The organism is Parasphingorhabdus halotolerans (assembly GCF_012516475.1).
GTDB classification, from domain to species: domain Bacteria; phylum Pseudomonadota; class Alphaproteobacteria; order Sphingomonadales; family Sphingomonadaceae; genus Parasphingorhabdus; species Parasphingorhabdus halotolerans.
Genome location: NZ_CP051217.1, coordinates 1659999 through 1717127, shown reverse-complemented (window position 1 = coordinate 1717127; position 57129 = coordinate 1659999). Strand labels below are relative to the sequence as shown.

At 52.5% G+C, this 57129-nt stretch carries 57 protein-coding genes and 2 pseudogenes (2 of these 59 running past the window's edge); 32 read left to right on the top strand and 27 right to left on the bottom strand.

Annotation, left to right across the window (positions count from 1 at the left end):
• Window positions 1–495, bottom strand: the 5' portion of a protein-coding gene (locus HF685_RS08335; protein ID WP_211051073.1) for a DUF2461 domain-containing protein. 192 nt of this gene lie to the left of the window's left edge; 495 of the gene's 687 nt are visible here — the first part of the coding sequence; the start codon lies at window positions 493–495; its stop codon lies off the left edge, out of view.
• A 45-nt stretch (window positions 496–540) separates the two neighbouring features.
• Window positions 541–930 (bottom strand): ExbD/TolR family protein, encoded by a 390-nt coding sequence (locus HF685_RS08330; protein ID WP_211051071.1) that lies wholly within the window; start codon window positions 928–930, stop codon window positions 541–543.
• 184 nt (window positions 931–1114) lie between these two features.
• Here HF685_RS08330 and HF685_RS08325 point away from each other — a divergent pair, with 184 nt between their 5' ends.
• The 5 genes from HF685_RS08325 (at window position 1115) to HF685_RS08305 (ending at window position 6624) form a co-directional block, all read left to right on the top strand.
• Window positions 1115–2296, top strand: coding sequence for a DUF3667 domain-containing protein (locus tag HF685_RS08325; RefSeq protein ID WP_168819233.1), 1182 nt, complete (start codon window positions 1115–1117; stop codon window positions 2294–2296).
• A 6-nt stretch (window positions 2297–2302) separates the two neighbouring features.
• Window positions 2303–3949 carry an alkaline phosphatase D family protein gene (locus tag HF685_RS08320; RefSeq protein ID WP_168819231.1) on the top strand — a complete coding sequence of 549 codons (1647 nt, stop codon included), beginning with the start codon at window positions 2303–2305 and terminating at the stop codon, window positions 3947–3949.
• Between the two features lie 100 nt (window positions 3950–4049).
• Window positions 4050–5228, top strand: a complete 1179-nt coding sequence (locus tag HF685_RS08315; protein WP_168819229.1) for an LL-diaminopimelate aminotransferase — start codon at window positions 4050–4052, stop codon at window positions 5226–5228.
• A 370-nt stretch (window positions 5229–5598) separates the two neighbouring features.
• Window positions 5599–6201: a TetR/AcrR family transcriptional regulator gene (locus HF685_RS08310; protein WP_168819227.1), complete on the top strand. Its 603-nt coding sequence runs from the start codon at window positions 5599–5601 to the stop codon at window positions 6199–6201.
• Between the two features lie 156 nt (window positions 6202–6357).
• Window positions 6358–6624, top strand: coding sequence for a hypothetical protein (locus tag HF685_RS08305; RefSeq protein WP_211051068.1), 267 nt, complete (start codon window positions 6358–6360; stop codon window positions 6622–6624).
• Here HF685_RS08305 and HF685_RS08300 read toward each other — a convergent pair.
• From HF685_RS08300 to HF685_RS08290, 3 genes are all read right to left on the bottom strand, one after another.
• Window positions 6621–6860, bottom strand: a complete 240-nt coding sequence (locus HF685_RS08300; RefSeq protein ID WP_168819223.1) for a hypothetical protein — start codon at window positions 6858–6860, stop codon at window positions 6621–6623. The two genes, HF685_RS08305 and HF685_RS08300, sit on opposite strands and share 4 nt — an antisense overlap.
• Window positions 6861–7328: 468 nt before the next feature.
• Window positions 7329–8420, bottom strand: a complete 1092-nt coding sequence (locus HF685_RS08295) for a LysR family transcriptional regulator (protein ID WP_246218551.1) — start codon at window positions 8418–8420, stop codon at window positions 7329–7331.
• A protein-coding gene (locus tag HF685_RS08290; protein WP_168819218.1) for an IS5 family transposase occupies window positions 8306–9126 on the bottom strand; the annotation gives its coding sequence in 2 pieces (ribosomal slippage) (window positions 8306–8766 and window positions 8766–9126; 822 coding nt in all). The genes HF685_RS08295 and HF685_RS08290 overlap by 115 nt, the downstream gene beginning before the upstream one ends.
• Window positions 9127–9577: 451 nt before the next feature.
• Between HF685_RS08290 and HF685_RS08285 the strand changes: the two genes are divergently transcribed.
• Window positions 9578–10066: a helix-turn-helix domain-containing protein gene (locus tag HF685_RS08285; RefSeq protein WP_168819216.1), complete on the top strand. Its 489-nt coding sequence runs from the start codon at window positions 9578–9580 to the stop codon at window positions 10064–10066.
• 17 nt (window positions 10067–10083) lie between these two features.
• On the opposite strand, the gene HF685_RS08280 is transcribed toward HF685_RS08285, so the two are convergent.
• Together HF685_RS08280 and HF685_RS08275 are read right to left on the bottom strand one after the other, a co-directional pair.
• The gene (locus tag HF685_RS08280) at window positions 10084–10245 is read right to left on the bottom strand and encodes a hypothetical protein (RefSeq protein WP_168819214.1); all 162 of its coding nucleotides are present in this window, start codon (window positions 10243–10245) and stop codon (window positions 10084–10086) included.
• A 549-nt stretch (window positions 10246–10794) separates the two neighbouring features.
• A complete protein-coding gene (locus HF685_RS08275; RefSeq protein WP_168819212.1) occupies window positions 10795–10944 on the bottom strand; it encodes a hypothetical protein in 150 nt (49 codons plus the stop codon).
• A 71-nt stretch (window positions 10945–11015) separates the two neighbouring features.
• Between HF685_RS08275 and HF685_RS08270 the strand changes: the two genes are divergently transcribed.
• Both HF685_RS08270 and HF685_RS08265 read left to right on the top strand, forming a co-directional pair.
• Window positions 11016–11636, top strand: coding sequence for a 2-hydroxychromene-2-carboxylate isomerase (locus tag HF685_RS08270; protein WP_168819210.1), 621 nt, complete (start codon window positions 11016–11018; stop codon window positions 11634–11636).
• 116 nt (window positions 11637–11752) lie between these two features.
• Window positions 11753–12574: a crotonase/enoyl-CoA hydratase family protein gene (locus HF685_RS08265; protein WP_168819208.1), complete on the top strand. Its 822-nt coding sequence runs from the start codon at window positions 11753–11755 to the stop codon at window positions 12572–12574.
• On the opposite strand, the gene HF685_RS08260 is transcribed toward HF685_RS08265, so the two are convergent.
• Window positions 12571–13005, bottom strand: a complete 435-nt coding sequence (locus HF685_RS08260; protein ID WP_168819206.1) for an acyl-CoA thioesterase — start codon at window positions 13003–13005, stop codon at window positions 12571–12573. The genes HF685_RS08265 and HF685_RS08260 overlap by 4 nt on opposite strands.
• Before the next feature lie 7 nt (window positions 13006–13012).
• The gene (locus tag HF685_RS08255) at window positions 13013–14437 is read right to left on the bottom strand and encodes a spinster family MFS transporter (protein WP_168819204.1); all 1425 of its coding nucleotides are present in this window, start codon (window positions 14435–14437) and stop codon (window positions 13013–13015) included.
• Window positions 14438–14787: 350 nt separating this feature from the next.
• Between HF685_RS08255 and HF685_RS08250 the strand changes: the two genes are divergently transcribed.
• From HF685_RS08250 to HF685_RS08215, 8 genes are all read left to right on the top strand, one after another.
• Window positions 14788–15324: a helix-turn-helix transcriptional regulator gene (locus tag HF685_RS08250; protein WP_168819202.1), complete on the top strand. Its 537-nt coding sequence runs from the start codon at window positions 14788–14790 to the stop codon at window positions 15322–15324.
• Between the two features lie 85 nt (window positions 15325–15409).
• On the top strand, window positions 15410–15769 hold the full coding sequence (locus HF685_RS08245) for a hypothetical protein (protein WP_168819200.1): 360 nt from the start codon (window positions 15410–15412) through the stop codon (window positions 15767–15769).
• Between the two features lie 67 nt (window positions 15770–15836).
• Window positions 15837–16280, top strand: coding sequence for a hypothetical protein (locus HF685_RS08240; protein WP_168819198.1), 444 nt, complete (start codon window positions 15837–15839; stop codon window positions 16278–16280).
• 92 nt (window positions 16281–16372) lie between these two features.
• Window positions 16373–17797: a glycosyl transferase family protein gene (locus HF685_RS08235; protein WP_168819196.1), complete on the top strand. Its 1425-nt coding sequence runs from the start codon at window positions 16373–16375 to the stop codon at window positions 17795–17797.
• Between the two features lie 347 nt (window positions 17798–18144).
• Window positions 18145–18969, top strand: a complete 825-nt coding sequence (locus HF685_RS08230; RefSeq protein ID WP_168819194.1) for a hypothetical protein — start codon at window positions 18145–18147, stop codon at window positions 18967–18969.
• A gap of 49 nt (window positions 18970–19018) precedes the next feature.
• The gene (locus HF685_RS08225) at window positions 19019–19933 is read left to right on the top strand and encodes a sulfite exporter TauE/SafE family protein (RefSeq protein WP_168819192.1); all 915 of its coding nucleotides are present in this window, start codon (window positions 19019–19021) and stop codon (window positions 19931–19933) included.
• A complete protein-coding gene (locus tag HF685_RS08220; protein WP_168819190.1) occupies window positions 19930–20703 on the top strand; it encodes a TIGR02186 family protein in 774 nt (257 codons plus the stop codon). The genes HF685_RS08225 and HF685_RS08220 overlap by 4 nt, the downstream gene beginning before the upstream one ends.
• A gap of 125 nt (window positions 20704–20828) precedes the next feature.
• Entirely contained in the window at window positions 20829–22526 is a 1698-nt protein-coding gene (locus HF685_RS08215) for an ATP-binding protein (RefSeq protein ID WP_168819188.1), read from the top strand.
• Window positions 22527–22620: 94 nt separating this feature from the next.
• Here the strand turns inward: HF685_RS08215 and HF685_RS16350 are convergent.
• The 8 genes and pseudogenes from HF685_RS16350 to HF685_RS08180 form a co-directional block, all read right to left on the bottom strand.
• A pseudogene (locus HF685_RS16350) lies at window positions 22621–25651 on the bottom strand (valine--tRNA ligase).
• 135 nt (window positions 25652–25786) lie between these two features.
• Window positions 25787–26458, bottom strand: a complete 672-nt coding sequence (locus HF685_RS08200; protein WP_168819186.1) for an enoyl-CoA hydratase/isomerase family protein — start codon at window positions 26456–26458, stop codon at window positions 25787–25789.
• On the bottom strand, window positions 26458–27573 hold the full coding sequence (locus HF685_RS16640) for a prolyl oligopeptidase family serine peptidase (RefSeq protein ID WP_343040037.1): 1116 nt from the start codon (window positions 27571–27573) through the stop codon (window positions 26458–26460). Before HF685_RS16640 ends, HF685_RS08200 begins: the two co-directional genes overlap by 1 nt.
• A gap of 206 nt (window positions 27574–27779) precedes the next feature.
• Window positions 27780–28481: a TolB family protein gene (locus HF685_RS16635; RefSeq protein ID WP_343040035.1), complete on the bottom strand. Its 702-nt coding sequence runs from the start codon at window positions 28479–28481 to the stop codon at window positions 27780–27782.
• Between the two features lie 138 nt (window positions 28482–28619).
• Window positions 28620–29114: a DUF2497 domain-containing protein gene (locus HF685_RS08190; RefSeq protein ID WP_168819184.1), complete on the bottom strand. Its 495-nt coding sequence runs from the start codon at window positions 29112–29114 to the stop codon at window positions 28620–28622.
• An 81-nt stretch (window positions 29115–29195) separates the two neighbouring features.
• Window positions 29196–29732 carry a TolC family protein gene (locus HF685_RS16630; protein ID WP_343040098.1) on the bottom strand — a complete coding sequence of 179 codons (537 nt, stop codon included), beginning with the start codon at window positions 29730–29732 and terminating at the stop codon, window positions 29196–29198.
• A 752-nt stretch (window positions 29733–30484) separates the two neighbouring features.
• Window positions 30485–30658: pseudogene (locus HF685_RS16780) on the bottom strand (TolC family outer membrane protein); the annotation flags it as partial.
• A gap of 21 nt (window positions 30659–30679) precedes the next feature.
• Window positions 30680–31309 (bottom strand): protein-L-isoaspartate O-methyltransferase family protein, encoded by a 630-nt coding sequence (locus HF685_RS08180; protein WP_168819182.1) that lies wholly within the window; start codon window positions 31307–31309, stop codon window positions 30680–30682.
• A 352-nt stretch (window positions 31310–31661) separates the two neighbouring features.
• Between HF685_RS08180 and HF685_RS08175 the strand changes: the two genes are divergently transcribed.
• From HF685_RS08175 to HF685_RS08150, 6 genes are all read left to right on the top strand, one after another.
• Window positions 31662–32840, top strand: a complete 1179-nt coding sequence (locus HF685_RS08175; protein ID WP_168819180.1) for an amidohydrolase family protein — start codon at window positions 31662–31664, stop codon at window positions 32838–32840.
• Window positions 32841–32879: 39 nt separating this feature from the next.
• Entirely contained in the window at window positions 32880–34235 is a 1356-nt protein-coding gene (locus tag HF685_RS08170; protein ID WP_168819178.1) for an APC family permease, read from the top strand.
• A gap of 89 nt (window positions 34236–34324) precedes the next feature.
• Complete coding sequence (locus HF685_RS08165) at window positions 34325–36205, top strand: M1 family metallopeptidase (protein WP_168819176.1); 1881 nt, start codon at window positions 34325–34327, stop codon at window positions 36203–36205.
• Between the two features lie 96 nt (window positions 36206–36301).
• Complete coding sequence (locus tag HF685_RS08160; protein ID WP_168819174.1) at window positions 36302–39514, top strand: amidohydrolase family protein; 3213 nt, start codon at window positions 36302–36304, stop codon at window positions 39512–39514.
• A 10-nt stretch (window positions 39515–39524) separates the two neighbouring features.
• Window positions 39525–40634 (top strand): acyl-CoA dehydrogenase family protein, encoded by a 1110-nt coding sequence (locus tag HF685_RS08155; protein WP_168819172.1) that lies wholly within the window; start codon window positions 39525–39527, stop codon window positions 40632–40634.
• The gene (locus HF685_RS08150) at window positions 40631–41845 is read left to right on the top strand and encodes an acyl-CoA dehydrogenase family protein (protein ID WP_211051066.1); all 1215 of its coding nucleotides are present in this window, start codon (window positions 40631–40633) and stop codon (window positions 41843–41845) included. The genes HF685_RS08155 and HF685_RS08150 overlap by 4 nt, the downstream gene beginning before the upstream one ends.
• 15 nt (window positions 41846–41860) lie before the next feature.
• Here HF685_RS08150 and HF685_RS08145 read toward each other — a convergent pair whose 3' ends face one another.
• Window positions 41861–43294, bottom strand: a complete 1434-nt coding sequence (locus HF685_RS08145; protein WP_168819170.1) for an amidohydrolase — start codon at window positions 43292–43294, stop codon at window positions 41861–41863.
• A gap of 226 nt (window positions 43295–43520) precedes the next feature.
• Here HF685_RS08145 and HF685_RS08140 point away from each other — a divergent pair, with 226 nt between their 5' ends.
• Window positions 43521–43787 carry a hypothetical protein gene (locus tag HF685_RS08140; RefSeq protein ID WP_211051064.1) on the top strand — a complete coding sequence of 89 codons (267 nt, stop codon included), beginning with the start codon at window positions 43521–43523 and terminating at the stop codon, window positions 43785–43787.
• 62 nt (window positions 43788–43849) lie between these two features.
• On the opposite strand, the gene mobA is transcribed toward HF685_RS08140, so the two are convergent.
• The 3 genes from mobA to recF form a co-directional block, all read right to left on the bottom strand.
• Window positions 43850–44428, bottom strand: coding sequence for a molybdenum cofactor guanylyltransferase (gene mobA, locus HF685_RS08135; RefSeq protein ID WP_168819166.1), 579 nt, complete (start codon window positions 44426–44428; stop codon window positions 43850–43852).
• Window positions 44429–44473: 45 nt separating this feature from the next.
• Window positions 44474–45157 carry a CHAP domain-containing protein gene (locus HF685_RS08130; protein ID WP_168819164.1) on the bottom strand — a complete coding sequence of 228 codons (684 nt, stop codon included), beginning with the start codon at window positions 45155–45157 and terminating at the stop codon, window positions 44474–44476.
• A gap of 88 nt (window positions 45158–45245) precedes the next feature.
• A complete protein-coding gene (gene recF, locus HF685_RS08125) occupies window positions 45246–46319 on the bottom strand; it encodes a DNA replication/repair protein RecF (RefSeq protein ID WP_168819162.1) in 1074 nt (357 codons plus the stop codon).
• 686 nt (window positions 46320–47005) lie between these two features.
• Between recF and HF685_RS08120 the strand changes: the two genes are divergently transcribed.
• From HF685_RS08120 to HF685_RS08105, 4 genes are all read left to right on the top strand, one after another.
• Window positions 47006–47260 carry a PspC domain-containing protein gene (locus tag HF685_RS08120; protein WP_168819160.1) on the top strand — a complete coding sequence of 85 codons (255 nt, stop codon included), beginning with the start codon at window positions 47006–47008 and terminating at the stop codon, window positions 47258–47260.
• Window positions 47261–47398: 138 nt separating this feature from the next.
• A complete protein-coding gene (locus tag HF685_RS08115) occupies window positions 47399–48367 on the top strand; it encodes a cation diffusion facilitator family transporter (RefSeq protein WP_168819159.1) in 969 nt (322 codons plus the stop codon).
• Between the two features lie 179 nt (window positions 48368–48546).
• Complete coding sequence (locus HF685_RS08110; RefSeq protein WP_168819157.1) at window positions 48547–48897, top strand: PilZ domain-containing protein; 351 nt, start codon at window positions 48547–48549, stop codon at window positions 48895–48897.
• Between the two features lie 65 nt (window positions 48898–48962).
• Entirely contained in the window at window positions 48963–49490 is a 528-nt protein-coding gene (locus tag HF685_RS08105) for a thermonuclease family protein (protein ID WP_168819155.1), read from the top strand.
• On the opposite strand, the gene HF685_RS08100 is transcribed toward HF685_RS08105, so the two are convergent.
• Window positions 49462–50040 (bottom strand): rhodanese-like domain-containing protein, encoded by a 579-nt coding sequence (locus HF685_RS08100; RefSeq protein WP_168819154.1) that lies wholly within the window; start codon window positions 50038–50040, stop codon window positions 49462–49464. The genes HF685_RS08105 and HF685_RS08100 overlap by 29 nt on opposite strands.
• Before the next feature lie 157 nt (window positions 50041–50197).
• Between HF685_RS08100 and HF685_RS08095 the strand changes: the two genes are divergently transcribed.
• Both HF685_RS08095 and HF685_RS08090 read left to right on the top strand, forming a co-directional pair.
• Window positions 50198–50830, top strand: a complete 633-nt coding sequence (locus HF685_RS08095) for a lysophospholipid acyltransferase family protein (RefSeq protein WP_246218549.1) — start codon at window positions 50198–50200, stop codon at window positions 50828–50830.
• Window positions 50823–51629, top strand: a complete 807-nt coding sequence (locus HF685_RS08090; RefSeq protein WP_246218548.1) for a DUF1295 domain-containing protein — start codon at window positions 50823–50825, stop codon at window positions 51627–51629. Before HF685_RS08095 ends, HF685_RS08090 begins: the two co-directional genes overlap by 8 nt.
• An 11-nt stretch (window positions 51630–51640) precedes the next feature.
• On the opposite strand, the gene HF685_RS08085 is transcribed toward HF685_RS08090, so the two are convergent.
• From HF685_RS08085 to HF685_RS08075, 3 genes are all read right to left on the bottom strand, one after another.
• A complete protein-coding gene (locus tag HF685_RS08085; protein ID WP_168819153.1) occupies window positions 51641–52303 on the bottom strand; it encodes a DsbA family oxidoreductase in 663 nt (220 codons plus the stop codon).
• A 35-nt stretch (window positions 52304–52338) separates the two neighbouring features.
• Complete coding sequence (gene clpS, locus HF685_RS08080; RefSeq protein WP_168821399.1) at window positions 52339–52698, bottom strand: ATP-dependent Clp protease adapter ClpS; 360 nt, start codon at window positions 52696–52698, stop codon at window positions 52339–52341.
• A gap of 251 nt (window positions 52699–52949) precedes the next feature.
• Window positions 52950–53465, bottom strand: coding sequence for a phasin family protein (locus tag HF685_RS08075; protein ID WP_168819152.1), 516 nt, complete (start codon window positions 53463–53465; stop codon window positions 52950–52952).
• Here HF685_RS08075 and HF685_RS08070 point away from each other — a divergent pair.
• Complete coding sequence (locus HF685_RS08070; RefSeq protein WP_211051062.1) at window positions 53455–53952, top strand: hypothetical protein; 498 nt, start codon at window positions 53455–53457, stop codon at window positions 53950–53952. The two genes, HF685_RS08075 and HF685_RS08070, sit on opposite strands and share 11 nt — an antisense overlap.
• A gap of 9 nt (window positions 53953–53961) precedes the next feature.
• On the opposite strand, the gene HF685_RS08065 is transcribed toward HF685_RS08070, so the two are convergent.
• Window positions 53962–54816: a sterol desaturase family protein gene (locus HF685_RS08065; protein ID WP_168819150.1), complete on the bottom strand. Its 855-nt coding sequence runs from the start codon at window positions 54814–54816 to the stop codon at window positions 53962–53964.
• A 115-nt stretch (window positions 54817–54931) separates the two neighbouring features.
• Window positions 54932–55963: a helix-turn-helix domain-containing protein gene (locus HF685_RS08060; RefSeq protein ID WP_168819149.1), complete on the bottom strand. Its 1032-nt coding sequence runs from the start codon at window positions 55961–55963 to the stop codon at window positions 54932–54934.
• Window positions 55964–56041: 78 nt separating this feature from the next.
• Between HF685_RS08060 and HF685_RS08055 the strand changes: the two genes are divergently transcribed.
• Together HF685_RS08055 and HF685_RS08050 are read left to right on the top strand one after the other, a co-directional pair.
• On the top strand, window positions 56042–57079 hold the full coding sequence (locus HF685_RS08055) for a type III polyketide synthase (RefSeq protein WP_168819148.1): 1038 nt from the start codon (window positions 56042–56044) through the stop codon (window positions 57077–57079).
• Window positions 57076–57129: the 5' end (the start) of an isoprenylcysteine carboxyl methyltransferase family protein gene (locus HF685_RS08050; protein WP_246218547.1), read on the top strand. Its footprint extends 477 nt past the window's final position; 54 of the gene's 531 nt are visible here — the first part of the coding sequence; the start codon lies at window positions 57076–57078; the stop codon falls past the right edge of the window. Before HF685_RS08055 ends, HF685_RS08050 begins: the two co-directional genes overlap by 4 nt.

Here is a 57129-nt window from a genome sequence, read left to right as displayed (position 1 = left end):
GGCCAGTTGATCGCCGCGCAGGTCGAGCCCATCCACCGCCTCTTCCCAGCGGGCTGGTTTATCGACAATACGCTGGCGAATGGCGCGTAAAGCATCTCCCTGCGGGCCCCATACGCCGCCTCCAAAAAACACTTCACCTGGACCAAGGTGGACATAGAAGCCGGGCGCATGGGCGTCCTTGCCAGCTTCATGACGAAACTGGCATCCGACATGCGTCTTGTAAGGGCTTTTGTCCTTGGAAAAGCGCGTGTCGCGGTAAATCCGGAAGCGTGAGCCGCCGTTAGGGCGTGGATCGACGACTATATGCGGGCTGATCCTGTGAACCCGCTCGACCATGTTGGCGATAAATTCGGTGACCGGGTCCACTACGTCGGCTTCATATCGCGCCTTTTGTGATTTGAACCACTCGCGGTTGTTGTTTTTGTCAAGATCGCGCAGAAAATCAAACAGGGCAGCGGTGATCATTTGGCTCTCCTCATCGATGGGAGCCTTCATGTCACCCGCTCCCTTTTCTGTCAAAGCAGCAAGAGTGATTGCCGGTTAATTTTGATCCCATCGTTCAAACGCGTGATTGCCGATAAAGCCGATCTCCCGAACACCCGAGCGCTTGACTGTCGCAATCAGATGATCAAATTCTTCGTAACGCGCGCGGGCATCTGTTTCGAAATGGAGCTGCGGCCTATTGGGATCGCGCGCCATGGCAACGAGCTGTGTTTTAAGTTCTATTCCGCCGAGCGGTTTACCATTCCAAATGGTTTGCCCGTTGGCATTGAGCCGTAACCGGTTGATGGTCGGCGGTTCGCCATTGGGGGAGCCTGCTTTCGGCAGGTCTATTTCCACTTTGTGGGTAGCGATGGGTATGGAGAGCATTAGCATAACCAGAAGAACGAGCAGCACATCAATAAGCGGTGTTATGTTGAGCTCTGACATCGGCCGGGTCGGTGCTTGTGTTGTAGCGATGTGCCGGAAACTATAGCGCCGCGTGTGCGATCTGCTGCCTTGCATATATTCTCTTCCTGGTTGTCAAATACTCCGCTGTATAATGATATATTATTACATAAAATTAGCGATAATGCAACTTGCCTTTACGTTTCAAATCGCCAACACTATTTAAATGTCGGATGATTTTGAAGCCATCGGAACTGCGATTGAAGGCGGACTTGTGGCCAAGGCAGTTGACGATGAAGGGAACGCTATCCGCGCCGAAGGCGACGTTGCAGGAAACTGCCTGAACTGTGAGACTCCGGTGCTCGGAAAATATTGCAGCAATTGCGGGCAGCCATTGCATGTCCACCGCTCCATAGGTGCTTTGTGGCATGACATATTGCACGGCGTGCTCCATTTTGAGGGCAAGTTCTGGCGGACTTTGCCGTTGCTGGCATGGAAGCCGGGCGATCTGACCCGGCGTTACATACATGGCGAGCGGGCGCGGTTTATATCGCCGATGGCGCTGTTTCTTTTTTCCGTGTTCATGATGTTCGCGGTGTTTTCATTCGTGGGCGATCCGTTTTCATCCGGAGGTGATGAAATCATCGACAAGGGCATTGATAGCGGAATTGTTGCGCAGGCAGAGGAAATCGACGGCAAGATCAAGGCCAAGACGGCGCAATTGCCGCAAGCCACTGGCGACAATCGGGTAAAGCTGGAAAATGACATTCTCGATCTCAAAAAGGGTCGCAATATTCTGGCGACGTTGACTGGCGAAGACGCCCCGTTTCCGGAAATCTCATTGTCCGATGGCGATACACAGATCGGCAACTACAGTGATGAGGAACTGGAACAAATTCAGGCGGGCATGAAAGATATTCAGGATGGCAATGTCCTGACCGATACCAGCCGGATCAGTACGGGTTCACCCGAGGCCGACAAATGGCTCCGCGACGCCGTAAAAAATGTAACTTCCAACCCGGATTTGTTGCTCTACAAGTTAAAAGCTAATGGCTATAAATTTGCCTGGTTGCTGATCCCGATTTCAGTACCGTTTGTTTGGTTGACGATGATTGGCCGTCGTGGCTTTCATTTCTATGATCATTCGGTTTTTGCGACATATTCCATAGCATTCATGTCATTGCTGTTTATATTTTGCGCGATTCTGGCAGCCGTTGGCGTGACCGAAGGGCTCTGGGCGAGTTTGTTGGTATTTTATCCACCGATACACATGTATAGGCAGCTGCGGCACGCTTATCAATTATCTCGGCCGGAAGCGATTATACGTGTCATATTTCTGTTTGTGTTTACGATTATAAGCATCATAATCTTCTTCCTGATATTACTGGCGCTCGGCGTCTTGGGGTAACAAAATATGACCATCAATATTGATCGCCGCCTGCTGATTCAGCTGGGCACATTTGGCCTTGGTGCCGTCGCGGCAAGCGTATCGACATCGGCGGCTTCCGCGATATCTGGTGGCAAGGGTTTCTCGCACGGCGTTGCCAGCGGTGAACCTTCCCAAAACTCCGTGCTGCTGTGGACCCGATATACGGGCGCAGAAGGCGCGAAGCTGGCGGTTGAAATATCCGCCGATGCAGACTTCACTGCTGCTGATCCGGTTGGCGAGGTTGCGGTATCAGCCGCGCGGGATTTTACGGCGAAATTTGTGGTCGACGATTTGCAGCCGAACCAATGGTATTTCTTTCGTTTTGTCGCGCCCGATGGCAGCAAGTCAGCCGTCGGCCGCACCCGCACTTTGCCCGAAGGCAAGACGGAAAAATTCAACATCGGCGTGGTCGGTTGTTCCAATATGCCGTTCGGCTATTTCAATGCCTATGCCCATGCCGCGCAGAATAATGGTCTCGATCTGGTCGTCCATACGGGTGATTATCTTTATGAATATGGACCGGGTATCTATCCGCCAAAGAAATCGGAAATCGCGGGTCGTGTCCCGGGCCCCGCGCACGAAATAATTCAACTGGCCGATTACCGCCTGCGCTATGCTGCCTATCGCAAGGACCCGGATCTCCAGCGCCTGCATCAGGTGCTGCCGATGATTGCGATGTGGGATGACCATGAATTTGCCAATGATGCTTATAAAGACGGCGCAGAAAACCACTCTCCCGAAACCGAAGGCGACTGGGAGGTCCGCAAACGGGTGGCCGAGCAGGTGTACCGGGAATGGATGCCGGTTTCTGATCGCGCAGCTGCCGATCCACTTTATGCCAAATATGAAATCGGTGATTTGGCGACTTTGTTCCTCACCGAAAGCCGGATTGGCGGGCGCGATAAACCGGCTGAACTGGAAGCGGCGCTGAAAGGCAAAGCGGATATCGCAGGGGCCCTCAAAGAGTTTCGTGACGGCGAGTGGCAGGATCCCTCGCGGCAAATGCTCGGCGCGGCGCAGGAAAAATGGCTGGGCGAAGCCATGAAAAAATCGGTGGCGAATGGCACGAAATGGCAAGTGATGGCGCAACAGTGCGTTATGGGCGAGCTTCATCTGCCGCAGGATGCTGCGAGCTGGGTGGCAGCCGATGCGCCCGCCATTGCAAAAGCACGTGTGGCCATCGGGGCGCTGGCAGCCCGCACCGGCCTGCCACTGAATTTTGACAGTTGGGATGGCTATCCGCAGGCCCGCGAGCGGCTTTTGAAAGGCGCGCAGGAAGCAGACGCTAATCTGGTCGTGCTGTCAGGCGATAGTCACAATGCATGGGCCTTCGATCTGCAAACCGCAGATGGTGCAGCTGGGGTGGAATTTGCCGGACAAAGCGTCACCTCACCGGGCTTTGAGGCTTATACTGCCGGTGTTGCCCCCGCTACAGTGGCCAAGGCGGTGATTGAAACCAACAATCAGCTGCAATGGGCCGATACCGAGCATCGCGGTTATATGACCGTCTCGCTAACGCCCGAAAAAGCCACCTCGACATGGCATTTTCTTGACACTATCCGGCAGAAATCAATCGCTCTGAGCGGCGAGAAAAGCCAGACGGTTCTAAGAGGCGCGAATAAGCTGGGCTAGCCTTTCCCGGCCTTCGTTGGAGCACAGTAACTCTCGACATTCGAACTAAAATTTCGCAAAGCGTTCGTCCCTTATAACTTAACGCTAGAAACGACCGATAATGTCCGAAGAATTTTACCGCATTAAACGCCTGCCGCCTTACGTATTCGCTGAAGTGAACGCGATGAAGGCGGAAGCGCGAGCGCGTGGTGAAGATATTATTGATCTCGGAATGGGCAATCCGGACGGAATGCCCGCGCAGCATGTGATCGACAAGCTGTCGGAGGTTGCGAACAATCCGACGGCGCATCGCTACAGCGCCTCGAAGGGTATCAAGGGTCTCCGCAAGGCGCAGGCGGCTTATTACAAGCGCCGTTTTAACGTCGATCTCGATATGGACAGCGAGGTGATTGTTACGCTCGGTTCCAAAGAGGGGCTCGCCAATCTCGCTCAAGCCATCACGGCGCCCGGCGATGTCGTACTTGCGCCCAACCCATCCTACCCGATTCATACCTTCGGGTTTATCATTGCCGGTGCCGCGATCCGTTCGATCCCGGCCGCGCCCGGACCGGATTTCTTCACCCGGCTCGAATATGCGATGAGCTATACCGTGCCCAAGCCTTCGGTGCTGGTCATGGGTTATCCGAGCAACCCGACCGCCTATGTTGCCGATCTCGATTTCTACCAAAAGGTCGTCGATTTCGCGAAAGAACATAAGCTGTGGGTGATCAGTGATCTGGCCTATGCCGAGATATATTTCGGCGAAACGCCGACACCTTCGATGCTGCAAATTGACGGTGCGAAGGATTGTGTCGTCGAATTTACCAGCATGTCGAAAACCTATTCCATGCCCGGCTGGCGGATGGGCTTTGCGGTGGGTAACCAGAAACTGATCGGCGCGCTGACCCGGGTGAAAAGCTATCTCGATTACGGCGCATTCACGCCCATTCAGGTCGCGGCAACAGCAGCGCTCAACGGCCCGCAGGATATTATCGCCGACAACCGCGCTCTCTATAAACACCGCCGCGATGTCATGGTCGAAAGCTTTGGCCGCGCCGGATGGGATATTCCGTCTCCAGAAGCCAGCATGTTCGCATGGGCACCGATCCCTGAACAATTTAAGAAACTGGGCTCAATGGAATTTTCCAAGCAACTCATTGCCAAGGCAGGGGTCGCAGTAGCGCCCGGCACTGGCTTTGGCGATGAAGGTGAAGGCTATGTGCGGCTGGCGCTGGTCGAGAATGAACAGCGCATCCGGCAGGCGGCGCGGAGCATCAAGAAGTTTTTGGGGAAGGGGTAGAAGAGCGGAAGTTCGTTTCCGTATTGGGGGTGAGGAAGGCAAAAAGGCTAGCTATCGTTTCGAGCGCAACAGGAGACACGACAAATTCAACAGCAGCCAGTCAACTTCCGCCCCAACAGCGGCCATTGAGACGTTAACTTGAATTGCCTGAGAACGGAAGTTCAACTCAAGTTTGATGCGGCGTGCAACGATTGAACAACTTATTATCTTACCTAAACTTGCCAATATTGATTTAGCGAGTGTCGCGTTCGAGCCACTTGCAAATTACAAATTATAGTGTTGACTAAAATGTAGTTATCACTAAGCGTCTACATCTATCGACCGGAACATGGGGGCATGATCTATCAAATTTACTGACAACAATTCAAACATGTTGAAAAAGCCATTGCAGGAACGCGCAGTAAAAACGCGCAATCTATTTCTCGATACGGCGGGCCAATTACTAGCAGAAGTTGGTTTTGATAAACTCACGACCAACCTCATCTGTGAGCGGGCTGGTCTTACGCCGCCTGCTCTCTACCATTATTTTTCAAACAAATACGAGGTCGTTGAAGAACTTGGTAATCGGCTGTCAGCTGAGCAAGATGTGATTATATACAAATGGATGCAAACCCAAGATGCATTCCCTTTTCCACCTGTTCAAATTGCTGCGTTGTTAAACGCTCTCCATGAACACAGCCTCAAGCAACCCAATGCAGAACGGATATACGCTACTTTGAGAGGTATGAAGCAAACACGTGATAACCCACTATTCACAATGCAGAACGTGAGTAAATCATGTGCCGAGTGGTTATCAAAAATCCTACCGGAAATAGACCCAGAATTGATAATAATTCGGGTTCGAATTGTAATTCAAGCCATGTTTGGTGTTCACACGATGCTGCTTGAAAATCCGGAAATGGATGCAGAAAAAACAAATGAAGAAACCGCAGAAATGCTGGGAGCATTTATCGGAAACTTAACAAACAAGTAGAAATAAGTTGAGAAATCAAGCGATGAAAAATCTGGAACAAATAAGGTCCGAACTTATCCGTTTGCGGGAAATAGAGCAAATCAAACGGGATGTGTTGGGGAGCCTTATACCGATCTCGGCAATGTGATATTTCAGATCCTCAGCGAGATTTATCTTATGAAGATTGAGAATGCTGATTTTTCGGGACATGATCTAGCACAAGCGATGTTTTTGCCTGAGTCATTGACCAAGAGATTCATCGCGGTTTTAGAAGCGGAAGGTTATGTAGAAATTTCCGCAAAGGCTCAAAGTGGGCTGGGTCGACATTTGGAACTTACGGCACTTGGAACGTTGAAAGTGGAACAAATTATTTCTGAAAGCGTAGATACATCCTCGCAAGAAATGAAATCTCAAGACGCAAGCGCATTTTTTGCTCAAAGTTAGGTAGAGGGAACGATACGCTCTGACAATATTAAGATCGCTTCGTCAACGCGCAACGCTGCAATCTCACAACCTTGCGTTTCATCGAGCTTGATTAGTAAAATTTTCAATTTTTCGATGATGTTTTGAACACCATCATCCTCGGCACCAATTGGCCCATTATTCTCGTTTGTGGAGACCACGATTTCGCTTCGACCTTTTTTTTGAATAGTAGCATTGGAAACTAACGCTGGCAACACCAGACGCCAATAGCTTCGGCTGAAGCATTAATGCCATCCAAAACGTTCCCTAGGGGGATCTTAATCCCGCACGCTGCTTTAATTATTGTGTTATTCGGAGCCGTCAATTTAGCCGATATTCTCCGGCTTTTTTTGCGACGCAGCCCATAATGGGCTCTACTGACTGGCCCGGATCGCCAACTGCAAACTGCACTAGAGATGGCTGAGTGTATATCTCCGCACGCAGGCCACATAGCATCCCCTCACTACCAAGGCAGCTAGCGGTGCGGCGCCCCTGTTTTTATCGATCATGGCTTGTGACAAATTAAATCCGGGCGGACTCACAATTTATGTGCAGCATGTAAGAATGTGGAAATGAAGTAAACGGAAACCGGCGTATATGGCGTAAATTCGAACAATTGATCGTTCGTTGCCACCGCGCAATCAGTCAATAATCTCACCTGCACGCATGATATTCTGGGATTCAAGTCAGGCTCTACTATCGTCACTTCGGTTGATGCTGCCTGCCACATGAAGCGAGCAACTCTTCAAAATTGTTCGAAATTGGACATGTCGGTCAATATCGTCGTTTCGGCGATGCCAGATCAATGTCCATTCAATTGGTGGAAACTCAATAGGTGGTTTGAAAACCTCAATTGTAATCAAAGCTTCTAGCATCTTGGCAAAACTTCTTGGCACGAGAGCTATGCAGTGTGTCTGGGTGATCGCGGAGGGCAATGCAGCATAGCTGGAAAAACGGATGATATCATTCTGCACAAAGTTATTAGCAACTAGAAATGCCTGTTCCATTGAGATATTCTTATCGGCGTCGATTTCAAAGCTGGCGTGAGGGTAGTTGAGATAATCTTCCTCTGAAAGATTTCTCAACAATGCGCCTTCGTCTTTATGTCCAACCCCAATCAAATCTTCCGAAAATAAGAGTTCAGAGTTGATCAACTTCAAAGCACTCACGTTGACACCGCTACTTAAAATAACGAACTTGGGCGCGATAACGTAATCAATTTCTCCACTAACTAGCTGTTGAGCAGAGTGCCCGCCTGCACTAAGGAATTGCGGCAATATATCGAGATCCTCCCCCATTAACAATTTGCTAAGCGGACCACCCAATGTCGCCATGATATGATCATTGGTGGCAATTTTTAACACAGTCTGCTGCCGCAATGGACTTTCCTCGATGGGTGCTATTATGTCGTGTAGAGTAGAAAGCGCATCCTCAAGTGGAGACAATATGCTTTCGGCTCTTGGTGTAAGTTTCATTGAGCCTTTTGACCGAATAACGAGTTCATCATCAAAATGAAGTCGGAGTTGCTTCAATGCTGCGCTTAACGCAGGCTGTGAAACGCCCAGCGCTGTTGCAGCTTTACCAACGCTACCGTGCCTGAGTATTTCTCGTAGAATAGGAAGCGAGTTAAGAGTCTGACCGATAATTATTCTATTTAATATCATTATCTTGCGATACGTCTCGTGAGGAGTTGGACGGAGGCCATGAAGATCCATGCCGTTGCCGAAGCGATAGATTGCTCGAAGTCCTTGGCAAGGCGGCGGTTGCGGTTCAACCATGCGAAAGTGCGTTCGACGACCCATCGGCGGGGGAGAACGATGAAGCCTTTTGCGCGATCTGACCGTTTGATAATCTCGATGGTCCAGTCGCCGATTTTTGTCAGTGCCTTTCTGAGCTTGTCGCCTGCATAGCCGCCATCGGCGAAGACATGACGCAGCCACGGGAAGGTGGAACGGATGTTGGCGAGCACAAGCGGCGCGCCATCGCGGTCTTGTATGTCGGCGCTGTGGATGACGGCATGAACCAGAAAGCCATTGGTATCGGTAATGATATGGCGCTTTCTGCCTTTGGTCTTCTTGCCCGCGTCATAGCCGCGTATCCCGCCGCTTTCTGTCGTTTTGACCGCTGGCTATCGATGACACCAGCGCTGGGCGAGGCTTCACTGCCTTGCGCTATTCGCGCATCCTGGATCAGGTAATGGTTGATCCGCGCCCATGTGCCATCGTCGCGCCAGAGGTAAAAATAGTGCTGCACCGTGGTTGCTGGGGGAAAGCCCGGTGGCATCATCCGCCAAGGCAGGCCGCCGCGCAGCATATACAGCATTGCCTCAACGATCCGCCGCATCGGCCATTTGCGCGGGCGGCCAACATGACAAGGGCGGGGCAGAAACGGTTCAAGCAAAGCCCATTCCCCATCGGTTAAATCACTTGGCAAACGCTGCTCTTTGCGGGCATGTTGCATGCGGGTGGTATCAGTCCACATCATCGGTCCTTTGCGAAGTTTTGTCACTTGCGTTGAATCAATGACCTGGGAATGCGTCAAGCTAAACCGCTGATACCACTCAACTTAGTTTTCGGTCAGACACTAAGATTGAATGCTCGAAGGCTTTTTTTACCATCCATTCCATGATCTCATTGTATTATTATTCATGACGGCACGCAGTTCGATATTCTCTACTTTATATAACCAAAATTGAAGGACGTATATAAGATAACAAAATTGGACGGAATAATCGATCTGTCTTAGGAAAAATAAATCTCGAAGTTAACTCGGGTCGCAATTTGACAGTTACCATCAATGCATCGGCATTTTTGGAAACTGCTAGTGATTAGCGGGGTGTTGGGGCTTCACGGCACCTCGCTAATTCAAAGGTTGAAAGCACTCATATTACCAATTTTCGCAAAAGAATAGACCCAACAAAATGTGAGGTTAAATCGTGCTAGACAAAGATTTCCTGCAAGATGAACCAGACGAATTGGGCCGCGCTCCGACTGAGGACGCAACCCAACATCTAGTTGAATATATTGCTGGCATGGAGCGAAATTCGAAAAAGCTGGCAAGCCATCGAATTCGGGAAAAATCTAAATTAGATCTGGCATTAATTGCCAAACGAGTTGAGCGATTCCATCAAATCAAGGCAAAAATTTTGGGGGATGAACTGTCAGTTTTGGGTGAGCCGGTGTGGAAAATCTTGATCCAGCTGGTCATCGCGACTGATGAAGATACGAATTTATCTGTTGCGGACATTTCCAGTCGGATATCACTCCCAGAAACCACTGCACTTCGTTATTTGAATATACTTGAGAGTAAAGGCTACATATTCAGGCCGCCGCACAAGGCAGGCCATTTCGATAGTCACTTGCGCCTGACGAAACAGGGGCATTCTATAATCAGCGATGCCCTGATTGCACTCAACGCATTTTAGAGCAATTTTCAAATGAACTAGGCATCTTGTGCCCATTTGCCTTCTGAATCGCTTTCGGACAAAGCGCTTATTGCTTCAGCAACTTTGATCGCTGCAATGGGCTGTTGCAACTCATCCAGCTGAGATAGTATTTTACAAAGAGTTTCCGAAATTTCTTGAATTTTATCGCTTTGGTTCATTTTCCTGCCTCGATGAGATTCTAGCCGTCAATTCGAAAGAAACTATGGATTGGTTACAATAGGCCGATCAACTTGCATGGTTAACGGCTAGAATCAGCGAGGCTTAATATCAAGACTCGATGTGATTCCGAGTAAGCAAATTATGGCTCACGTCGGATTAGACAATGATCAAGGCCGCGTTTACTGCTCGAAAGCAGACGGACTGGAATCCACCCAATTGTTGCCTTCAAACACCGCCAAAGCCAGCGTCCGCTTGCGAAATGAAACCGCCTTCCCCGGTCAGATTCCATAGTTCTTGCGATCAAGACATTTTAGTTTAAAAACCTCTGTCCTACATCCCGCAATCCATGCCATGGTCGCCGCATGAACCATCCAAACTCTCCGTTTTCACGCGCTTCCCGATGTCGGATCAAATGTTGGTAACGCTTCTTGCAACGCGCGCGGGTGCGCGCACGTACAGGGCTAAACTTCCTAAACTTTGTAATAAAATTTCCTGCAGGAGCCGGAAAAACTTTTGCTTTAGGGGGTGTGACCTTGCTTGACCCTGTGTCATAGTCTGCGCTGGCCACCGAGATCGCGCACAGTAAACGGCGCAATCCGGGTGGCAATTTTGGCAAGTTTGAAATGAAGGTAGAGTTCGACAACCGTATATTGCATCGTCATTGCGAGCGTAGCGCGGCAATCCAGAGCGTCGCTCACAACCGTTCTGGATTGCCGCGTCGCCGCGAAACAAGTTAGGGCCTCCTCGCAATGACGCCAAAGGATAACACATGACCAAAAAAATAGAATTTTTCTTCGATCTTTCATCGCCCTGGACCCGGCTGGCGTTTCACAATGTCCAGCCGATCATTGCGGAGAATGACGCGGAGATTGTCTGGCGGGCTTTCCTGGTTGGCGGGGTGTTTAACGCGGTGAACCAGACGGTTTACGCCGCCCGCGAAAATCCGGACAATATCAAATTTGTGCACAGCTTTCGCGTGCTCAAGGATTGGGCGAAGCTGGCCGGGGTGCCGATGAACTTTCCGAGCGAGCATCATCCGGTGAAGTCGGTCCATGCGATGCGGGTGTGTTGCGCGCTGGAGGATGATCAGGCCGCGCTACACAAATTCGCAACCGCTGCGTTCAATGCCTATTATTCCGACCAGCGCAATCTCGATGATCCCGCTGTGCTAATTGCCATTGCCAATGAAGAGGGTCTGGATGGGCAGGCGCTGGCGGCGCAAACGCAGGATCAGGCGATCAAGGACCGGTTGCGCGCCAATACCGAGGAAGCGATTGCGCGCGGTGCTTATGGGTCGCCGAGTATATTTGTGCCGTTTGAAGGTGGCGAGCGCATGTATTTTGGAAATGACCAGTTGCCGCTTGTTAACTGGGCGATTAAACAGGGGTGAGAAACCCGCCGTCATTGCGAGGAGCGCAGTGACGCGGCAATCCAGAGTTGTTACGAGCGACGCTCTGGATTGCTTCGCTATGCTCGCAATGACGAAAATTTAAAAGGAAGCAAAAAATGTCAGAACGCGTCACCATCAAGGTGGAAAACCACATTGCCGATGTCCGGTTCAACCGCCCGGAGAAAATGAACGCTCTTGATGGCGACCAAATCGATGCAATTGTCGAGGCTGGTGAAAAACTCTCAGCAATGGAAGGCATCCGTGCGATCGTCCTGTCCGGCGAAGGTAAAGCCTTTTGCGCGGGTCTGGATATGGCAAATTTTGCGGCCTCCGCTGCTGCAGCATCGGATGACGGTGATGGTGATAAATCCCCGTTGACCAAAACTCTCGTGGAACGCACCCACGGCAATGCCAATAAGTTTCAGCATATTGTGCTACTATGGCGAAAGCTAAAAGCACCCGTCATCGCGGCGGTTCACGGGCCTTGCATCGGCGGCGGCCTGCAATTTGCCAGCGCCGCAGACATTCGTGTCGTTGCGCCGGATGCGAAAATGTCGATCATGGAAATGCGCTGGGGGCTGATCCCGGACATGGGCAGCTACACCACATGGCGCAGCTTTGTTCGCGATGATATTTTGCGCGAGCTCACCTATACCAATCGGATATTTTCCGGCGAAGAAGGCAAGGAACTTGGCTTTGTGACGCACCTGTCGGATGACCCCCATGCCAAGGCGATGGAGATAGCAACCGAGATTGCCAGCAAGCACCCGCAAGCGGTGCAGCTCGCCAAGGCGCTGATCAACAAGCTGCCCGATATGAACGAAGATGCAATCCTGATGATGGAATCCGAAGGTCAGGACAAGGTCAGCCGGACACCCAATCAAGTCGAGGCGGTCTATGCTTTCATGCAGAAACGTGCCCCGAATTTTGTGGACTAACTTGTCGTCCGCATCGCTTCGAGTGCCGCAACCACTTCTTTACGCAACGGCTTGCCTTCGCCATCGGTGCGGCAGACGATGACGCCATCGCAGGTCGCGAGACATTTGCCGTTCTGGAACATCGCTTGGGAAATAACATAGCTTGATGTGCCGATATGACTGACGCCCGAGCAGACGGTCACATCATCAGGAAACAGCCCTTCGCGCAGATAATTGATCGTTACGGATGCGATCATGCTGCGTTCGTTTTTTGGTCGGTCCGCCCAAGGACGCAGGTTGCGGTTCAGGCGAACCCGGGCATTTTCAAACATCGAGGCGAAAGCGACATTGTTGAGATGCCGGTTCGGATCAATATCCTGAAACCGCGTAGGTGTGAGCAGCGATACCGGATAATTATCCGGGTCCAGTTGCCAGGGTTCGGGCCGCGCCATCTCGCTCTCAGTTCATTTTGGCGACAAGATCTTGCTGCAAGGTTTTGCAGGCGTAGATGTACATTGCGCCAGCTACCAAGAATATCGATACGATATAAATTATCGCCCATCTTAAGCCTTCTGCACTGGCGGTCATGCAAGCAGCGGCTTTGGCTTGTCCCAACGCTGTGATCAATTCCTCTGGCTTGCCCTTGCAAATTGCGCCGGTAAGTTCACCCCCGAATTGGGACGCTGCCAGGTTGCTTTGCATCAATATGTCGCTCACCAGGCCCATGAATAAAGGCCCCAAACCGTAGCCGATGAGATTTACCACAAACAGGAAAAGCGCCACCGCTGTCGCCCGAGACCTGGCGCTGGCGACACCTTGACAGATCGTATATTGGGCACCGAGATAACTGTAATGAAGAAATGCGCCGACGATTAACACGACAAGCGCAAACGGAACGCTTTCGGTTGTGAAGCCTATCCAGTATAGCGGCACACACGCGATCAACATCACGCCGGGCAGCCAGGCCACTGCGTTGGGATATTTTTCGCTCAGTTTTTCTGTCATATATCCCGTCGCAAATGCACCCAGTGAGGCCGCCAAACCAAGAGGGACAGCAATTTGTAGCGCAACATCGGAGATCGACATGCCATGTGCGCGCTGGAAGAATGCAACCTGAAAGTTGCTGATGCCATAACCTACAAAGGCAACCAGAGAGGCAGCGAACATATTGATCCAAAAACTCCGCTTGGCAGAAACTTCTTTGATCGTCTGCGCGAGATTTGCTTTTTCAACCTTGGTTGCTGTCGGCGGATCGGCATAGCCGCGGGGCGGCTCCTTGACGGTCCAAAGAAATACGAGCCCGAAAAAGACGCCAGGAATGCCCAGCGCCAAGAAAGCTTCCCGCCATGAAAACCACTCGGTTATTGGTCCGCCAAATGCATTGGCCAGCACGCCGCCCAATGTAATGCCCATCGTATAGATCGCAATGGCTCTTGCCCTGCTGCGCGGTGGATAATAGTCCGCGATAATCGAATTTGCCGCAGGCGTTAGCCCTGCTTCGCCAATCCCAACGCCGATCCGGAACACCAACAACGCCAGAAAACTGCCGGCGATGCCGCATAATGCTGTCATTAACGACCATAGAATAACACTTGCCGCAATAATTCGTACCCGATTCATATGTTCGGCTAGTCGTGCAATCGGGATTCCCATGAGTGTATACATGAGCGCAAAACCGAAGCCGGATAGCAGGCCGAATTGCCAATCCTGCAATTTGAATTCTTCAATGATCGGCTGGGCAACGACGCCGATCAGGATACGATCGATAAAATTCAATGTGTAAAGGACGGTAAGAGATATAAGCACATAGTTGCGGTAACCACTGGTCCCAAAAGGTTGGCCAGTATTGGTTAGCGGAGCTGTTTCAGCTTGCGATGCGCTCATATAAAATCCTCACCCGATTTCTAGCGTGATGGCGTGATCGGATAAGCAAGTCCAGCATCCATTGCAGAGAATTTCCATTTTTCGATTTTCCTCGCAACGCTGCCATTTCCAATTCAGCACGAATTTGCAATTCAGTTTCCCGATTTTACATCTTTCTGCTAGGGGTATCGACATCGATAGTCTGTGGGCCTTTGGGGAATATTGATTTGTGATTACAAATAATGGGGGAATATCAATCGCTGCAGGAGCGATTCTGCCAGTTATAGCAAGCTTGCGATATGGAGGTGGTTTGCCGCGAAATTGTCGCGCCATTCAACTGTATGCAAATTTGCTGCGCGATATTATTCAAAATGGTCAAAGATAGTTTTGATAAACTTAATGACGGCCAGCGGCATTGTCTGCGACTGGTTCTTGCCCACTTGAATTCGAAGGAAATTGGCCGGGAACTTGATATATCTCCACATACTGTAGACCAGCGACTGCGCGAATCGCTCCGTATTTTGGAATGCAACACCCGCTTCGAAGCGGCACGAAAATTTGCAGAATATGAAGGTGCAGAACCCTATCAACCGTTGATATATCAATCACCGGATGTTGAGAAAACCCGAGAATCATCCATTTTGGGCGGGTCAGCCAATCTGGCAAAGGAAATCGAGAATAATCTGATTGCTGGTGCTTCAAATGTCGAAAATGGCGCAGCCGCGCTCGTATTTGAAAAACCACAGACCAGAAACTACCGGCTTCCTTTTCCGCGCTACCGCGGCGAGAAAAATGAACTGGGTTCAGTCGAACGACTGGGATGGGTCATCGTTTTCGCAATCGGTTCTGCAATCTCATTTGGCGGGCTACTAGCGGGGCTGGAAGCATTGTCCCGGCTGGCAGGGTAATTCCCTCGACAGCTACGGTGCTTCCGATCCATTAAATATTGTCAAAAAAAACGTGGAATCATCGATTCCCGCGAAAGGACCAATCATGCTTAAACAACGCAGAGTCGCCGCACAGCAACTGACCGACAGACTCTTTGAAACGGAAAGTGCAATTGATGTCGCAATTCAGAAAATGGCGGATTTAGAAGGCTTTATGCCAGTTACCCGGAAGAATGCCAATCTTTCAGCCGTCGTCGGGCAAGATGCCGTGTTGCAAGCCGGCCAGACTTTAACGGCGCTTATACCGGCGCGAAGCGAGATTGTCGCAACGCATAATTGTCTGGCCGTTGCGCGAGACCAAATTGGCTCGCGGGAAATGGGGATGGGTAGTGATAACGGCAAGCCGCCGCTGCATGCAAGACACGGGAATGAACCTGTTGTGGCTTTGGTGACTGAAGCAGCATAGGAAACGCCCGCTGGCCAGGTGTGTACTGAGCGCTGTAAGACTATTCTTGAAGCTTTGGATATAGAACATGATTTCTTCCCAATATCTGCCATTTTTCTACTATGGATTCCTCATCATTGTTTGTGGATACGCCATCAAACGCGGGCACCGGGAGGAATATATTGGTGCGGCGATCATGTTTGCTGGGTCTGTCGCAACCGGAATAGTCGCCAGAGTTTTCGGGACCGCCTGGTCTCACAGGGAATATGGAATACTGGGTGTTGATTTGCTCGCTTTGCTTGCACTGATCTATGTGATGATCCGCTCCGATCGTTTTTGGCCAATATGGGCGACCGCATTTCACTTACTCGCCGTTACGATTCATGTGGCGATGATGGTGGCTCCTGAAATCACGCCATGGGCTTTTGCAACCGGGGCTGGGTTTTGGGCTTATCCAATGCTGTTGGCCTTGGCGATTGGTACCAATGAATATGTCCGGCCAGATGAGATAAACCATATTCCATCCGGTTAGGCCGCTCCGGCTGCCTGCTTCGCTTGCTCTCAACAACATAAACTAAACCAGATATTGGGGATGCCACTCCAGTATTTGCTGGAGTGCGCCTGATGATGATCGAATTTGCTCTGCTTTTTCTGGATGGTTTGCATAAAGAATTACTGTTCTTTGCCAGCATCTGTTTCCTCCTTGGTTCCATCGATGATACGATATTCGACGCACTGTGGATCGGCCATAAGCTGAAGCGAAAATTATTTGTCTATCCGAAGCATCAGCGCGCGACGGTAGAATCATTGACGTTCTCAAGTAAAAGCGAAGCTTTGGCGGTTTTCGTGCCGGCCTGGCAAGAAGCAGATGTTATCGGCGCGATGCTCCAGCGCTGTCTCCGTCAATGGACTTATACATATTACCGGATTTACGTGGGCTGTTACCCCAATGATCCAGCAACGATTGCGGCAGTCGCGGCGGCAGTTGGCGGTTCCGATAAAGTGAGATTGGTGGTTTGTGAAGAACATGGGCCAACATCAAAAGCTGATTGTCTGAACCGCTTGTGGAAGGCTCTGTGTAAGGACGAGATTGTCGAGTCTAAAACTTATGGTGCGATTATTTTGCATGATGCTGAGGATATCGTCCATCCTGAAGCTCTGAAATTGTTCGGCCATCTCACTGGACGCGCTTCATTGGTGCAGATACCTGTCATCCCAAGGCGCGCTCTTAAATCCCGCTGGATCGCGGGCCATTACGGAGACGAATTTGCTGAGTTACACGCCAAGCAAATGGTATTGCGTGAGGCGCTAGGCGTATCTTTGCCATCTGCCGGTGTCGGTTGCGCATTTGCCCGAAGCGCGCTGGCCAGAGTTTCCATCCGGACGCGCGGCAAGCCGTTTGATGCAGCCAGCATGACCGAAGATTACGAGCTTGGATTGAAGTTGACCGGCGCAGGTGGACGCGGGATTTTTGCACGACTGAAAGATCGTCAGGGTCAATTGGTAGCTACACAAGAATTCTTCCCCGACAATTTGGACGATGCAGTGCGCCAAAAGGCAAGATGGATGGCCGGAATTGCGCTGATGGGTTGGGATCGGCTGGGATGGAAGTCATGCTGGCGAGAAAACTGGATGCGTTTACGAGATCGCAAAGCCAGTTTCGCTGCAATCATACTGGCGCTCGCCTATGCAGCTATCGTTTTAACGGGATTGCTCTGGATTTGCAGCGCTGCCGGTTTTTACCAGATGCAGCCGATTTCGACGTCGCTGAAGATTATGCTTTCGGCAAACGTAATTTTTCTAGCTTGGCGATTGGCAATCAAAAGCTATTTCGTATTCTCATTATATGGCTTTCGAGAAGCACTATTATCTGTCCCCCGAACGCTGGTTGCCAACATCATCAACATAATGGCGGCAAGGCTAGCACTGGCACAATATATCGGGAGTCTCTCCGGAACGCCAATTCGTTGGGATAAAACCAGTCATTTTTATCCTGAACTTAGCGAAATCCAACAACTGAAAACGGCAACGCAGTCCAGTAGAGAATGACCGAGGGCAACTATCCAGAAAATGCCTATTCGGATAAGGGAAGCGATCAAAATGGCGCTCCGCTAAAAGCGCTACTTGTTATTTTGGTTTGTTGGATACTCGGTCGGATTATTTGGGAAAACATGATGCCTGCAATTGTTCCGCCCGTCGGCCAAGCTGCTATGATGGTGGATGAACTGGTTCCAATCCCGCTTGGGTCATTCACAAAAGTACAAAGCAAAAACCTGACTGCCTCTGAAAACCGTCACATACGGTCCTTTGGTAGGACGATTGTAGAATATCCACATCAGATATATGCAGGCCCGGCTCCCTCCAAACTGTCAACTTCATTAGCCACAATTACCACCATGAGTTCGGAACCCGTGAAAATCTTGGCCACTTCTTTCGTGTTGGTGGATGCCACGAAGGTGCAGGTTATTGATTATCGCGCTAGCAAGGGTGACCGGTTGGGGGCTGTAACAGCAAATCTTGAGCGCAAGTATTCGGAAACAAAAAGGTTATCGGGCTATTTTTGGCTATTTGCCCGCCCACATGACGATGGCACCGCAAACAGTGGCTTCCCAACCCTCGGCCAGTTTGCAGGCAGCCAATTTGGTGCACAATATGGAGGGAGTCAGCTGGGCGCAATATTGACCTACCGACTTACCGGCCAATCAGATCGCGGCGCAACTGTGTTTGGCAGAGTGACCTCGGCCATCCACTCTTCCGGGCAGGAAGAAGCCGCACTAGGTGTCCGGATCAAGCCAGCATCGACAATTCCGGTGGCGCTCTATGCAGAGCACCGGTTGGGTTTTGCCAATGGTGATAATCGCGGTACAGCCGCTTATCTGGCTGGTGGTTTCGGCCCTCAAGAGATTGCCGGCGGGGTGCAGCTCGAAACTTACGGACAGGCAGGCTATAAATTTGGGCCTGCGGCGTCCTATTTTTTCGATGGCTCTGCAACGCTACAGAAAAATATACTGGCAGGTTCCGGCACCAGAATCTCGGTAGGCGGAGGGTTATGGACAGGGGGACAAAAAGGGACGTCACGCCTTGATGTTGGACCCCGCGCCAGTTTCGATCTGCCAATTGGGGGCAGCCGTGCTCGTGTTTTTGTGGACTGGCGGCAGCGTATTGACGGTGATGCTGCGCCCGATTCCGGATTAGCCTTAACCCTGACGACAGGATTTTAACGTCAAGTCTCTTTATCCGGTGGGCAAAAGAGATTAGTCCATTGGAGTAATGGATATTTACCTCCCTATCGCGAATTTGTCGGTCAATGCCTTTGTCATTGTTTTGCTCGGCGGTCTGGTGGGTATCTTGTCCGGGATGTTTGGCGTTGGTGGCGGGTTTCTGACGACGCCTTTGCTTATATTTTACGGCATACCGCCGACCGTGGCCGCCGCGTCTGCTTCTACTCAGGTTACGGGTGCCAGCATTTCCGGGGTCGCCGCCCATATGCGACGGAAGGGTGTCGATTTCCGCATGGGTACTGTTTTGGTCGTTGGCGGTATTTTTGGGACTTTCATAGGCACTGGCCTGTTTCAGATTCTCCAGCGATGGGGCCAGATCGATACCGTTATTAATGTACTCTACGTGCTAATGCTGAGCAGCATCGGTGGGCTGATGGCCAAAGAATCCTGGGGCAGTGTCAAGGCCTTGCGTGCCGGTAAGCCAATGCCCGCACGCAAAAGGCGGCATCATCCTTTGGTCGCGAATTTGCCAATGCGTTGGCGCTTTTACCGTTCGGGACTTTATATTTCTCCGATTGCCCCTTTCATTCTGGGGCTGCTCACTGGCATCCTGACGATGTTGCTTGGTGTTGGTGGCGGGTTCATCATGGTTCCTGCAATGCTGTATCTGCTGGGCATGGGCGCGCAAGTGGTGGTTGGTACCTCACTATTTCAAATACTTTTTGTGACCATTGCCTCCACCATGATGCACAGCATGACGACGCGAGCGGTTGATATTGTACTCGCTGCGTTGCTCTTGATCGGCAGTGTAACCGGAGCGCAACTGGGCGCAAAATTCGCGCAGCGGATGCGACCAGAATATTTGCGACTTTCACTGGCCGTCATGGTCCTGTTGGTTGCTGTTAGAATGGCATTGGGTTTAGGGTTTGAACCCGATGAAATCTATACGGTTCAGCCGCTATGAATGGACTGGTTTCATATATTTCCAAGGTGGGCTTTTGCTTGGCTGCGTTTATTCTATTGCTGGGAAATACACCGGTTCTGGTTCCAGATGTATCGCAGGACAAGATTAGCATCAAAGGTGATTTTACCGGCGCGCAGTTGCTGCTGTTCGGGGCTATTACCTATCCGCCTGGTACCCGCAACCAGGAACGTGCAGATATCGTGGTGGTTCTCAAGGGCCCGACGCAGTCGATTGTGCTGCGGGAAAAACAGAATGTAGCTGGCATCTGGATCAATGCGGCCAGCAGCGAGTTTCGCTCCGCGCCAGGATTTTATGCGGTTGCATCGTCTCGGCCAATAGAGACCATCGTCGATAACAAGACGGCCGATATTTATGAACTCGGTCTCGATCATCTGCAATTGTCACCCGCAGGTGCAATTGACAGCAAGGAACTTGGCCGGTTTACTGACGGTCTGGTTGATCTGAATTCGCGCGGCCAGCTTTACAAAAGCCTGCCCAACCAGGTCGAGATAACCAATTCTGTATTATATAAAGCTCGGATCAATTTGCCCGCCAGCGTGCCTGTCGGCGACTATTCCGCCGAAACCTTCCTGATTATAGACGGTCGGGTCGAGGCCGCCGAAATAAAAGACATCACTATAGAGAAGATCGGCATGGGCCGCTTCTTCACTAACCTGTCGCAGGAATATGGCTTTATCTATGGTCTATTGGCTGTGTTTCTTTCCGTGTCTCTGGGTTGGGCAGCGGGATATGCATTCCGCAAACTGTGAATGCCAAAAGCCGTTCTGAAACCGGTCGCATTGTTAATCACGCTTTCCCTGCTTTGGTAAGCATTCCTTAACCATGATTGCCTAGTTTCCTGATTGATTAACCAAAACAGGATTAGACCAGCATCATGTCAGACATGGGTTCACATAATTTCCCCGCAGCAAGGCCGCTTCCCGTTGTCACGCCAACGCCCTCTACCGACGGATCACAAACGCCCAAACGCGCAGAAGGCCACAAGATTGGTGAAGTCGTCGAGATAGCAGGTTCCGGTTCCAAGGTGATATTGGATGTGAATATTCTTGGCAGTTTGCTCGAACATGCTGATCCTACAGTACAAATGGCCGGGCAAGTTGGTAGCCAGATTAAAATCCGCGTGGGACAAACATGGTTGCTGGCAAACATCAGAACGCAAAAACTGCATGACACCCATGCTGGCGTTATCGTCGCGGCTGTCGACTTCCTCGGCGAGGGTGATGAAGAGCGGCTCACCGGGCACATCTATAATTTCCGCCGTGGCGTTACACGTTACCCGACACCCGGTTCGGTTGTCTATGCTGTCACAACCGCTGATTTGAAGCAGGTTTACGCCTCCGATGGTCGGGCAAATATTGAAATTGGCACGGTCTATCCTACTGATGATATTCGTGGCGCTCTTTATGTCGATGCCATGCTCGGCAAGCATTTCGCGCTGCTGGGTTCTACCGGTACGGGTAAATCGACCTCGGCTGCACTAATCCTCCACAGGATTTGCGATCTCGCGCCGGAAGGCCATATTATCATGATTGACCCGCATGGTGAATATTCTGCTGCGTTTAAAGGCAACGGCAAAGTGTTTGATGTGAACAACCTCAACCTGCCCTATTGGTTGATGAACTTCCGCGAGCATTGCGAGGTTTTCGTCCAATCGACCGGCGATGAAAAGCAGATGGATTGTGATATTCTCGCCAAATGTCTTCTAGCGGCCAAAGGAAAGAGCCAGGCCGCTGCCGGCGTTGCCAAACTTACTGTAGACTCGCCAGTGCCCTATTTGCTGTCCGACCTCACCACCATCATTCAAAATGAAATGGGCAAGCTTGACAAGGCCACCAACACGGCTCCGTTCATGCGGTTAAAATCCAAAATCGACGAGATTAAGTCCGATCCACGCTATGCCTTCATGTTCTCGGGCATGCTGGTTGGCGATACGATGGCCGCGTTTCTGACCAAGATTTTCCGCCTGCCCGCTGAAGGCAAGCCGATTTCGATTATTGATGTTTCAGCCATGCCATCGGAGATTACTCCCACAGTGGTTGCCGTGCTTAGCAGACTGGTATTTGACTATGCGATCTGGGCCAAAAGCGAACCCAAGCGGCCCATGCTGCTGGTCTGTGAAGAGGCTCACCGCTATATCCCCAACGACAATATTGCCGGCGAAAGCAGTGTCCGCGATATTTTGAGCCGGATTGCCAAGGAAGGCCGTAAATACGGCGTGTCGCTGGGCCTGATTACGCAGCGGCCATCGGATTTGGCCGAAGGCGTCCTGTCACAATGTGGTACCATCCTCTCGATGCGTCTGAACAATGACCGCGACCAAGCCTTTGTGAAAGCGGCGATGCCTGAAGGTGCGCGCGGGTTTCTTGATTCCATCCCTGCGCTGCGTAACCGCGAGGTTATCTGCTGCGGTGAGGGTGTCGCCATTCCCATCCGTGTGTCGCTCGATACACTAGCCGAAGAACGCCGCCCGGCGTCCGAAGATCCGCTCTTCTCCGAACTGTGGCGCGAGCATGGCGGCGAGGAAGAGATTATCCAGCGGGTTATCAAACGCTGGAGAAGCCAGGGGCGGTAACGGCTCCAAAGTTTGTCAAAGTTTGGGCCAAGGAAGCCTTTGAAACCGGCAATGTAGGAAAATCCGTCAGGTTTTTCCTACATTGCATATTTCGCTATCCGAGGCGTGTAATAGCCGCCTGCAAACGCTCGGCTTCAGCCTCTTTGTCCGCCAGATCAGCGCGGGCTTTTTCGACCGCTTCCGGTTTGGCTTTTTCGACAAAATTCGGATTGCCAAGGCGTCCTGAAAGTGATTTCGCTTCCTTCAGTGAGGCTTCCAACGCTTTATTGAGACGCGTTTTTTCTGCTTCAAAATCAACAGCACCAGCAAGTGGCAGAATATAAGTCGCGCCGTCCACGACGATCTGTGCCGTTGCACCTTCAGGAGCCGGATCAAAAGAGAAGCTCTCCAGTCGACCGACGCGATCTAGCGCTGCCTTCTGGCGTTCTATCCGATCTGCCAAACCGTCGCCGCCATCGCGAACGTGGGCGGACATTTTGGTGCCGGGCGGTATGTTGAGCTCCACCTTGGCGGCGCGCGTTGCTGAGATCAGGCGAATGAGCCAATCGACTTCTGATTTCGCATCTTTATCAATCGCTGCCTTAGGCTCCGGCCATTTGGCGACGATCAGATCGTAATTGCGGCCTTCTTCGCCAGCCATGCTGTGCCAGAGCTCTTCGGTAATGAACGGCATGAACGGGTGCAGCATGACGATAATCTGGTCGAGTACCCAGCCTGCGACAATGCGGGTTTCATCTGCCCCGCTGGCATCATCACCCTGCAATACAGGCTTGATAAGCTCCAGATACCAGTCGCAGAACCGGTCCCAAGTGAAGTGATAAATCGTGTTCGCCGCCGCATCGAATCTCAGGTCCGCCAGCGCCTTGTCGAGCGCTTGCTGCGTTTCCACAACCTCCGAAATAATCCAGCGGTTTACGGGTAGGGTGGCGTCGGGCGCGGCCAGCGTTGCGCTCGCGCCAATGCCGTTGGCCTCGCAAAAACGCGACGCATTCCAGAGCTTGGTCGCGAAGTTGCGATAGCCTTCGACGCGCTTGTCATCCATCTTGATGTCACGCCCCTGGCTTTCCATCGCCGCCATGAAGAAGCGCAATGCATCGGCGCCATATTGGTCAATCAATCCCAGCGGATCGACGACATTGCCCTTCGACTTGGACATTTTCGAGCCATCTTCAGCGCGGACCAGCCCGTGCAGATAGAGCCGTTTCCACGGCACTTCGCCCATCATCTTGATCCCCTGCATCGCCATCCGCGCATCCCAGAAGAACAGGATATCAAAACCGGAGATCAGCAGGTCATTGGGGTAGTGGCGGGCAAGGTCGGAACCGGGTTTTGGCCTGCTTAAGCCCCTCCCCTTCAGGGGAGGGGTTGGGGTGGGGGTTGTAGTCTTGCCGCTTTGCTCATTTTTCTCAGGAGATGGCGTTTGGCCGACAGTCCCCACCCCGGCCCCTCCCTGAAGGGGAGGGGAGAGGTTCAAGATCTTGGGGCCAGCCGAGTGTGCCGAAAGGCCAGAGCGCGGAGGAGAACCATGTGTCGAGAACGTCTTGATCCCTGTAAAGTGAAACGCATTCTCGTTGCCGATTAGCTGCTTCTCTCGATAACTTATCAAAATCTGGGTCCGCTTTGTCGATTATTTTTGCGTCATCAGCGCCGTATCTTGCTTTTGCCATTTCGATTGCTTCTTCAGCTGAATTAGCAACAAATATTTCACCTTGCAGAGTATCACCGGACGGATATGCGAGCGTATCGCCATGCATTATTGCAGGCCCAAACCAAGCCGGAATCCGGTGTCCCCACCAAAGCTGGCGAGATACACACCACGGCTGGATATTCTCCATCCAGTTAAAGTACGTCTTCTCCCAAGTCTTCGGGACAATCTCAATCGCGCCTGACTTCACAGCCTCAATAGCAGGCTGGGCGAGCGTTTCCGCATCAACATACCATTGGTCGGTCAGCCACGGCTCAATCACTACGCCGCCGCGATCACCGAAAGGCGTTGCGATGGTGCGAGGTTCAGCATCGTGCTCAACTAATTCGCCATCCTTGTTTTTTGTTACATGTGGGATGAGCAGGCCCAGCTCTTTCAATTGCTTGATCACCAGTTCGCGCGCGCCATCCACGCCGTCCTTCTTAAAGCGATGCAGCCCGATATATTCTTCCGGCACCAGTCCATCCGCCGTCTGGCAAACATTCGCTTCGCCATCGAGCATATTGAGCATGTCGCCAGCGGCAAAACCGGCGCGCTTGCCAACTTCGAAATCGTTGAAGTCATGGCCCGGCGTAATTTTCACCGCGCCGGAACCCAGTTCAGGGTCTGCGTGCTCATCGGCAACGATTGCTACGCGCCGTCCAGTTATCGGTAGTTCAACAAACTTACCAATGACGCTCTTGTAACGCTCATCACTCGGATGCACCGCAACCGCCATATCGGCGAGCATTGTTTCGGGCCGCGTCGTCGCAACTTCGATATAATCACGGCCCCGAAAATCAGGATGGTCTAACGTGACACCATCGGCCAGCGGATATTTGAAGTGCCAGAAGCTGCCTTTGGTATCGACAGTCTCAACTTCCAGATCGGAAATGGCCGTTTTTAGCGCCGGATCCCAGTTGACCAGACGCTTGTCGCGGTAAATCAGACCGTCATTATACAGATCGACAAACACCTTGAGCACGGCTTCGTTCATGCCCGGATCCATCGTAAAGCGCTCGTTTGACCAGTCCATTGAACAGCCCAGACGGCGCAGCTGTCCGGTAATCGTACCGCCGCTTTCCTCTTTCCACTCCCAGACTTTTTCGACAAATTCTTCGCGGGTGAAGTCGGTGCGCTTTTGCTGGCGCTCGTTCATCTGACGCTCGACCACCATCTGCGTGGCGATACCGGCATGGTCCATGCCCACGACCCACAGCGCGTCCTTGCCCTTCATCCGTTCGTGGCGGATGATTATGTCCTGCAGCGTATTATCCAGTGCGTGGCCGATATGCAGCGATCCGGTCACATTGGGCGGCGGGTTGACGATGGTAAACGGCTCCGCTTCCTTGCGTTCAGGGCGGAACAGGCCCTTGGTTTCCCAATGCTCATACCAGCGCGCTTCAATGGCGGCGGGATCGAAATTTTTGTCTAATGTCATGGGGTGGTCTTTGGCATTGGATTGTTAGGGAGACAACACCCTATTCGTCATTGCGAGCGTAGCGAAGCAATCCAGAGCGTCGCCCCCTGCCGCTCTGGATTGCCGCGTCGCTTCGCTCCTCGCAATGACGGTGTTCTAATTATCCAATATCCCATCAATCTCGGCATTGGCCTTCGCCCGCAATTGCCGTTTACAAGCCCTGAACCCCGGTTGGGCCGCCAGTTCTTTCGCCTTCGCGACTGATTTGTCGATCAGATCATCCGGCATAACCGTGGCTTCGACCAGCCCGGCACCAATGGCTTCATTGGGCGTGAGCAACATGCTCGAAAGCGCCAACCGCCGCCGCCAGCTCGGTTCCAGCCAGTGATCCAGCACCGCTTGCGGCACCGGAGGAAAGGGCAATCCCGCCTTGGCTTCGGGCAGTCCGATCTTGTAATGTCCGGTGGCGGCATAGATCCAGTCCGCACAAAGCATCATGATCCCGCCAGCACCAATCGAATTGCCATTTACCGCGCAAACCAGCGGGCAGGGCAGGCGGTGGAGCGCCGCGATCAGATTATTGACGCCGTCCCGCGCGCGTTTCTGGCCTGCTTCATCCAGCGATGCAGCGACTTTCGTGTCCATCCCGCAGGTGAAATGTTCGCCCGCTCCGGTAAGAACAATGCCGCCTTTGGGAGGGTTTTTGGCCAGTTCTTGCAGCGCCGTTACACCTTCCTCAAGCAAGTCGGGATTGAGCGTATTGCGCTCGCCATTGGTCAGCGTGATGATGATCGTGCCATCGCGATCTTCGGTCGGGAAATAGGTCATTAGTCTTCGCCCTCTTGACCGCCCACAGCCGTCCATTTCTTCATCCAGTCAAACACCGCCTTGTGCCACTGCACGCTGTTCTTGCCTTTCAGCACCCAGTGGTTTTCATCCGGGAAAATTAGCAATTTTGACGGAACTTCATTCTCTTGCAGCACATTAAACGCCATCAGGCTTTGCGTGTAAGGAATACGGAAATCCTTTTCGCCGTGAATGACCAGCGTCGGTGTTTTCCATTTTTCGATGTGGTTGACCGGGTTCCATTTTTCCGGATTGGGGCGTTTCGTCCATGTTCCGCCATGATCCCACTGGTCGAACCATAGCTCTTCAGTAGAAAGCGCCATGCTGCGCAGATCAAACACGCCGGCATGGTTGATGATGCAGTCAAAACGGTCGGGCCAATTGCCCGCGATCCAGTTCATCATATAGCCGCCGTAGGAGGCACCGAGCGCACACGCCCGTTCGCCATCGATCTGCTTGTCGATCTTGAGCGCAGCTTCAAAGCCAAGTTTGAGGTCTTCCAGCGGTTTGCCGCCCCAATCCTGATTGATGCTGTCGGTGAAAGCCTGACCATATCCAGTTGATCCATGAAAATCGATGGTGACAACGGCAAAGCCCTGGCTCGCCATGACTTTCGGGTTCCAGCGGGTTGACCAGCTATCGCCAAAGCTGCCCTGCGGTCCGCCGTGGACGAGAAACGCCATCGGGAGCCTGCCGGTAACCCCGGCGGGTTTGATAATTTGTCCCCAGACCTGATCGCCATTGGCACCTTTGAAATCGAAGCGTTGAATGTCAACCTTGTCGATTTCTGCCAGTTCCTTGCCGTTCATATTGGTAAGCTGGGTGACGCTACCATCCGACGCACGACGATAGAGATCACTCGGTGCCTGCAGGCTGTTCATAGAGTAGATGATCGAGCCGTCTTTCAGCGGGATAACGCCACCCACATTGCCTTCACCCGTCAGCCGCTTCACTGCTCCGGTTTCCACATCCACCTCGAACGCCGGATGATCGAGCACCTCCTGCGCGGTTACGATCAGTTTCATGCTATCCGGTGTCCACGCGATGGAACCGACCGAGCGGTCCCAGTCACCGGTCAGGACCCGTGTCGTTTCCATATTTTTGCCAAAGAGTTTAGCGACCATCCGGTCCGCTTCATACCCGGGCCTCTCCATCGCGGCCCAGGCGAAAAGCTCGTCATTGGGCGCAAAAGCGGGCAAGTTGTCAGTACCATCGCCATTGCCGGGCAGCGGTTTTGGTTCACCGGAATCTGCCTCGACGCCGTAAATATCAAGGTCGGTGGATTTGGGTTCATTGCGGTCGGCTATACGGAGCGAAAAAGCCAGACCCTTGCCATCGGCGGTCCAGCTAATCTCCTCGCCTCCGCCAAATGGCTTCGAGGGCTGTCGCCGACCAGATTACCGTCCATAGCGATACCGACACCGCTGAGTTTGCCATCCTTTAATTCAAACGTAAAAATCCGGCTGTAGTTGCCCGGCGTTTCCCAACTGGACCAGTGACGAACAAAGCCATCATCGCCGCTATATTCGCGACCGGTACCCGGACCGGGTTCTGCGCGGTTGCCGTCTCCGCCATTTTCTTCGTCACATCCAAATGTCGGGCAATTCTTGGCAATATCGCCCCAGACTGCAATTTTCTCACCAGCTGGTGAGAGCTTGAAGCCCGCAATATTGGTTTTGAGATCGCTAGCTTGGACGGGTGTCCCGGATTTGCCATCTGAAGAAATATTCACATTCCAAAGCTGCTCCGATCCGCTGGCATCGGAAAGAAAGTAGAGTGTCTTGCTGTCCGGTGAAAAAGCCGGATCATGCTCGCTCGCATTCGCCTGATCGGCAATGCGAACTGGTGCTGCGCTGGTCTTGGTCAAGTCCAGCAAATATAGCGCCGTGGCGCGTTCATAGCTCTCCGGATCGGTTTCGGTAACTTGAAATGCGGTCCAGCGTTCATCAGGGGACACTGCCGGAGAACCGACGCGTTTCAAAGTCGCCAAATCTTCCGCCGTCATTGGGCGGGCAGAAGCTTGAGAAGTGGAAATAGCAGTGCCCGCCAGGAGGAGGGCAGCAAAAGTAGCGTTACAAATATTTTTCATGTTAGCGGTCTAGCACGACCGAAGATCAAATCAATCGGACAGTTTTCAAGCCCGCTATTTATCGCTTAGTCGCTGGATTTCTCGCGCAACAAGTTCTTCCACGAGGCTCGGCAGATTCTGATCCAGCCACTGTTTTACCATCGGTCGCATCAGTTCGCGGGTCAGGTCTTCCAGAGACGTGCCACCCGCTGCCTTGATGTTCGATAGTTTGTCAACCTTGTCGATGGCGACCAGTGCGGAGAGGGACTGCCGCATGCTATCGAGTTTTTGATCGTCGATAAGCCGCTCTTCAGAACGGCGGTCACCAAATACGCCGCGGGCTGATGATGGTGTATTTTCAGCCAGCTCGTCGGTAAGCTCGAGCACTTCATCGGTGTCGTCCTGCTGAGTATCAGCAGAAATATCGGGTACAGCTTGTAGCGCAGGCTTTGTGCTGCGCGGCCTGCGGGGTTCAGAGCGATCAATCGCGACTGACTTGTCTTCGGCAATGATCCGCTTAATCGAGGACAATATTTCCTCCATCGAAGAATCCCTATTCTGTTCGGCCATAGTCAAACCCCCAAAACTCTGCCCTATCGACTGTTCCGGCCCTGTTTCCGGTGCAGTCTGTTGCTCTGGCACGTCCCCCGGCTATTTCCGCTGCGGAACGGCCGGTAATGGCTCTATGTCCGCTGTTTGGGCGGGTGTGTCAACGGTGCGCGTGGCTTCCGGCTCTGGATTGGGGTCAGTTTGGAAGTCATATATGACATTTTTGACACGGTTATAGTTAACGAGTGGATCATAAAGCGGGCCACCTTCGAGCCCTAGATCTTCCGCTTCAGCGCGGCCCATAGCGGCAAGCAGGCTGAATCCGGCGACATAGCTGTTGCGCCTTGCTACCACAAGTTGCACCTGCGCGTTGAGCAATTCCTGCTCGGCGTTCAAAATGTCCAATATGGTCCGGTTGCCCACAGTATTTTCCGCGCGGACGCCTTCAAGCGACAAAGCACTCGCCGCCACTGCCCGTTCGGAGGATTGGATCACCCGTTCCGAAGCGCGCCAGCTGGAATAGGCGGCGCGGGTTTGGGCAATAACATTGCGCTCGGTGGCGATCTGTTGCTCATAGGTCTGTCCCGATTGTGCTTGCGCCTGACGGATCTGCGCCGAGGGACGTCCACCCTGATAAATCGGAATAGTAGCCCGAATACCGGCCTCTGTGGTAGATTGCTCCTGGACAAAATTGCCGCCCGGAATATTCCCCCCAAGGTCCCGTGGAAATTCAGATATCGGCCTTGAACATATGTTGATACCTGCGGTTTGGTAGCCGCCCGGGCGCGCTGAATATCAATCTCCGATGCTTCGCTCCGCTCCTTTGCGGCGAGCAAATCCGGGTTTTGCACCAGTGCAATGTCCACTGCTTCATCAGCAGTATTCGGCAAATTTGGCAGGGGTGGCGGCGGCTGAAGTTCTCCAGGTACTTGGCCAACCAATGCAATGTAATTTTCTTTGCTGCGGATAAGATTTGCCCGCGCTGTCTCCAATTCCCCCTTGGCAACCTCGAGACGCGATTCAGATTGGGCGACGTCGGTACGGGTGAGGTCGCCGATTTCAAACCGGTCGCTTGAGGCCTCAAGGTTAACCGTTAGCACGCCAACATTGGCGCGATTGAGTTTCACAATCGCCTCGTCGCGCATCACGTCCATATAGGTCGCAACAACATTGCTGAAGATGCTCGATTCGGTCCCGCGTAAATCATATTGACCCGCTTCAACACGGGTCTTGGCCGCACGCACCGCATTTTTGACCGCTCCGCCAGAATATATGGGCACCGTTACGGAGCCGCCAGCAGTGGATTGCCGGACAGGGGCGGTGAAGCTATTGGCGCTGCGCAGAAAATTTTCCTGATAGCCGAAGTCTGAAGTGGCGGTTGGCAAACCATCTGCCTTCGCAATCGGCACGGTTTCATCAATCGCACGCTGGCCTGCGCGTGCGCCTGTCAGCGTAGGGTTCGTCTCATAGGCTGCGGTCAGCGCATCGCGAAGCGTGTCCGCCGAGGCGGGGACAGAGAGCGTTGCAAGCACCGTGGCACCCAGTAAAAACTTGCGCTTACTCATTCTGAAACTCCTGAATGCACCTTAGAAACTAAAGCGTTTTTCTTGCTCAAAACCGGGCAGCATCACGCCGCCGCAATCTGAAAAATGTTGATATCCTATCGCGCCGGCAGCTTTCCGGCCAATAGCCAGCCTTGCGACGCCGCCCTCCATTATCGGAGCGACGAGGCGGCCATTGTTGGCAAGCTGATCGGCCAGCGCTTGCGAGATATACGCGGCAATACCGTCGATGATTATAACATCATAAGGCGCTCCTTTTGCAAAGCCATCGGCATGAGCGCTATTTTCCACCGTGACATTGGCAAGCTCTGCAAGATTGGTTTTGGCCTGTGCCGCGAGTTTGGCCGATTGCTCAACCGCAACAACCGATCCGGCAAGCTTTGCTACTACAGCGGCGGTATATCCGGTGGCAGCGCCGATCAGTAGCACCTTGTCTGATGCGTTAAATTCTGCGGCATTGATAAGCAATCCGCTCGTCAGAGGTGCATTGAGCATCCGTCCGTCACCAACCGAGACCCCCCGGTCTGCATAAGCGACGCAGCGACTGGCGGCCGGCACAAAATCTTCACGCGGAACAGCGTTCATTGCCGCGATAACGCGGGGATCGTTTACATCCGAGGTGCGCAACTGGCTTACCACCATCGCCTTCCGCATTTCTGTAAAGTTTTCCTGACCCAAAATAGAATCCCTTGAAATAGTTGAATCGTCAGTGTCATATCTGTATTGTGAGTACAACACAGTATCGACGAAAACAACTTGCTTCTAGCCAGACTTCATCGCGCCGCCAAGCCGCATTTCGGCGTTTTTGCAACGACTGCGTCTTTTGCGCGACAATGACGGACTTTTGCGGGCTTTTAGCGATGTGTCAAAGAGGCGTGCTTTGCCCTCAATAGCAAGAGACATCCTGCGATATTTGTTGATGCCTGCTATTGTCTATATCTTGAGATTATACTGGAAGTGAGTTACGCTTTCATATCAAGCCGTAAAGGCTGTTCAGGAGAATCGGATGACTTATGTGCCTGCAAGCCGTGCAATCTATGATGCCGATAGCCATATCATGGAACTTCCCGATTTTTTGAAAGCCTATGCTGATCCGGCTCTGCGAGAAGAAATCCCTGAGGTCAGTTACAGTGCGTCTCTGGTCACTGATGATGAAGTGGCGGTCATCATGGAGCAGGGTGGGCAGCACAGCGACGAGCATAAACAATCCATGATAGCGTTGGGCGATGACCTGATCCAGACTTCCAAGGAAATTCAGGCGCTCGGAGCATTTAATGCGGCGGACCGGTCAAAGGCTGTAGATCTTCTGGGCTTTCGCAAACAACTGGTTTTTGCAACACATAGCGTTGCTTTGCCATTTCATCCCAGTTCCAAAACAGAGGCGCGGCTGCGCTATGGTGCGACCCGGGCGCATAATCGCCATATGGCCGATTTTTGCAGCGATGATGCGCGGCTGGTCGGCGTAGCGATTGTCCCGTTAGATGTGCCCAAGATGGCAATTGAAGAACTGGATTTTGTCATTGAATCGGGACTGGAAGCGGTCTGGGTGCCTCACCGTGCGCCAATTGGGTTTTCTTGCGGGCACGTTGACCTGGAACCATTCTGGGCAAAGCTGGCCGAGGCCGGAATACCATTTCTTTTCCATGTCGGCGGTTCGCCGCTGCAAGCGATGAAATCATGGAGCAATAATGGCAAGGCAGCGGTCAAGGACTGGATGGGCGGCGGCGAAAATGTGCGGACCAAAGATGCGTTCGTTCTGCATCAAGCCGTTGAGACGTTTATCAGCATGATGGTGGCCGAAGGAATATTTGAACGCCACCCTAAATTGCGCGGGGCCGCTGTAGAACTTGGAGCCGGTTGGGTGCCAGAACTGTTACGCCGCATGGATGATTTGACGCGCATCTATAGCCGGGCGGACACCAGCGTGCGTTTTGATCGCACACCGTCCGAGCAGATCACACAGCAAATGGCCTTCACACCTTTCCCGCACGAAGATGTTGCCAATATGATCGCACAGTCCAGTCCGGAGCTCTATATGTTCAGCAGCGATTATCCGCATGTCGAAGGTGGCCGCGATCCACTGGGTAAGTTTGACGGGCATCTGGCGCAGGCCGATGATGCAACAAAAGAGGCGTTTTTTACCGAGAATTTTCTCCGCATCTGGCCTGAGGCGCGCTGCCATTAAAAGCTTTGGCTTTGCTGACTGCTTCACCGGCGATCAGCAATGAAAGATAAGCTCCCGCGCATATTGGGTTTTTGGGATATGTTCTTCATCGCCGTCGGCCAAGTGATCGGCGCGGGCGCTGTTGCGCTGACGGGCGTCGCGATTGGCATGACGCGGCCTGGCGTTTTCTGGGCCTATATCTGTGCATCATTGCTCGCTTTGATGACCAATACTCTTGCGATGGTCGCAGGTTCCGCTCTGCCGGTTGTCGGGGCCTATTATGTCTGGCCGTCCCGCTTGTGCGGCGGCTGGATCGGCTCCGTTGCACTCTTTCTCGTGCTGATGGTTGCAGTGGTCAGTATCAGTTTATTTGGCAGCGCATTTGGGTTGTATTTGCGACCTATCTTTCCTGTGTTCTCTCAAAATGGCTGGGGGATCATCATGATCATCTTGATCTTTTTGACCAATTATTTTGGCTTGCGAATGGCGAGTATCGTGCAAACGCTCTTGGTCCTTGTCATGCTATCGGCCTTCGCTGTCTATATTGGGTTTGCCGTTCCGGAAATGCAGGCACAAGATTTGGCGCCGATATTGCCCAATGGAATATCCGGCTTTTTGACCGCCGTTTTTGTCCTCAAGTTTGCGACAACGGGGGCCTCAACCATTGTTTCATTGGGTGGAGACATGAAAAACCCCGGCAGAGATATTCCGCTTGTGATGATCTGTGCGACTCTGACCGTCGGGCTGATCTATGCTTTTTTCGCATTCGCGAGCATCGCGGTTTTGCCATGGATAGAAATGGTAGATCAGCCCCTCACTGTCGCTGGAAAAGCCTTTCTCCCATCCTGGGCCCTGAGTTTTTTCCTGATCGGCGGTGCAGGCGTTGCTCTGGCGACCACTTTGAACGCGTCCATAATGCAAGTGCCGCGAAATTTCATGGTTGCGGCCTGGGATCAACTTATTCCCGAAAAACTTGGCACGTTGAGCAAAAATGGTGTCCCCTATCAAATGCTCAATCTTGTGCTGATCCTGGGTCTCATTCCGCTGATTGCAGGGCTTGATATCGGAGCGATTGCGCGGGCGGTTGGCATTATTACAACGCTACCTACGATTATCATTTTATGGTCCATCACCCGTATCCCGTTAAGATTTCCCGATGTTTATGCACGAGCCATTTTCAAGCTAAGCCCGTTCTGGATTTGGGCCTTCTTTTTATCTTCAACATTGAGCGTATTGATCGGACTGGTTATACTTGCCCAAGGTCTGACGGTACTGGTCCTCGTGACCATCATATTTTGGGTGTGCGTTTCTGTTGCCTACTATCCGATCCGGCGGGTATATTTGCGCGGCAAGGGTGTCGACCTCGATCACAAAATAACAGACTTGAGCATTTTTGGTGAAAAGGCGCTCTCATAGCCAAGGACAGGATTCGGAGACGCATTGCTTTGCCTTCTTCCTGAATGGCCGCTAGCTTGAAAATCATTGAAAATGTCAGGAGTATCGCAATGAAATCTATCGCTTATGCCGCATCGGTGCTTTTCCTGATCCATGCCGGAACCGGCGCGATGGCAGCAGAGCGGGCGATACCAGCACCGGTGCTAACGACGCCTGAGGCGCTGGACGAATGGACATATGCAAAGCCACAGGAAGCGCGCGTGACCCATGTCGCACTTGATCTGGTAGCGGACTTTGAGAACAAGCGAGTTTACGGCACCGCAACTTTGGATATTGACGCGCTGCCGGATGCGAATTCTGTTGTGCTCGATGATGCCGGCATGATCATTCAGAGCGTCACCGCCGCCGACGGGCGTGTTCTTGAATGGGCAATCGGCGTGCGCGACAAGCTCTTGGGTGCGCCGCTCGAAATCAAGCTTGATGGTGCCAGGCAATTAACCATCCGTTATGTTTCCGCGCCCGATGCAGCGGCCCTGCAATGGCTTCCGAAAGAGGCAACAGCGGGCGGACGTCAGCCGTTTTTGTTCAGCCAGGGGCAGTCGATTGTCAACCGGACATGGATTCCGACACAAGATAGCCCGGGCATCCGGCAAACATGGTCCGCGCGGATCACCGTGCCGGACGGCGTCATTCCTGTGATGAGCGGGCTGAGTCTGTCAGAAAAAGGTGTCGCAACCGGAGACGGGCGCAAAAGCTACCGCTTTGAAATGAATAATCCGGTGCCGCCGTATCTTGTCGCGCTGGCCATCGGTGATCTTGAATTTCGCAAACTTGGCCCGCGTTCCGGTGTTTATGCCGAACCAGAGATTGTCGAGCAGGCCGCTGCAGAATTTGGTGACGTCGAAAAGATGATCGATGCCGCCGAAGCGCTTTATGGGCCTTATCGCTGGGGACGCTATGATATGCTCGTATTGCCACCGAGTTTTCCGTATGGCGGGATGGAAAATCCCAATATGACGTTCCTGACACCGACTTTGATAACCGGTGATCGCTCCAACACGGATGTCGTTGCCCATGAACTGGCACATAGCTGGTCTGGCAATCTTGTCACCAACGCGACGTGGAAAGACGGTTGGCTGAATGAGGGTTTTACGACCTATTTCGAGAACCGGATCATGGAAGCGGTCTACGGGGAAGAGCGCGCGGCCATGTATGCCGATCTTGATTACGAAGAGATGCAGGCGATCATACAAAAGACCGGGCCAACGTCCAGCGCAACGCAATTGCACGCCGATCCCAGCGATGGTCCGGCGCGCATTCAATATTTCAAGGGCGCGACTTTTCTGCGCACCATAGAGCAGACCGTCGGGCGAGCCAAATGGGATGCTTATCTAAAATCCTATTTTGACCGGCATGCTTTTCAACCGCAAACTACGGCCGGGTTTCTCGCCGACCTGCGGAAAAATCTGGTCAAGGGCGATGATGCACTGGAGCAAAAGTTGCAGATCGACCGGTGGGCCTATCAGCCGGGTCTGCCAGACAACGCGATCGCTCCGCAATCGGCAACGCTGGCGGCGGTTGATGAAACACTTGCGCTTTTCAATGCTGGCGGGGCGGTACAAGATGTCAATGTGACCGGATGGAGCACCCAGCAATGGCTGCGGTTCTTGCGCGGTCTGCCGAGAGAACAAAGCGCTATGCGCCTTGCAGAGCTGGATGATGGACTGAACCTCTCGCGCTCCGCCAATGCTTACGTGCAATCCGCATGGTTCGAAATCGCGATTGCCAATCGCTATGATCCAGCGGTTCCGGCGATAAAGGATTACCTTAAGGATATCGGTAGAATCCTGCTGCTACGACCTGTCTACGCAGCGTTGTTGCAGCAAGGAGATTGGGGTCGTCCGGTTGCCGAGGGCTCCTATGCCACCGCCAAACCGGGCTATCATCCGCTGACACAAAAGGTGGTCGAAGGGATGCTCAAACCGGAATAGCCCGAAGCGAAATCCGTTTTCACGCTTGAAATTGGCTATTCTTATATTTGGCCATTTCCGATAGAGCTGTGCAAAAGCTTTATCTTAGGGGACTTCATGAAATATCATCTGGTAGCCACGCTCGCCGCTCTTTCCTTGTCCGGGGCAGCATTTGCGCAGGACTCGACAAGCGAGAAACCCAAAGAAGAAAAATGGGATGTGAACGCACCAAAGGGCGCGACAATCAAACAAGTGCCGATCAATGTTGATGAAGGCAGCTGGATGGATGTTGATTTGAGCCCCGATGGCGGCACGATTGCATTCAATTTGCTCGGTGATATTTACACCATGCCTGCGTCCGGAGGTGCCGCGACCCGCATTGCCGAGGGTTTGGCCTGGGAAGTTCAACCCCGTTTTTCGCCTGACGGCACGCGGATTGCCTTTACCTCGGATCGTGGCGGCGGCGACAATATCTGGATCATGAACCGCGACGGCAGCGATAAAAAGCAGGTGACCAAGGAAGATTTTCGTCTGCTCAATCAGCCGAGCTGGAGTCCGGATGGCCGCTATATTGTTGCCAAGAAACATTTTACCACCGGGCGTTCCTTGGGAACCGGTGAAGTCTGGGTTTATCATGTGTCAGGCGGTGGCGGGGTGGCGCTGGTCAAAAAACCCAACGAGAAGCACCAGAAAGAACTCGGCGAGCCGATCTATGCGCCCGATGGCAAATCAGTTTACTTCACTCGGAACATAACGCCCGGCGGACAATTTATTTATGCGCAGGACAGCAATACGGACCTTTTCAATATCGAAGAATATAATCTGGAAACCGGCGAGACGACGACGGCTGTTTCCGGCTACGGCGGATCGGTGCGACCCGCGCCTTCTCCCGATGGCAAGAAAATCGCCTTTGTTCGGCGCGAGCGGGCGAAGTCGAAGCTTTATGTAAAAGACCTCGTGACCGGTAAAGAGCAGAAAATATACGACGATCTCGATCAGGATGTGCAGGAAACCTGGGCTGTCACCGGCGTATACCCTAATATGGATTGGACGCCGGATAGTCGCAGCATTGTCGTCTGGGCGCGCGGGAAAATCCGCAAAGTGGCAGCTGATGGAAGCAGTTCCTCAATCATCCCGTTCCAGATCAACGACACGCGCGGCGTCGCCAATGCGCCGCACCCGCAAATCGAAGTCGCGCCCGATAGCTTCACCGCAAAAATGCCGCGCTTTGCCAAAGTGTCTCCTGACGGTCGCAATGTGGTGTTCGAGAGTCTCGGCAAGCTTTATACAAAATCCATGTCTGGCGGCGGCGAGAAACGCCTGACCAATAGCGGCGATGATCGCGAGTTGTTTCCGTCATGGTCGCGCGATGGTCGGAGTATTGTGTTTGTTAGCTGGACCGATGCTGGATTGGGGCAGATCAAAACGGTTGGCGCTTCTGGTGGTTCGCCGCGAACGGTTACCAACCGGCCCGGCCATTATTCCCGTCCGCAATTTTCGCCCGATGGCAATATGATTGTGTTTGAAATGGGTGGCGGTGGTTATCTCACCTCGCCGGATTATTCGTTAGACTCAGGTGTTTACCGTGTTGCCGCATCAGGCGGTGCGCCGGTGCGTGTTGCCAAAGGCCCGGCAGCTCCCCAATATGGCGCGACCAGCGACCGGATATTCATGATCGACAATGAGGAAGACAAGCGCATTCTTGTCAGCACGGATCTGAATGGTGAGGCCAGGCGCACCCATGCAACTGGCGAACTGACCAATGATTATATCGTTTCTCCCGATGGGCAATATCTCGCGTTTCGGCAAAATTACCAGGCATTTGTCGTCCCGCTGCTGCCCGGCACACAGGCTGTGGCCGTTGCGCCAGATAGCAAATCGCTGCCGGTAACCAAGGTTAGCAAAGATGGCGCGGAGTATATTCATTGGTCGCAGGATGGCAAGCAGGTCCATTGGAGCCTCGGACCAACGGTGTTCAGTGCGCGGACCGATGCTTTATTTCCAAACGCCCCAGCGGCGAAAGATGCGCCGAAGTTTCAACCACCGACATTAGGTGTTTCTCTGACCCGCACCGTTCGGGCAGCTAAACCAAGCGGAACCGTAGCGCTGGTCGGGGCGCGGGTTGTGACGATGGCAGGCGATGATGGTGGAACTATTGATGACGGTGTTATCGTGTTGCGCGGCGACCGGATAACGACGGTCGGGAAGCGCGGAGAGATCGCGATTCCAGCTGGTGCGAATGTTATCGACGTCGCCGGAAAGACAATAATCCCCGGTTTGATTGATGCCCATGCCCACGGCGCGCAGGGGGCAGATGAAATTGTCCCGCAACAAAACTGGTCGCTGATCCAGAATCTGGCATTGGGAACGACGACAATCCACGATCCATCGAGCCGCGCCAGTGAGATTTTTGTCGCTGCTGAAATGCAGCGGGCCGGGGAGCTAGTGGGACCGCGTATATTCTCGACTGGCGAGATTGTGTATGGAGCAAAAGCGGCCGATGTTTACGCCCAGATCGAAAATTTGGATGATGCACTGGCCCATGTGCGCCGCTTGAAAGCGCAAGGCGGTAGCAGTGTGAAAAACTACAACCAGCCGCGTCGCGAACAGCGCCAGCAAGTTGTCGAGGCTGCGCGCCAGGAAAATATGTTGGTGGTTGCCGAAGGCGGATCTTTGTTCGGCATGGATATGGCGCTGGTTGCCGATGGCAATTCTACGCTTGAGCATAATGTGCCGCTGGAGATTTTCTACAACGATGTTGTGCAATTTTTCTCGCAGTCGCAGACCAATTACACGCCGACGATTGTCGTCAGCTACGGTGGCCTCGCAGGTGACCCCTATTGGCGACAGGCGACTGATGTGTTCGCGCATCCGCTGCTGGTTCACACACCGCCAAAACGGCTGGCGGCGGATACGGTGCGCCGTACCAAAGCGCCTGACGAGGATTTCGTTGACGATGATAACGCTCGGGAAGCGAAAAAGCTTGCCGACGCGGGTGTGATGGTGTCAATCGGGGCTCACGGTCAACAGGCGGGCATCGGTTCGCATTGGGAGCTTTGGTCGTTTGTGCGCGGCGGTATGTCGCCATTGGGGGCTCTAAAGGCGGGCACGATAAACTCGGCAAAATCGCTTGGTATGGACAAGGATATTGGTTCGCTTGAAGTTGGAAAGCTGGCCGATTTACTTGTGTTGGATGCAGACCCGACTGCCGATATCCGCAACAGTGACAAGATCCACCGAGTCATGCTGGGTGGCCGAATGTACGATCCACTAACAATGAACGAGGTGGTTACGGGTACCAAAAAGCGCGTACCGTATTGGTGGGAATGAACAGCAAGCCATGAGTGATATTTCAATCGAAGAACAAACCGCAATGCGTGACAGCTTCGCGCGGCTGCTGGCCGAGCGTGGCGACGAAACTGCCGTGCGCCAAGCGATGGTCACACCGCTCGGTTATGATCCGCAGCTTTGGCAAGACATGGCAGAAATGGGACTATTAGGTCTGATTATCGATCCCGAGTTTGGCGGCATCGGCGGTGATGCGGTGTTGCTGGAAACTCTTATGGAGGTTGCTGGCGCTCACTTGCTGTGCAGTCCGTTTATTTCGACATCGGTGATTGCAGCGCGCGTGATTGCTGCTTGTTCGGATGAGGAGCAAAAAGCAGAAATGCTGACCGCCATTGGTGACGGTCGCGAGATCATCGCGATCGCTGCAACCGGTGAACAGGGGGCTTGGACTCCGGGCGGTATTTCCGTGACTGCAACCAGCGACGAAAATGGTTGCAAGCTTGATGGTGTTTCATCGTTTGTGATGCACGCGGAAGGCGCAAGTCGTGTTCTGGTTTTTGCAAATAACAATGGCGTGACCGGAGCATATATTCTGGACCCGGCTGCTTCCGGCATTGCTATTGAGAAGCTCAAAACCAATGATCCGACATTGCGTTTGTCCAAGATCACTTTTTCAAATGCCAGCGCAGAGCATCTTCCGGGTGTTGATGAAACGGCTATTGGCACGGCGATGGACCTCGCTCGTGTGGCTTTGGCTGGAGAACATGCGGGCGGCGTCAAGCGCATATTCGATATTACTGTCGAATATCTGCGAACGCGCCACCAGTTCGGAAGGCAGATCGGTAGCTATCAATCGCTCAAGCACATCGCGGCGGATATGCTGATTGAAGTGGAGACTGCGGCTTCTGCGGCTGCCGCAGCAGCGCAGGCTATTGCGGCAGACACGGAAGACGCGCAAACGCTGATTAACCTCGCGGCCTTTGCTTGCGCCGATGCCTATCGCGATGTCACGGCCCAGGCAATTCAGCTGCATGGCGGCATAGCCTATACATGGGAGCATCCTGCGCATCTCTATTGGCGGCGTGCGCGCACCGGATTGTGGTTATTTGGTTCATCAGACTATCACCGCGAACAATATCTCACCCAGTTGGAGGCAGCATGATGGCGACCCGGTCGATGGAAATGTCCGATCAGGACCTGGCGGCAGAAGTTAAGACATGGCTCGCTGCTAATTGGGACAGTGAAAAGCGCTGCGAACGCGGAGTGGATCGGCTGAATATCAAAAGCTGGCTCGGCAAGCTTGTCGATAGCGGCTATTCCGTTCCGACATGGTCGCCGGACTGGTTTGGTCGCGGTTTCAACAGCAAGCAAGCCCGGATCATTGACAATATTTTGAAGGCGCACCAAGTCCCGGGGCGTTCGCAGGATCGCTATAACCTTGGCGCGGTGACAGTGTACCGGATGGGCAGCTATGCGCTGAAAACAGAGCTGCTGCGCGACATGCTGACCGGCGATGTGAGTTGTCTGCTTTACTCGGAACCCAATGCCGGTTCTGATCTCGCGGGCGTGCGGACAAAGGCGGAGTGGGTGGCTGGTCCCGATGGCGGCGAATATGTCGTCACCGGTCAAAAAGTCTGGACAACCAACGCCAAGGAGGCGGCTTATGGTATGTTGCTCGCCCGAACCGATTGGGATGTGCCCAAGCATGGCGGCATCAGCTTTTTCATTTTCCCGATGAAGCAGGACGGCGTTGAAATTCGTCCGATCAACCAGATTACCGGCGAGTCCGAGTTTAACGAGATATTTATCACCGAAGCACGCGTCCCCGCGCGCTATATTGTCGGAGAACTGAACGGCGGCTGGAAGGTTTTGCAGACCGCGCTAGCCTATGAGCGTCTGATCATGGGCGAGGGCGCGACCGAACGGCAGGGCAAAGAAAAAAGCGCTGTGCCGCCTTTGGTCGAACTGGCAAAGCGGCATGGTAAGCTCGACGACCCGGTACTGCGTCAGAAAATCGCCCAAGCGGTCGCCTATCGGCATTTGAATGCACTCAATATGAAGCGGGCGAAACAGGAAATTCTGGCTAACGGTTCATCATCATTGATGTCGCTGGGCAAGCTTGCCATGTCGCGCATCCAGCATGGCGAAGCGAAAGTTGCAGGAGAAATACTTGGTGCCAACAGCTTGCTTGATGGCGATGATTTCCCTGATTCCGCAGATATGAATTTTGACAGCGCCAAAGCCTATATGAATAGCATCGGCGGTGGTAGCGATCAGATTCAGCGTAATATTATCTCCGAACGGATATTGGGCCTGCCTCGCGAAATTGAAGTCGACCGCAATATGCCGTTCCGCGATGTGAAGTCCGGCTAGCGCAGGGAATTTAAACTATTTCCGGTAATCCAGAGGTGGTTTGCGGTCACCGAGCAGCGATTTATATTTATAATTCGGTCCGCGTGCTGCATCGAATTCCGCTTTGGCCTCGGCGCGTAATTCTGGGTTGGTGTAAAGCTCAATAGCGGCCAGCGTCAGTGTCTTGGCCGCGACCTGCACACCTTTGAAGCCGATGGACATACCGCTAGCGGCAGAAGATTGCCAGCTATGCGCAGACGTTCCTGGCACCCATGTCGCAGTGCGCAGGCCAACGGTGGGCGTCGCATAGGAAACATCGCCGACATCAGTGGAGCCATATCCTAGTGATTTGCTGTAGGGCTGGATCATTGCCTGGCTGCCAAGCTTGTTGGAAGGTTTGTCAAAGCTAGCGTAAATGGTTTCAGCGAATTTTTGCTCGTCGGGAGTGTAGGTAATGCCGCCAATTTGCCGCAGCTTGGCATCCATCATTTTTGCCAGCGGTTCATTCACCAGCAGAGGGTTATTCCCGTGAATTACTTCCCAATCGACCTTGGTCCCTGTTCCCATAGCAGCGCCTCGTGCCGCGTCCTCAACCCGTGCCCAGATCGCATCGACGCCATCAGGATCGGGGTGGCGAACATAGTAAAAGACTTCGGCAAAATCCGGGACAACATTGGGCGCGATGCCGCCGTTGGTGATGACATAGTGTATGCGGGCATCCTGCGGGACATGCTCGCGCATCATATTGATCATCGCGTTAAACGATTCCACGCCGTCCAAGGCTGATCGCGCTTTTTCCGGCGCCCCAGCAGCATGGGCCGAGACGCCGCGAAAACGGAATTTGGCCGAGCGGTTCGCAAGCGTTGTGCGGGCTGCCGCCGAGTTCTCATCGTCGGCGTGCCAGTGGAGCGCGAAATCTACGTCCTTAAAGAGCCCTTCGCGAACCATATAGACTTTGCCGCTGCCGCCTTCTTCCGCCGGTGTGCCATAAAGCCGAACGCGGCCAGGTGTGCCGGTTTTTTCCAGCCATTTTTTCACCGCAATGGCTGCTTCAACCGATCCTGCGCCAAAAAGATTATGGCCGCAGGCGTGAGCGGCTTGTTTTCCATCTATGGGTGAGCGCGTAGCTTTGGCATCTTGGTTTATGCCGGGCAGGGCATCATATTCGGCCAATATGGCTATTACCGGCCCGCCATTACCCGCTTCGGCAACAAAGGCGGTGGGGATGCCCGCCACACCTGACTCGATCTTGAAACCCTGTGTGCGAAGGGATTGCTTCAGCAGACCGCTGGCTTTTTCTTCCTGATAACCGACTTCGGCCCATTCCCAGATTTTGCGGGCGTTATCCGCTGCTTCTTTGGATCGCGCATCTATTCCCGAGAGTATATCCTCATTTTCCGCTCTAGCTGCTGAGGGCAAGGCGAGTGCAGGCAAAGCCAAAGCTGCGATAATCAAAGAGATGCGGTTCATAAATATTCCCGGTCGTTGTTCAAATCATTGTGAAGATGGCACACAACCGATGTGCTGCGCAAGATCATTGGCGCGATGATTATTTGAGGCGTCCTGGCATTCGCTTTGATCTCCAGAAATCGCGTCAATTGCAAAAATGCAACTCGCAGGTGCAACATTTCATATTGCAACTTATTGCCTCGGCGGCATTATGCAGGTTCTTCTCCCAACCAAACAGGAATTGAACATGAACAGATCTTCTTCGATAATTATGGCCGCAACCGCATTTTTACTGGCAGCTTCTCCAGCAGTTGCAGCCGATGCCGAGCGCAATGATCGCCTTTTTGATGCTTCAGGCTCCAGTGTTGCCAAGGTTAACCAGGTGGCGGACGACGGCGATGTTCTGGTTATCTACAAGGGCGAGGTGCGCCGCATACAGTCCGAAACGCTTTCCAATATTGAAGGCAAGTTGACGACGAGTCTGACCAAGTCAGAAATACGCAAATTGAAATAACTATATCCATCGCGGCTTACCGCAATGTGAAAGGCCGGCGCATCCCTCATGTGCCGGCCTTTTTATGCCAGTTTTTCTGCGACAAACAGATCCTCGGGCGTATTGATGTTCATGAAAGATTGCTCATCGGGCCATTCGACAATGGTAGCGTCGCATTGGCGCGCGAGCCATTGGAGTGAGGGTGCGGCGTCCTCAATGTTATGGGATCTGCGAACAGTGTCGACCATATTGCAATCCCAACGCGCAAAGGTCGGATGGAGCCGGTCTGGCCCCGATGCGACCGCGCAGCCCTGACGCGCGTTCATCCGCTTGATGAGATCAATCGGGGCAAATGGCGCGTCAACGGGTGCTGTCATAAAGCCGGCTACGTCCGGACAACGACCAGCGAACGCGGTGGCCAATGTGAAAATGGCACCTACTGGTCCGCCGGGAGCGTTTGGATCATCGGTGATGAAATCTAAACCCGTGCCAAAATCATGAGGCGATGAAAGGATTATCCGGTCAACGCTTGTGTTGTAGCGAGCGATCAACCTGTCGATCATCCGTTCGCCACCGAGCGCTATAGTCGCTTTGTCTTGACCCATGCGCCGTGATTGCCCGCCAGCCAAAATGACCAGACAGCGTGTCGGATTATCATTCATTTGTGAAATTTCTGAAACGCTAAGCCCATGCGATGAACATTGTCGCTAGTTGCCGATGCTGTCCAGCAATTCTCCAATTAGGTCCGCCGGTTCGGCGGTTGTCATTTGTTCGCGCTGCGCCGTGCGTTCCAGTTCCACCTTCATATTTCGCGCAAACAGATCGCGATTTGGCGCGCGTGGCTGCTTGACAGGCTTGGCGGAAGCCCATTGGCGGGCTTCTGCATTACGGTCCGATTGCCGAGCGGGATAGATAAAGCCATTTACCGGATAAGCAGTCTTGCCCAATCCGCCAAGCGGTGCATACCAGATTTTGACACGGCTCCAGTCATTGTCCCGCGATACATCAACGGCTGCGACATTGCGCTCAATCTGTCCGCGGCGGCCATTTATTGGCGACCAGTTTGCGTGACTGAGTAGAATATTCCGATTATCAATGATCTGGCTAACCACGGCTACGTGGCCAAGTTGCATCTTGCCGTGGCTCTTGAGCGACAATATTGCGCCGTGCTGGGGTTGGTTGCCGCGCTCATATTTGTGTTTCGCCTGTTTCCACCAGGTATGTGCGTCACCATAAATTTCAATTCCGCTTAGCTCCCGGGCAAATGGCACACATTGCAAATAGCTTTCCGCGCGGGCTGCAGGCGGGAATAGCAATGCCTGCATCACCAGCAGAATGGGCACCAACGCACCCAAAATCTTGTGCGGGCTATTTTTTGCGAGAATCATCATCTTGGTGGTGATTAGACACTGGCTACAAACGCTGTGCTAAAGATAATAGTAAACAGGCGGTAAACCATGGCGTGTAAACACTTGAGATCTAGCGTAAATCGAGGGTGCCCTGGTTCACGCGGAAATGCAGGGCATCTTCGGGTATATCTTTAAAAAGCTCGGGCTCGGTGCCGGTCAGCCATACTTGTCCACCCTTTGCTGCCAGTTTGGCAAAGAGCGCTGCGCGCCGCTGTGGATCAAGATGCGCAGCCACCTCATCAAGCAATAATATCGGCCGGTTGCCGCGCTGGTCGGCGATAAGATCGGCATGGGCGAGAATGATCGAGAATAGCAGAGCCTTTTGCTCGCCCGTGGAGCATTTTTCAGCCGGTTGGTCCTTGGCCCGGTGATAAACCCGCATGTCTGCCCGATGCGGTCCGCGTAGGGTTCGCCCTGCTGCACGATCTGCCGAACGGCTTGATGCTATGGCTTGACGCAAACTACCTTCGTCTCGTAATTCCTGATCATCGAGGGCGATGCGAGCCGAAGCAAACAAACCATCATCGCTGGCCGCGAGCAAGTTATTGAGCGCATCGACGGCACGAAAGCGCGCCTTTGCTATCGCCGCACCATGTTGTATGAGTTGGCCATCCAGCCCGTCGAGCCAGCCGGGATCAGGCGTGCTATCATCTGCCAGCAACCGGTTGCGTTCGCGTCTTGCTGCGTCATAGCGCCCCGAGTTGTGTGCGTGATCGGGTTCTAACGCGGTAACCAATCGATCCAGAAAATTACGGCGTCCAGTCGCGCCTTCCATGAACAGCCGATCCATTGCCGGAGTCAGCCACAAGATGGAAAGCCATTGCGCAAGATCGTTGGTTGGCACTGCGGCGCCGTTGACGCGCGATTTGCGTCGCTCCGGTTGGTCAACGCTTGTCCCTGTGCCCAGGCTTACATCGCCCATCTCGGCAGCCACCGCAAAATCACCTGCGCCTGTTTCGCTTGCGATATCGGTCAGGCCGGCGCGCCTGAGGCCGCGACCGGGAGACAATAAAGATACAGCCTCCAATATATTGGTTTTGCCGGCGCCATTTTCCCCACTCAACACTATGAAGCCGGATGTGGCCTCAAGGCGCAGCTGCGCATAGTTGCGGAAATTTTTCAGCGTGAGGCGGGTGATGGTCATATCAGGGCGCCATGTCTAGCGATGGACATGGCTGAATAGAAGTAAATTCAATGCAGCTACTGCCCTTTGTTCATTCTCCATTCATTAAATGCTAAATGTTAGCAATAAGTGCCAAATTTCGGTTTTGACTAACATAGGTTAAGTTTCGATATACACCCAAGTATCTGATAATGAATGATATATAGAAACTGGCACGCGCTATGCACTGTATCAGACATCTTCGGAGAATGCTTCGAAGCCCAGATTTAACCAAAGGAATTAAAAATGTTCTCGAATGTCTCAAACAATATCGCAGCCGCTTTTGCAGCCATTATCTCCGCAGCCGTATTTGTCGGCGCAAGCGTAGGACCGGCCGCAAGCAATGCAGCATCATTGGTCATCTAATCTCACAATTCAAAATCCCCCGAAAGGAAATCCCCATGACTTACAATTTGAAAAGCAACATAACCGCAGCTTTTGCAGCTCTTCTTTCCGCTGCCGTTTTTGTCAGTGCAAGTGTAGCGCCTGCCGCGAACACCGCAGCATCCCTGATCGTATAATTTGACCAACACCCGAAAGGAAACAGATGTGACGTATAATCTTCAAAATTCATTCGCAGCCGCTTTCGCAGCGCTTGTTTCAGCAGCTCTATTCGTAGGTGCCAGTGTTGGCCCAGCCGCTACCACCGCCGCTTCACTGGTGATCTGATGGCAGACGAAAAGAAAAGCTGGCCCACTCCGCTCCCTTCAACAGAAAGAAAAAAAGATACCATGACCAACACGACTAAAAACAAACTGCACCTCGACAAGGCCAATGGCAAGCTTATGGGCGTATGCTCGGGTCTCGCAAATTGGACCGGTATGGATGCAAATCTGTTGCGTATCATTTTCGTACTTGCCACCATCTTCGGCTTTGGCTCTGCGATCCTGATCTATCTAGCGATTGGTTTGATTGTCGATTAATCTCGGCAATCAAACACGCCAAATGATATAACATATTATAAATATTGAATTATATTGTAGACCCGCTCTGATAAATTGGTGTAATCGCTAACAAACACCGTCGCCTTATTGGGCAGACAATAATTTATCGGAGCGAAGATGTCCGGCCATCATCGTCACAGTCATGATATTGCACATGGTCATGCCCACGGGCATAGTCACCATGACCGCCACGGCCCGCACGGCCATATGCCTGCAAATTTCAGCCGGGCTTTCGCGCTAGGCATCGCGCTCAACACTATCTATATTGTCGTTGAGGTCATTTACGGACTTCTATCAGGCTCTATGGCTTTGCTGGCGGACGCCGGGCATAATCTTTCTGATGTGCTGGGACTGGCCGTTGCATGGGCGGGCGCTGAACTGGCCAAACGGCCTCCGAGCAAACAATTCACTTATGGTCTGGGCGGTTCATCGATTCTCGCAGCTTTGCTTAATGGCCTATTTTTGTTGCTGGCCTGCGGGGCAATTGCCTGGGAAGCCATTGGCCGTTTTGGGAATCCCAGTGAAATTTCTTCTACTACCGTCATCATTGTTGCTTCCATCGGTATCGCCATAAACTTTGGCACCGCGATGTTGTTCATGCGCGGGCAGAAAGATGACATCAACATTCGCGGCGCCTTCTTGCACATGATGGCTGATGCGGGGGTGTCTGCGGGGGTCGTTCTGGGCGGAGTGTTTATCTACTTTACCGGGCTGAACTGGATAGACCCGGTTATCAGCCTGCTGATTGTCGCGCTTATATTCTGGAGCACCTGGGGGTTGCTTTCCGAAGCAGTCAGGATGTCTTTGTCTGGCGTTCCGCGCAATATTGACGTCGAACAGGTTATGAATTCTCTCTCCGCAGAGCCGGGAGTAACCGCGGTTCACGACCTTCATATCTGGCCGATGAGCACCAGCGAGACAGCCATGACCGCTCATTTGGTGATGCCCGGTGGCCATCCCGGCAAAGGTTTCCTGGCAAAAGTGCAGGAACATATGAAACAACGATATGCTATTCACCATATTACCATCCAAATTGAGCTGGAAGATGAAGAGGCAGAACTCTGCCAAACGGACTGTAGTTCTTGATCTGATAGAAGGGTCTAAACCTTTTGAGTGTTTTGCCGTCTATTAACTATATAAAACATGGCCCTCGTTAACGATTGCATAAACTTCTGTTGGTACTTGTAAAAAGTCCGAACGAATGGGTCAGGAACAATCTTTTTGCTGAAGAGCCAAAAGACAGAGGAATAGGAAACCAGTTCACTATGAACGGCAAACCAAGCGAGCGTATGATGAACAAGCAGTTCAAGCGCGGAGATCACCGGATCTCCACGCGCGCTGGCGTTGAGATATTAGCAGAAGTACGCGAACCTGGCCTTGGCCGGGTAAGCGCGATGATACTTGATCTTTCGCTGACCGGTTTTCGCATGCGGTGTATCACGCGGCTGAACGCTGAAAAGCGGATTTATATGACTTTGCCGTCATTCGCCGCCCTTGAGAGCGTGATTTGTTGGGCTGAGGGCGATTATTACGGCTGTGAATTTGTTCAGTCGCTCTATCCTGCGGTATTTGACCATATCGTAAAAAAATACCCAACTTTGATTATGGCGGACTGAACAAGCATTGCATGCTGCGACCTGATGGATGCCATGCCTCATTAACGCGCTAGTCTGGCATCCCCATGGCCCGACCGAAGTTCAAAAGAATCCGTACCTTATTCATGTTCATGCTGGCCATCGCGTTTGCATGGGCGTTGCAACGCTGGGCTGATAGCGAAGAGACCATCGTGGTTGATGGTCGACAAGCGGCGGTCATTGACGGCGATAGCTTCAAAATCGGGACCGATGAGTTCCGCATTTATGGAATCGATGCCCCTGAATACCGCCAAATCTGCAATGACGCTGCCAATGAACCTTGGGCCTGTGGCAAAACCGCACGAGGCGGTCTCGATATGCTGATGAAGGGCAAAGAGTTTAATTGTGATCTCTATGTACGCGATCAGTTTGGACGCGCGGTTGTTAGCTGCGCTGACGAGAAAGGGTTGGACCTCGGCGCGGCGATGGTGACGCAAGGGCTAGCGATATCCGGTGATAATTTTGACGATGTGATTTATGCCGATGAAGAACGATTGGCAGAAAAAGCAAAACGCGGAATCTGGCAAGGCAGTTTTGACAAGCCCGCTAATTGGCGCGCTGCTCATCCTCGCTAAAATTGGGTGTTGAAACCAAGCTAAATCTGTGGCCGGTCCACCGCACCTGCGGTTCCGCAACGCTCATAACGCCGTCGAGCTCATAAATATTCTTATATCCATAGCCGTAGAGGTTTATAAATGTCGGGATGTTAAGAGCTAGCGGCGCGCGTTTCAGAGCAATGGGAAACCGGTTGTCACTGAAATTATTGTTGCAATATATCAGTATCGGTCTCGACTTTTCGCCGATGACCGAGGCGAGCTTGTCTTCTGTGAAGTCGGAAAACGGCAAGTTGATCGCGCCCTTGATGTGTCCTTCTGCAAAGGCACGGGCGGAGCGTGTATCCAGAATTATTGCCCCGCTCTGCCGCGCAATCTGTTGGAAGCGTGACAGGGAAACAAGCCTGGAGTTCCGGTATTCCTCAAGTTCTGCGGACAATTTGACAAAGCCAGAATAGTCGATTTGTGGCTCCGCCTGCACGGGACTGGCGCTGTGAGACGATTGCGCAACAGCAGGACCAATCATCAAGACGGACATGCAAGTGAAAATACCCATATCGGAAACGCGCATTTTATCCTCTCCTCTTTTGCTTTCAGAAAAGATTAGCTTGATGAGCTGGCTCAAAGCTGAACAGGCCTGTTCCTTCAGACATCTTTTCTTGCTCGCAGGTAAAATAGATTTATGGTCACCTGCGAACGTGGCGCTGACTGTCGCGAGGGGAGGCTGCGTGCATAAAGAAATCAAACCGAACTGGCTGTCGGAGATTGTCCGCCGGTTTTCAGTGTTCATGTATACGGTGAATGGCTGGAAAGCGGTTCAGGATAATCCGCCGCCCAGAAAAGCGGTGATCATTGCGGCACCACATACCAGCAATTGGGATTTTATCTATTATTTCGGCCTGCTGAATCAGCTTAAAATCAAGTCCTACTGGATTGGCAAAAATACCCTGTTCAAATGGCCGTGGGGAGGCATGATGCTGCGGTTGGGCGGCGTTCCTGTCGACCGCTCAAAGTCGAATAATATGGTCGATGCAATGGTCGCAGAATTCAACAAGCGCGATGATTTTCTGCTTACTATTCCGCCGGAAGGCACGCGCGGTAGCGTCAAACAGTGGCGCACTGGCTTTTACTATATAGCGCTTAAGGCCAAGGTTCCATTGATTATCGGGATGATGGATTACGCCAAAAAAACCGGCGGACTTGGTCCCAGCTTTATGCCATCTGGCGATTATAAGGCCGATATGCAGCGGTTAAGCGATTTCTATCATAGCGTGACCCCGAAATATCCGGGCAAAGCGATGAAGGACATAGTGACCACAGACCTAAATCCACAGGTCAAAGAAGTAAAAACGGGTGAATGACTTGGCAATCTGGGCTGCGCTGGGAACAAATTTCGCGCTGCTAGTCGCGATTATGATCGTTTTGTGGCTGATCTCGGTAAAAATTCGGGATGTGTCGTTCATCGATGCGTTCTGGGCCTATGGCATGGCGATCATGGCCGGCACATCGATCATGCAGGTAGCGGAGCCTGGAATGCTGGCCTGGATAATTTGGGCTCTGACGGCTCTATGGGGCATCCGGCTTGGCACCCACTTGCTGTTGCGGTGGCGCAAAGAAGGCGTAGATCCGCGCTATGAAAAAATCATTGGCAAAGCGACGAACAAGCAGGGGATGAGTTTTGCCAAGGCTGCTTTTTTCAAAGCATGGGCGGTGCAAATCCCGCTGCTCTTTTTGGTTTGTTTACCGGCGCAACTGGGCATTTTTCTGGCCGATGATGCCGAGCCAAATGCTTTTGCGGTGATAGGGATCTTAATCGCCATCATCGGCATCCTTTTCGAATCAATCAGCGATGCCCAGCTCAAAGCGTTTAAGGCGAACCCGGAAAACAATGGCAAAGTGCTTGATACCGGTCTGTGGCGATATACGCGCCACCCCAATTACTTCGGTGACTTTTGTGCATGGTGGGGAATCTGGCTGGTTGCAGCGCAGGTTGGATGGCCGGTTTGGGTGGCTGTGATCGGGCCGATATTCCTCAGCTTCACGCTGATGAAATGGAGCGGCGCACCGTTGCTGGAAAAAGGTATGCAAAAAAGCCGACCGAAATATGCGGACTATGTTGCAAAGACTTCCGGGTTTTTCCCTATGCCGCCAAAGTCATGATAGCCGATGCCCTAGGCCGCTTGTCTGGCAAGCAGTTTATTCTCGATAATATTGGCAAAAGTATCGCTATCCTGCGCGCCTGGAACCATGAACTTCTTGTTGAAAATAAATGCCGGAACGCCGGTAATGAAGCGATCTTGCCATTCCGCTTCCACGGCACGAACTTCTTCGGCATATAAATCTGTGCTTAGCAAGTCGCGGGCGCGGTCTTCATCAAGACCAACTGATCCGGCAATCGCCACCAGAGTATCCTGATCGCTCACATTTTTACCATCAGTGAAATGTGCAGAAAACAGAGCGAGCTTTAGGGCTGTTTGTTTCCCCATCTCGCCGGCCCAATGCAGCAACCGGTGTGCATCAAATGTGTTTACCATCCGCATATTCTCTGAATATTTAAACTCGAAATCGAGATCGTTACCGGCGTTACGCAATCGCTCGCGATTGACCTTGCTCTGCTCGGGCGTCGCGCCATATTTTTGCGCCATATGCTCGTTGATATCCTGCCCCTCCGGCGGCATCCCGGGGTTGAGCTCAAAGGCATGCCAGGCAATCGCGAATTGCGCGCGCCCTTCAAATTGGCGCATGGCCTTTTCCAGCTTCTTGTAGCCGATTATGCACCACGGGCAGACGACGTCCGAAACAATATCCACGGTTATTACGGGTGTCTCGGTCATCGCGTCTTCCTTATTTGCAGGTGTTGTATTGCGGGTTAGGCTTTCTCAAGCGTACATTGCAGAGGGTGCTGGTTTTTGCGGGCAAAATCCATCACTTGCGTTACTTTGGTTTCGGCGACTTCGTAACTGAACGTGCCACAGACACCGACTCCTTTTTGATGAACATGCAGCATCACCCGCGTGGCTTCATCAATGTCCATCTTGAAAAACCGCTTTAGTACCAGAACGACAAACTCCATCGGCGTATAGTCATCGTTGAGCAGCAGGACTTTATAGGGATTGGGCTTTTTGGTTTTTGCCCTGGTTTTTGTAGCGACACCAAGATCAATATCATCCTCATCGCCGCCGCCTTTGCCAGCATCCTTATCGTCGCCATCATCGCCATCACCGGCCATAAAAACCTGCGGGATATCAGGTTTCCAGTAATTCAGGCCCACTGCTAATGCATCCGATGAATCGGGGAAGAGAATCTCTACGTTGTTCATGATGGACAAGATATGGTATTTTCCCCCTCAAGGGCAAGTGGCGGATTGGTCATCTGAGGATGATTTTGCGATGAATTGTGTCAATATCGTCTAATGTTTCAAACAAAAAAGGGCCGCTCCTGAAGGAACGGCCCGATTTTGTTGGGGATTGAAAAAGCGGCTTAAGCGGCTTTTTTCATATCTTTCTGGATTTCACCAAGACGATCAGCGATTGGCTGATAGGCTTTGCCAGCCAGCTTCACAACAGCATCGGCATTGTTAGAAGTCTGGTCCATAATCCGGTCAAGACCGCTACGAACATAGTCGGTCTGCTTTTCAATGAAATCCTTAGGCGTAGCAACGCTGAAAAGACCCTGCAGCGCGCGGCTTGCTTCTACGAAGTTCTCGCGGGTGTATTTCATGTTGGTTTTGCCGATTTCCTGAACACCTTTGACAGTGATTTTGCCGGTTTCGATCAGAGTCTCGATGTTTTCGCGGTTGAATTCGACCGCAGTTTTGGACACTTTAACAGCGCGGTCAGCAGCCAATTTGGCACGTTCCTGAGCAGTTGCAGTCAGTTTTTCAAAGCGGCTGCCGAGCTTTTCAGCAGTCTTCTTGGCAGTGTTAGCGGCTTTGGTATTAGCTGCTTTGGTGTTTTTCACGACGCGTTTGGTCGCGGTTGTTTTGGTGGTTGCCATTTTTTTCGTTCCTTTAATTATAGTCTTTTTAGACATTGGTTTCGCGGCACGTTTGGGTGCAGCTTTACGTTTTGTTGCGGTCTTTTTCGGAGCCGCTTTCTTTGCTGCAGGCTTCGTTGCAGCGGGTTTAGAAGCCGTTTTTGTTGCTGCTTCTGCAGTTTTAATTTCTGGCGCATTTACGGCAGCAGTATTTGCCACAGCCGGAGCCTGGCCTGCTGTCTCAGCGGCAACGGGCTTTTCGGACGCAGCTGCAGCATATGCAGCTTCAGCCGAAGTTATATTTGGTTTGGTTGCAGCCGCAGCCGCCTTAGAATCTGTATTTTTTGTGTCTGCCATGTTTGGCTCCATCTCTATGTTGCAGTGCACCAATAGCGACGGTGATGGAGGATGTCAAGAAAAAATGTTGCAGTGCAACATAAATGAAAATCAGCCAGCCCGTGCTGCTTTGTGGAATAGCAGCGCGGGCTGGATTGAGACGCCTTCTTAGACTGTGGCTCTATGCAAAGAGCGCGGTATTCACGACAATAAGAGTGGTGAACGCCGCGATACTGGCGTTGGCTGCGGCAGATACCGAAAGTTCGATTGGTTTGGCGACCATGTTGAAGCGCTCTTCATATTCAGGATGCTCGGTTCCCATCATCCGATCCCACCATGTGAAATACAGGCCGAAATTGCTGTTGCCCTGGCTGTGGTGCAAGTCATGATGGGTGGTGGTGGTGATCCAGCCCAAAGGTCCATTGAGCCATCCGGCGGGCAAAATTTCCACGCCAGCATGTCCGATCACATTGCGGACAATCATATGGGCAAGGAACAGGAAGATCGCGAAAGGATACATGCCACCAAACAGAACCGAGATGGCGAGCAAATAAATGGGTACAAACGCGGCCTCGGTCATCGCTTCGAAGGAAGAGAAGCTATAGGCTGCCCAAGGGGTCGGGGTGCGCGACTTGTGGTGATGCAGATGCGAGAAGCGGAACATGGTTTTCGTGTGCAGCCATCTGTGCATCCAGTAGAAGTAAGCATCATGAGCAAGAATCATGGCGACAAGCTGCAGTGCGAATAGCGGCCAAACGGTCTCACTGGTCATGACTTTTACAATGCCTGCCGATTCCAGCAATACCGTGCTGATGGTCGTCAGACCGAACACAGCGACCGTCCGCATGGAAGACAGAAACTCTCTTTTGTAATCTGCAATGCCGGCTCTGCGAGTTTGGATGCGGCGGGCGTCACTCCATTTGCCAAATACCCAAAGGAGGATCGACAAGGCGCCTGCGGCAATAAGGTAGCGGCCAAGATCGAATGTAAAAGCGGCGATCATATGATCGATAATCTTGTAGAAAATGTCAGGCATATCATGTCTCCATCAGGTGATACGTTGTTTGATGAAGTGAAAGTGACAGAATTGTCCCGTTCGCTCTCTGCATTGCCGAAAAATGCTGTGCAATTTCGAAATGGATCAGACTATTTCAGTTTTGATCAATCGCACTTTTACGAAAATCACTAGGCGTTACACTGGTTTCGGCACGAAAAGCCCGGTTGAATGGGGCTAAAGAATTATATCCCAAATCCATCGCAATTGTCAGAATCGGCAAGTCCACAAGCTCCCGGTCAGCCAGTTTCTCCTTTGCTTCGGCGATTCGATAGCCGTTCAGGAAGGAGGAGAAATTGCGGTGTCCGAGTTTTTGATTGATGAGTGCACGCAGACGATGCTCCGGCGTGTTGAGATGTGCTGCAAGGCTTTGAATGGTCAAGCCAGCTGTGCGGTATTCGCCTTCCAACATAGCTGCATTCAACTTTTCCTGCAGGACGGTTTCAATTGGCGATAGATTGTTCTCCGGCTTCGTTTCCTTTTTGTCGTCATCGGTTTCTACCAAGAGGCTGGGGTCGGTCACTAGCAAAGCGAGGCCGCCAAACATTACCAACGCGAAAACCAACGATGCGTTGGTTATTTGAACAGCAGGCGGCGGTACCGCATTTGAAGTAACAAGTTCGTAGGTCAATATTCCAGCGGCTTGCAGCCCGACCAGTAATGGCAAGTAAATGCGGATCAGGCGGCGTTTCTGGACCAGATCATCCTTTAGGCCGGACAACGCATTGTAAATCAGATCAACAATCAGAATGAGAGACAAAATATGAACAATATAGAAGCCGACCAGAAATAGACTGTCACCCCAACGCGCAAGAATCCATCCTATGATATAGGCTATGCCCAATAGCGCGAGCCATCCTTTGGGTGGGTCTTTTTCAAACAGCCGCCTGGCAAAAAGCCAAGTCCAGAAAGGGGTAACGATTGATATCAGGTCAACAATGGCTTCCAGCGAATGCGGAACGCGCAGAGTGGTCGAGGTATTGATAAGATAGGTGGCTCCACCAAGCGCTAAGCCTATCAATGGAAGCTTGAGCGTCCTGCGGACGCGTCCTGCGATAATCAGCAAAAGAAGCAGGGCACTCGCCCCCACCGACATCAGCCGAATTATCGTGTCAATATTCAGTTCCATCGCCGCTATTTGATATATCTCTCTGGTTTTAACGCTGTGCTGCTGTAACAGGAACCAAATGAACAGCGAATGTCCCCCATGTCAAAGCTAATCTCGATTGCCACCGCACTGCCCGATCACCGGATCACGCAGGACGAGGTGCTGGCAGTGCTGGCCAAGGCGAGAGGCGCCGCGCTTCCCGGGCGGTTGAAACAAATTCTTGGCAATTCGGGCATTGACCAGCGGTATCTGGCACGTGCGCCTGATTACTATCTCGAGCAGCGCAGTTGGCCTGAGCGCGCAAGCGTCTATAGCGAAGTCGGACGCAAACTGTCGCAGGAAGCTGCATCTGAGGCGCTGGAACTGGCTGCACTCAAACCATCGGACATAGATGCAATTGTTCTTATCTCCACGACCGGCACAATGACCCCGTCCATCCCCAGCCGGATGATTGAGGCGATGGAGTTCGATCAATCGACGCAAACGGTCCCGGTCTTTGGTCACGGCTGCGCGGGAGGGGTGCTGGGTCTCCGGTTGGCCAATGATCTGGCAGCGGCAGGTGCCGGCCAGAACGTGCTGCTGATCTCGCTTGAGCTTTGCAGCCTGTCGTACGACTACAGCCAGTTTGACAAAAAAAATATGATCGCGACCGCATTATTTGCCGATGGTTGCGCGGCGGCGGTGATCAGCGGCAAAACAGGACGGGATGACGCACCTTCATTTCGCGCGTTCGATCAGAAAACCTGGCCCGACACACGCGATATGATGGGCTGGGATATTGGTGAAACCGGCTTTGATCTGGTACTCGCCCGCGATATTCCGACTTTTGTGACCAAAGATTTTGCACCCTTTTGTGATGCGTTTCTTGAGGTACAGGGGTTGGCGAAGTCCGATCTTTCCGAACCCGCGTGCCATCCCGGCGGGGGTCGGGTGATTGAGGCACTGGAAGATTATTTTGCGCCTGATCTGCCTGGCATAGCTGCCACGCGTGACGTGCTTGAACATTATGGCAATATGTCATCGCCGACCGTGCTGTTTGTGCTTAAGCGGTTGCTGGAGCAACGCCTGACCAAGCCGCTATTGCTGACCGCGCTTGGTCCGGGATTTACTGCGGCGCTGGGAGTCGTTGATCCGTGAACGCGCTTGGGACTATCTTTAACACCACGCCAACACTCGTCACCTGGGTA

Excerpts from the sequence above, each read along its gene's own strand:
- HF685_RS08215 (WP_168819188.1), top strand. The coding sequence starts at position 20,829 with ATGTCAGACATGGGTTCACATAATTTCCCCGCAGCAAGGCCGCTTCCC.
- HF685_RS08260 (WP_168819206.1), bottom strand. The coding sequence starts at position 13,005 with ATGGCGCGGCCCGAACCCTGGCAACTGGACCCGGATAATTATCCGGTA.
- HF685_RS08245 (WP_168819200.1), top strand. The coding sequence starts at position 15,410 with ATGCTTAAACAACGCAGAGTCGCCGCACAGCAACTGACCGACAGACTC.
- HF685_RS16640 (WP_343040037.1), bottom strand. The coding sequence starts at position 27,573 with ATGGAAACGACACGGGTCCTGACCGGTGACTGGGACCGCTCGGTCGGT.
- HF685_RS16635 (WP_343040035.1), bottom strand. The coding sequence starts at position 28,481 with ATGACGGCGGAAGATTTGGCGACTTTGAAACGCGTCGGTTCTCCGGCA.
- HF685_RS08060 (WP_168819149.1), bottom strand. The coding sequence starts at position 55,963 with ATGGAACTGAATATTGACACGATAATTCGGCTGATGTCGGTGGGGGCG.
- HF685_RS08310 (WP_168819227.1), top strand. The coding sequence starts at position 5,599 with ATGTTGAAAAAGCCATTGCAGGAACGCGCAGTAAAAACGCGCAATCTA.
- HF685_RS08105 (WP_168819155.1), top strand. The coding sequence starts at position 48,963 with ATGGCCCGACCGAAGTTCAAAAGAATCCGTACCTTATTCATGTTCATG.
- HF685_RS08140 (WP_211051064.1), top strand. The coding sequence starts at position 43,521 with ATGAACAGATCTTCTTCGATAATTATGGCCGCAACCGCATTTTTACTG.
- clpS (WP_168821399.1), bottom strand. The coding sequence starts at position 52,698 with ATGGCCGGTGATGGCGATGATGGCGACGATAAGGATGCTGGCAAAGGC.
- HF685_RS08055 (WP_168819148.1), top strand. The coding sequence starts at position 56,042 with ATGTCAAAGCTAATCTCGATTGCCACCGCACTGCCCGATCACCGGATC.
- HF685_RS08180 (WP_168819182.1), bottom strand. The coding sequence starts at position 31,309 with ATGCGGAAGGCGATGGTGGTAAGCCAGTTGCGCACCTCGGATGTAAAC.
- recF (WP_168819162.1), bottom strand. The coding sequence starts at position 46,319 with ATGACCATCACCCGCCTCACGCTGAAAAATTTCCGCAACTATGCGCAG.
- HF685_RS08155 (WP_168819172.1), top strand. The coding sequence starts at position 39,525 with ATGAGTGATATTTCAATCGAAGAACAAACCGCAATGCGTGACAGCTTC.
- HF685_RS08235 (WP_168819196.1), top strand. The coding sequence starts at position 16,373 with ATGATGATCGAATTTGCTCTGCTTTTTCTGGATGGTTTGCATAAAGAA.
- HF685_RS08305 (WP_211051068.1), top strand. The coding sequence starts at position 6,358 with ATGAAGATTGAGAATGCTGATTTTTCGGGACATGATCTAGCACAAGCG.
- HF685_RS08280 (WP_168819214.1), bottom strand. The coding sequence starts at position 10,245 with ATGAACCAAAGCGATAAAATTCAAGAAATTTCGGAAACTCTTTGTAAA.
- HF685_RS08110 (WP_168819157.1), top strand. The coding sequence starts at position 48,547 with ATGAACGGCAAACCAAGCGAGCGTATGATGAACAAGCAGTTCAAGCGC.
- HF685_RS08065 (WP_168819150.1), bottom strand. The coding sequence starts at position 54,816 with ATGCCTGACATTTTCTACAAGATTATCGATCATATGATCGCCGCTTTT.
- HF685_RS08255 (WP_168819204.1), bottom strand. The coding sequence starts at position 14,437 with ATGAGCGCATCGCAAGCTGAAACAGCTCCGCTAACCAATACTGGCCAA.
- HF685_RS08230 (WP_168819194.1), top strand. The coding sequence starts at position 18,145 with ATGAGTTCGGAACCCGTGAAAATCTTGGCCACTTCTTTCGTGTTGGTG.
- HF685_RS08085 (WP_168819153.1), bottom strand. The coding sequence starts at position 52,303 with ATGACCGAGACACCCGTAATAACCGTGGATATTGTTTCGGACGTCGTC.
- HF685_RS08295 (WP_246218551.1), bottom strand. The coding sequence starts at position 8,420 with ATGGTTGAACCGCAACCGCCGCCTTGCCAAGGACTTCGAGCAATCTAT.
- HF685_RS08250 (WP_168819202.1), top strand. The coding sequence starts at position 14,788 with ATGGTCAAAGATAGTTTTGATAAACTTAATGACGGCCAGCGGCATTGT.
- HF685_RS08130 (WP_168819164.1), bottom strand. The coding sequence starts at position 45,157 with ATGATGATTCTCGCAAAAAATAGCCCGCACAAGATTTTGGGTGCGTTG.
- HF685_RS08320 (WP_168819231.1), top strand. The coding sequence starts at position 2,303 with ATGACCATCAATATTGATCGCCGCCTGCTGATTCAGCTGGGCACATTT.
- mobA (WP_168819166.1), bottom strand. The coding sequence starts at position 44,428 with ATGAATGATAATCCGACACGCTGTCTGGTCATTTTGGCTGGCGGGCAA.
- HF685_RS08160 (WP_168819174.1), top strand. The coding sequence starts at position 36,302 with ATGAAATATCATCTGGTAGCCACGCTCGCCGCTCTTTCCTTGTCCGGG.
- HF685_RS08165 (WP_168819176.1), top strand. The coding sequence starts at position 34,325 with ATGAAATCTATCGCTTATGCCGCATCGGTGCTTTTCCTGATCCATGCC.
- HF685_RS08115 (WP_168819159.1), top strand. The coding sequence starts at position 47,399 with ATGTCCGGCCATCATCGTCACAGTCATGATATTGCACATGGTCATGCC.
- HF685_RS08330 (WP_211051071.1), bottom strand. The coding sequence starts at position 930 with ATGTCAGAGCTCAACATAACACCGCTTATTGATGTGCTGCTCGTTCTT.
- HF685_RS08175 (WP_168819180.1), top strand. The coding sequence starts at position 31,662 with ATGACTTATGTGCCTGCAAGCCGTGCAATCTATGATGCCGATAGCCAT.
- HF685_RS08225 (WP_168819192.1), top strand. The coding sequence starts at position 19,019 with ATGGATATTTACCTCCCTATCGCGAATTTGTCGGTCAATGCCTTTGTC.
- HF685_RS08120 (WP_168819160.1), top strand. The coding sequence starts at position 47,006 with ATGGCAGACGAAAAGAAAAGCTGGCCCACTCCGCTCCCTTCAACAGAA.
- HF685_RS08240 (WP_168819198.1), top strand. The coding sequence starts at position 15,837 with ATGATTTCTTCCCAATATCTGCCATTTTTCTACTATGGATTCCTCATC.
- HF685_RS08265 (WP_168819208.1), top strand. The coding sequence starts at position 11,753 with ATGTCAGAACGCGTCACCATCAAGGTGGAAAACCACATTGCCGATGTC.
- HF685_RS08200 (WP_168819186.1), bottom strand. The coding sequence starts at position 26,458 with ATGACCTATTTCCCGACCGAAGATCGCGATGGCACGATCATCATCACG.
- HF685_RS08190 (WP_168819184.1), bottom strand. The coding sequence starts at position 29,114 with ATGGCCGAACAGAATAGGGATTCTTCGATGGAGGAAATATTGTCCTCG.
- HF685_RS08315 (WP_168819229.1), top strand. The coding sequence starts at position 4,050 with ATGTCCGAAGAATTTTACCGCATTAAACGCCTGCCGCCTTACGTATTC.
- HF685_RS08270 (WP_168819210.1), top strand. The coding sequence starts at position 11,016 with ATGACCAAAAAAATAGAATTTTTCTTCGATCTTTCATCGCCCTGGACC.
- HF685_RS08145 (WP_168819170.1), bottom strand. The coding sequence starts at position 43,294 with ATGAACCGCATCTCTTTGATTATCGCAGCTTTGGCTTTGCCTGCACTC.
- HF685_RS08220 (WP_168819190.1), top strand. The coding sequence starts at position 19,930 with ATGAATGGACTGGTTTCATATATTTCCAAGGTGGGCTTTTGCTTGGCT.
- HF685_RS08170 (WP_168819178.1), top strand. The coding sequence starts at position 32,880 with ATGAAAGATAAGCTCCCGCGCATATTGGGTTTTTGGGATATGTTCTTC.
- HF685_RS08100 (WP_168819154.1), bottom strand. The coding sequence starts at position 50,040 with ATGCGCGTTTCCGATATGGGTATTTTCACTTGCATGTCCGTCTTGATG.
- HF685_RS08075 (WP_168819152.1), bottom strand. The coding sequence starts at position 53,465 with ATGGCAACCACCAAAACAACCGCGACCAAACGCGTCGTGAAAAACACC.
- HF685_RS08150 (WP_211051066.1), top strand. The coding sequence starts at position 40,631 with ATGATGGCGACCCGGTCGATGGAAATGTCCGATCAGGACCTGGCGGCA.
- HF685_RS08325 (WP_168819233.1), top strand. The coding sequence starts at position 1,115 with ATGTCGGATGATTTTGAAGCCATCGGAACTGCGATTGAAGGCGGACTT.